General features: G+C 65.0%; 67 protein-coding genes (2 of these 67 cut by a window edge). 14 read left to right on the top strand and 53 right to left on the bottom strand.

Going from position 1 to position 53,453, the window contains the following annotated elements; translation table 11 throughout:
• The 3 genes from cysW to APZ15_RS12550 form a co-directional block, all read right to left on the bottom strand.
• Window positions 1–522, bottom strand: the 5' portion of a protein-coding gene (cysW, locus tag APZ15_RS12560) for a sulfate ABC transporter permease subunit CysW (protein ID WP_027787479.1). 426 nt of this gene lie to the left of the window's left edge; the window shows 522 of its 948 coding nt (coding positions 1–522); its start codon is at window positions 520–522; its stop codon lies beyond the left edge, outside the window.
• Window positions 519–1,412, bottom strand: coding sequence for a sulfate ABC transporter permease subunit CysT (cysT, locus tag APZ15_RS12555; RefSeq protein ID WP_027787480.1), 894 nt, complete (start codon window positions 1,410–1,412; stop codon window positions 519–521). Before cysT ends, cysW begins: the two co-directional genes overlap by 4 nt.
• A gap of 122 nt (window positions 1,413–1,534) precedes the next feature.
• Window positions 1,535–2,572 carry a sulfate ABC transporter substrate-binding protein gene (locus APZ15_RS12550; protein ID WP_011351893.1) on the bottom strand — a complete coding sequence of 346 codons (1,038 nt, stop codon included), beginning with the start codon at window positions 2,570–2,572 and terminating at the stop codon, window positions 1,535–1,537.
• 264 nt (window positions 2,573–2,836) lie between these two features.
• Here APZ15_RS12550 and lexA point away from each other — a divergent pair, with 264 nt between their 5' ends.
• From lexA to APZ15_RS12535, 3 genes are read left to right on the top strand one after another with little or no spacing between them, the layout of a single operon-like run.
• Window positions 2,837–3,484 (top strand): transcriptional repressor LexA, encoded by a 648-nt coding sequence (gene lexA, locus APZ15_RS12545; RefSeq protein WP_006754655.1) that lies wholly within the window; start codon window positions 2,837–2,839, stop codon window positions 3,482–3,484.
• A gap of 26 nt (window positions 3,485–3,510) precedes the next feature.
• A complete protein-coding gene (locus APZ15_RS12540; protein ID WP_006476078.1) occupies window positions 3,511–3,846 on the top strand; it encodes a hypothetical protein in 336 nt (111 codons plus the stop codon).
• 29 nt (window positions 3,847–3,875) lie between these two features.
• Window positions 3,876–4,589, top strand: a complete 714-nt coding sequence (locus APZ15_RS12535; RefSeq protein WP_027787481.1) for a DUF2939 domain-containing protein — start codon at window positions 3,876–3,878, stop codon at window positions 4,587–4,589.
• A 109-nt stretch (window positions 4,590–4,698) separates the two neighbouring features.
• On the opposite strand, the gene APZ15_RS12530 is transcribed toward APZ15_RS12535, so the two are convergent.
• Window positions 4,699–5,196, bottom strand: a complete 498-nt coding sequence (locus APZ15_RS12530) for a universal stress protein (protein ID WP_021157010.1) — start codon at window positions 5,194–5,196, stop codon at window positions 4,699–4,701.
• 337 nt (window positions 5,197–5,533) lie between these two features.
• On the opposite strand from APZ15_RS12530, the gene nodI reads away from it, so the two are divergent.
• Both nodI and APZ15_RS12520 read left to right on the top strand, forming a co-directional pair.
• Window positions 5,534–6,448: a nodulation factor ABC transporter ATP-binding protein NodI gene (gene nodI / locus APZ15_RS12525; RefSeq protein ID WP_021157008.1), complete on the top strand. Its 915-nt coding sequence runs from the start codon at window positions 5,534–5,536 to the stop codon at window positions 6,446–6,448.
• Window positions 6,449–6,454: 6 nt separating this feature from the next.
• Window positions 6,455–7,288 carry an ABC transporter permease gene (locus APZ15_RS12520; RefSeq protein ID WP_027787482.1) on the top strand — a complete coding sequence of 278 codons (834 nt, stop codon included), beginning with the start codon at window positions 6,455–6,457 and terminating at the stop codon, window positions 7,286–7,288.
• 37 nt (window positions 7,289–7,325) lie between these two features.
• Here the strand turns inward: APZ15_RS12520 and APZ15_RS12515 are convergent, their stop codons facing one another.
• The 4 genes from APZ15_RS12515 to APZ15_RS12500 all read right to left on the bottom strand — a co-directional run bounded on the left by APZ15_RS12515 (window position 7,326) and on the right by APZ15_RS12500 (window position 11,050).
• Entirely contained in the window at window positions 7,326–7,748 is a 423-nt protein-coding gene (locus APZ15_RS12515; RefSeq protein ID WP_027787483.1) for a hypothetical protein, read from the bottom strand.
• 101 nt (window positions 7,749–7,849) lie between these two features.
• Window positions 7,850–8,908: a permease gene (locus APZ15_RS12510; protein ID WP_027787484.1), complete on the bottom strand. Its 1,059-nt coding sequence runs from the start codon at window positions 8,906–8,908 to the stop codon at window positions 7,850–7,852.
• Window positions 8,905–10,032 (bottom strand): tRNA 2-selenouridine(34) synthase MnmH, encoded by a 1,128-nt coding sequence (gene mnmH / locus APZ15_RS12505; protein ID WP_027787485.1) that lies wholly within the window; start codon window positions 10,030–10,032, stop codon window positions 8,905–8,907. The genes APZ15_RS12510 and mnmH overlap by 4 nt, the downstream gene beginning before the upstream one ends.
• Window positions 10,033–10,096: 64 nt before the next feature.
• Window positions 10,097–11,050, bottom strand: a complete 954-nt coding sequence (locus APZ15_RS12500) for a LysR family transcriptional regulator (RefSeq protein WP_027787486.1) — start codon at window positions 11,048–11,050, stop codon at window positions 10,097–10,099.
• A 166-nt stretch (window positions 11,051–11,216) separates the two neighbouring features.
• On the opposite strand from APZ15_RS12500, the gene APZ15_RS12495 reads away from it, so the two are divergent.
• Together APZ15_RS12495 and APZ15_RS12490 are read left to right on the top strand one after the other, a co-directional pair.
• Window positions 11,217–12,638, top strand: a complete 1,422-nt coding sequence (locus APZ15_RS12495) for a M20 family metallopeptidase (RefSeq protein WP_027787487.1) — start codon at window positions 11,217–11,219, stop codon at window positions 12,636–12,638.
• 35 nt (window positions 12,639–12,673) lie between these two features.
• Window positions 12,674–13,960, top strand: coding sequence for an MFS transporter (locus APZ15_RS12490; RefSeq protein WP_021157001.1), 1,287 nt, complete (start codon window positions 12,674–12,676; stop codon window positions 13,958–13,960).
• A gap of 87 nt (window positions 13,961–14,047) precedes the next feature.
• On the opposite strand, the gene APZ15_RS12485 is transcribed toward APZ15_RS12490, so the two are convergent.
• A complete protein-coding gene (locus APZ15_RS12485) occupies window positions 14,048–15,100 on the bottom strand; it encodes an NADP(H)-dependent aldo-keto reductase (protein WP_027787488.1) in 1,053 nt (350 codons plus the stop codon).
• A 147-nt stretch (window positions 15,101–15,247) separates the two neighbouring features.
• A complete protein-coding gene (locus APZ15_RS12480) occupies window positions 15,248–15,685 on the bottom strand; it encodes a PaaI family thioesterase (protein WP_021156998.1) in 438 nt (145 codons plus the stop codon).
• Between the two features lie 169 nt (window positions 15,686–15,854).
• On the opposite strand from APZ15_RS12480, the gene APZ15_RS12475 reads away from it, so the two are divergent.
• Together APZ15_RS12475 and APZ15_RS12470 are read left to right on the top strand one after the other, a co-directional pair.
• The gene (locus APZ15_RS12475) at window positions 15,855–16,343 is read left to right on the top strand and encodes a winged helix-turn-helix transcriptional regulator (RefSeq protein WP_027787489.1); all 489 of its coding nucleotides are present in this window, start codon (window positions 15,855–15,857) and stop codon (window positions 16,341–16,343) included.
• Window positions 16,344–16,686: 343 nt separating this feature from the next.
• Window positions 16,687–17,310: a phospholipase D family nuclease gene (locus tag APZ15_RS12470; RefSeq protein ID WP_027787490.1), complete on the top strand. Its 624-nt coding sequence runs from the start codon at window positions 16,687–16,689 to the stop codon at window positions 17,308–17,310.
• Window positions 17,311–17,411: 101 nt separating this feature from the next.
• Here the strand turns inward: APZ15_RS12470 and APZ15_RS12465 are convergent, their stop codons facing one another.
• The gene (locus tag APZ15_RS12465; protein ID WP_027787491.1) at window positions 17,412–17,639 is read right to left on the bottom strand and encodes a hypothetical protein; all 228 of its coding nucleotides are present in this window, start codon (window positions 17,637–17,639) and stop codon (window positions 17,412–17,414) included.
• A 264-nt stretch (window positions 17,640–17,903) separates the two neighbouring features.
• On the opposite strand from APZ15_RS12465, the gene APZ15_RS12460 reads away from it, so the two are divergent.
• Window positions 17,904–18,875, top strand: a complete 972-nt coding sequence (locus APZ15_RS12460) for a GGDEF domain-containing protein (protein WP_027787492.1) — start codon at window positions 17,904–17,906, stop codon at window positions 18,873–18,875.
• 51 nt (window positions 18,876–18,926) lie between these two features.
• Here the strand turns inward: APZ15_RS12460 and APZ15_RS12455 are convergent, their stop codons facing one another.
• The 5 genes from APZ15_RS12455 to APZ15_RS12435 form a co-directional block, all read right to left on the bottom strand.
• A complete protein-coding gene (locus APZ15_RS12455) occupies window positions 18,927–19,400 on the bottom strand; it encodes a VOC family protein (RefSeq protein ID WP_027787493.1) in 474 nt (157 codons plus the stop codon).
• Between the two features lie 162 nt (window positions 19,401–19,562).
• Complete coding sequence (locus APZ15_RS12450) at window positions 19,563–20,105, bottom strand: hypothetical protein (protein ID WP_027787494.1); 543 nt, start codon at window positions 20,103–20,105, stop codon at window positions 19,563–19,565.
• Between the two features lie 178 nt (window positions 20,106–20,283).
• Entirely contained in the window at window positions 20,284–20,526 is a 243-nt protein-coding gene (locus APZ15_RS39195; RefSeq protein ID WP_080982112.1) for a hypothetical protein, read from the bottom strand.
• Between the two features lie 189 nt (window positions 20,527–20,715).
• Window positions 20,716–21,024 carry a phosphatidylserine phosphatidylglycerophosphate cardiolipin synthase gene (locus tag APZ15_RS12440; RefSeq protein WP_027787496.1) on the bottom strand — a complete coding sequence of 103 codons (309 nt, stop codon included), beginning with the start codon at window positions 21,022–21,024 and terminating at the stop codon, window positions 20,716–20,718.
• 47 nt (window positions 21,025–21,071) lie between these two features.
• Window positions 21,072–21,515, bottom strand: coding sequence for a VOC family protein (locus APZ15_RS12435; RefSeq protein WP_138143322.1), 444 nt, complete (start codon window positions 21,513–21,515; stop codon window positions 21,072–21,074).
• Window positions 21,516–21,541: 26 nt separating this feature from the next.
• Between APZ15_RS12435 and APZ15_RS12430 the strand changes: the two genes are divergently transcribed.
• A complete protein-coding gene (locus tag APZ15_RS12430; RefSeq protein ID WP_027787498.1) occupies window positions 21,542–22,294 on the top strand; it encodes a DUF695 domain-containing protein in 753 nt (250 codons plus the stop codon).
• Between the two features lie 421 nt (window positions 22,295–22,715).
• Here the strand turns inward: APZ15_RS12430 and APZ15_RS12425 are convergent, their stop codons facing one another.
• Together APZ15_RS12425 and APZ15_RS12420 are read right to left on the bottom strand one after the other, a co-directional pair.
• Window positions 22,716–23,339, bottom strand: a complete 624-nt coding sequence (locus APZ15_RS12425; protein WP_027787499.1) for a hypothetical protein — start codon at window positions 23,337–23,339, stop codon at window positions 22,716–22,718.
• Window positions 23,340–23,548: 209 nt separating this feature from the next.
• Entirely contained in the window at window positions 23,549–23,971 is a 423-nt protein-coding gene (locus tag APZ15_RS12420) for a hypothetical protein (RefSeq protein ID WP_027787500.1), read from the bottom strand.
• A 287-nt stretch (window positions 23,972–24,258) separates the two neighbouring features.
• On the opposite strand from APZ15_RS12420, the gene APZ15_RS12415 reads away from it, so the two are divergent.
• Window positions 24,259–24,729: a plasmid fertility inhibition factor family protein gene (locus APZ15_RS12415; protein ID WP_027787501.1), complete on the top strand. Its 471-nt coding sequence runs from the start codon at window positions 24,259–24,261 to the stop codon at window positions 24,727–24,729.
• 69 nt (window positions 24,730–24,798) lie between these two features.
• On the opposite strand, the gene APZ15_RS12410 is transcribed toward APZ15_RS12415, so the two are convergent.
• A complete protein-coding gene (locus APZ15_RS12410) occupies window positions 24,799–25,314 on the bottom strand; it encodes a GNAT family N-acetyltransferase (RefSeq protein WP_027787502.1) in 516 nt (171 codons plus the stop codon).
• Window positions 25,315–26,005: 691 nt separating this feature from the next.
• Here APZ15_RS12410 and APZ15_RS12405 point away from each other — a divergent pair.
• Window positions 26,006–26,524, top strand: coding sequence for a VUT family protein (locus tag APZ15_RS12405; RefSeq protein WP_027787503.1), 519 nt, complete (start codon window positions 26,006–26,008; stop codon window positions 26,522–26,524).
• Window positions 26,525–26,774: 250 nt separating this feature from the next.
• Here APZ15_RS12405 and APZ15_RS12400 read toward each other — a convergent pair whose 3' ends face one another.
• From APZ15_RS12400 to APZ15_RS12320, 15 genes are all read right to left on the bottom strand, one after another.
• Complete coding sequence (locus APZ15_RS12400) at window positions 26,775–27,161, bottom strand: hypothetical protein (protein WP_138143321.1); 387 nt, start codon at window positions 27,159–27,161, stop codon at window positions 26,775–26,777.
• 746 nt (window positions 27,162–27,907) lie between these two features.
• Window positions 27,908–28,204: a hypothetical protein gene (locus APZ15_RS40885; protein ID WP_138143320.1), complete on the bottom strand. Its 297-nt coding sequence runs from the start codon at window positions 28,202–28,204 to the stop codon at window positions 27,908–27,910.
• A gap of 3 nt (window positions 28,205–28,207) precedes the next feature.
• A complete protein-coding gene (locus APZ15_RS12385) occupies window positions 28,208–28,828 on the bottom strand; it encodes an alpha/beta fold hydrolase (protein WP_051363280.1) in 621 nt (206 codons plus the stop codon).
• Window positions 28,825–29,289 (bottom strand): hypothetical protein, encoded by a 465-nt coding sequence (locus APZ15_RS12380; protein WP_027787505.1) that lies wholly within the window; start codon window positions 29,287–29,289, stop codon window positions 28,825–28,827. Before APZ15_RS12380 ends, APZ15_RS12385 begins: the two co-directional genes overlap by 4 nt.
• A gap of 43 nt (window positions 29,290–29,332) precedes the next feature.
• A complete protein-coding gene (locus APZ15_RS12375; protein WP_027787506.1) occupies window positions 29,333–29,539 on the bottom strand; it encodes a hypothetical protein in 207 nt (68 codons plus the stop codon).
• Between the two features lie 2 nt (window positions 29,540–29,541).
• The gene (locus APZ15_RS12370) at window positions 29,542–30,174 is read right to left on the bottom strand and encodes a hypothetical protein (RefSeq protein WP_027787507.1); all 633 of its coding nucleotides are present in this window, start codon (window positions 30,172–30,174) and stop codon (window positions 29,542–29,544) included.
• Window positions 30,175–30,251: 77 nt separating this feature from the next.
• Window positions 30,252–30,818 carry a glycoside hydrolase family 19 protein gene (locus tag APZ15_RS12365; protein ID WP_034195775.1) on the bottom strand — a complete coding sequence of 189 codons (567 nt, stop codon included), beginning with the start codon at window positions 30,816–30,818 and terminating at the stop codon, window positions 30,252–30,254.
• 2 nt (window positions 30,819–30,820) lie between these two features.
• A complete protein-coding gene (locus tag APZ15_RS42150; RefSeq protein WP_027787509.1) occupies window positions 30,821–31,207 on the bottom strand; it encodes a hypothetical protein in 387 nt (128 codons plus the stop codon).
• A 63-nt stretch (window positions 31,208–31,270) separates the two neighbouring features.
• Window positions 31,271–32,806 (bottom strand): hypothetical protein, encoded by a 1,536-nt coding sequence (locus APZ15_RS42145; RefSeq protein ID WP_226153269.1) that lies wholly within the window; start codon window positions 32,804–32,806, stop codon window positions 31,271–31,273.
• A gap of 7 nt (window positions 32,807–32,813) precedes the next feature.
• Window positions 32,814–33,350: a DUF4376 domain-containing protein gene (locus APZ15_RS12345; protein ID WP_027787512.1), complete on the bottom strand. Its 537-nt coding sequence runs from the start codon at window positions 33,348–33,350 to the stop codon at window positions 32,814–32,816.
• Between the two features lie 14 nt (window positions 33,351–33,364).
• Window positions 33,365–34,669: a hypothetical protein gene (locus APZ15_RS42140; RefSeq protein ID WP_027787513.1), complete on the bottom strand. Its 1,305-nt coding sequence runs from the start codon at window positions 34,667–34,669 to the stop codon at window positions 33,365–33,367.
• A gap of 32 nt (window positions 34,670–34,701) precedes the next feature.
• Window positions 34,702–35,418, bottom strand: coding sequence for a DUF2612 domain-containing protein (locus APZ15_RS12335; protein WP_027787514.1), 717 nt, complete (start codon window positions 35,416–35,418; stop codon window positions 34,702–34,704).
• Window positions 35,419–35,420: 2 nt separating this feature from the next.
• A complete protein-coding gene (locus APZ15_RS12330; protein WP_027787515.1) occupies window positions 35,421–36,608 on the bottom strand; it encodes a baseplate J/gp47 family protein in 1,188 nt (395 codons plus the stop codon).
• Window positions 36,605–36,958, bottom strand: coding sequence for a contractile injection system sheath initiator (locus APZ15_RS12325; RefSeq protein ID WP_027787516.1), 354 nt, complete (start codon window positions 36,956–36,958; stop codon window positions 36,605–36,607). The genes APZ15_RS12330 and APZ15_RS12325 overlap by 4 nt, the downstream gene beginning before the upstream one ends.
• Window positions 36,959–36,966: 8 nt before the next feature.
• Window positions 36,967–37,710, bottom strand: a complete 744-nt coding sequence (locus APZ15_RS12320) for a Gp138 family membrane-puncturing spike protein (protein WP_027787517.1) — start codon at window positions 37,708–37,710, stop codon at window positions 36,967–36,969.
• Between the two features lie 12 nt (window positions 37,711–37,722).
• Between APZ15_RS12320 and APZ15_RS40875 the strand changes: the two genes are divergently transcribed.
• Complete coding sequence (locus tag APZ15_RS40875) at window positions 37,723–38,379, top strand: hypothetical protein (RefSeq protein ID WP_027787518.1); 657 nt, start codon at window positions 37,723–37,725, stop codon at window positions 38,377–38,379.
• On the opposite strand, the gene APZ15_RS12315 is transcribed toward APZ15_RS40875, so the two are convergent.
• The 19 genes in view from APZ15_RS12315 to APZ15_RS12225 are tightly spaced (at most 55 nt apart) and all read right to left on the bottom strand, a layout consistent with a single transcriptional unit that may run on beyond the window.
• Window positions 38,376–39,368, bottom strand: a complete 993-nt coding sequence (locus APZ15_RS12315; protein ID WP_027787519.1) for a phage protein — start codon at window positions 39,366–39,368, stop codon at window positions 38,376–38,378. The genes APZ15_RS40875 and APZ15_RS12315 overlap by 4 nt on opposite strands.
• Window positions 39,368–39,682, bottom strand: a complete 315-nt coding sequence (locus APZ15_RS12310; protein WP_027787520.1) for a phage baseplate plug family protein — start codon at window positions 39,680–39,682, stop codon at window positions 39,368–39,370. The genes APZ15_RS12315 and APZ15_RS12310 overlap by 1 nt, the downstream gene beginning before the upstream one ends.
• A complete protein-coding gene (locus APZ15_RS12305) occupies window positions 39,682–40,281 on the bottom strand; it encodes a phage baseplate protein (protein ID WP_027787521.1) in 600 nt (199 codons plus the stop codon). The genes APZ15_RS12310 and APZ15_RS12305 overlap by 1 nt, the downstream gene beginning before the upstream one ends.
• On the bottom strand, window positions 40,278–42,134 hold the full coding sequence (locus APZ15_RS41740; protein WP_027787522.1) for a glucosaminidase domain-containing protein: 1,857 nt from the start codon (window positions 42,132–42,134) through the stop codon (window positions 40,278–40,280). Before APZ15_RS41740 ends, APZ15_RS12305 begins: the two co-directional genes overlap by 4 nt.
• Window positions 42,127–42,312, bottom strand: coding sequence for a DUF6889 family protein (locus APZ15_RS12295; RefSeq protein ID WP_034195777.1), 186 nt, complete (start codon window positions 42,310–42,312; stop codon window positions 42,127–42,129). Before APZ15_RS12295 ends, APZ15_RS41740 begins: the two co-directional genes overlap by 8 nt.
• Window positions 42,309–42,842, bottom strand: coding sequence for a phage tail assembly chaperone (locus APZ15_RS12290; protein WP_034195778.1), 534 nt, complete (start codon window positions 42,840–42,842; stop codon window positions 42,309–42,311). Before APZ15_RS12290 ends, APZ15_RS12295 begins: the two co-directional genes overlap by 4 nt.
• Before the next feature lie 2 nt (window positions 42,843–42,844).
• Entirely contained in the window at window positions 42,845–43,285 is a 441-nt protein-coding gene (locus APZ15_RS12285; protein ID WP_027787524.1) for a phage structural protein, read from the bottom strand.
• Window positions 43,286–43,300: 15 nt separating this feature from the next.
• A complete protein-coding gene (locus APZ15_RS12280) occupies window positions 43,301–45,112 on the bottom strand; it encodes a DUF3383 domain-containing protein (protein ID WP_027787525.1) in 1,812 nt (603 codons plus the stop codon).
• Window positions 45,113–45,121: 9 nt separating this feature from the next.
• Window positions 45,122–45,712: a phage neck terminator protein gene (locus tag APZ15_RS12275; protein ID WP_027787526.1), complete on the bottom strand. Its 591-nt coding sequence runs from the start codon at window positions 45,710–45,712 to the stop codon at window positions 45,122–45,124.
• Window positions 45,713–45,716: 4 nt separating this feature from the next.
• On the bottom strand, window positions 45,717–46,088 hold the full coding sequence (locus APZ15_RS12270; RefSeq protein ID WP_027787527.1) for a hypothetical protein: 372 nt from the start codon (window positions 46,086–46,088) through the stop codon (window positions 45,717–45,719).
• 3 nt (window positions 46,089–46,091) lie between these two features.
• On the bottom strand, window positions 46,092–46,574 hold the full coding sequence (locus APZ15_RS12265) for a hypothetical protein (RefSeq protein ID WP_027787528.1): 483 nt from the start codon (window positions 46,572–46,574) through the stop codon (window positions 46,092–46,094).
• A gap of 28 nt (window positions 46,575–46,602) precedes the next feature.
• Window positions 46,603–46,986 carry a DUF4054 domain-containing protein gene (locus APZ15_RS12260; protein WP_027787529.1) on the bottom strand — a complete coding sequence of 128 codons (384 nt, stop codon included), beginning with the start codon at window positions 46,984–46,986 and terminating at the stop codon, window positions 46,603–46,605.
• Between the two features lie 55 nt (window positions 46,987–47,041).
• Complete coding sequence (locus APZ15_RS12255; RefSeq protein ID WP_027787530.1) at window positions 47,042–47,479, bottom strand: STY1053 family phage-associated protein; 438 nt, start codon at window positions 47,477–47,479, stop codon at window positions 47,042–47,044.
• A 9-nt stretch (window positions 47,480–47,488) separates the two neighbouring features.
• Entirely contained in the window at window positions 47,489–48,526 is a 1,038-nt protein-coding gene (locus APZ15_RS12250; RefSeq protein ID WP_027787531.1) for a DUF2184 domain-containing protein, read from the bottom strand.
• A gap of 10 nt (window positions 48,527–48,536) precedes the next feature.
• Complete coding sequence (locus APZ15_RS12245) at window positions 48,537–49,025, bottom strand: structural cement protein Gp24 (RefSeq protein ID WP_027787532.1); 489 nt, start codon at window positions 49,023–49,025, stop codon at window positions 48,537–48,539.
• A gap of 12 nt (window positions 49,026–49,037) precedes the next feature.
• Window positions 49,038–50,342 (bottom strand): DUF2213 domain-containing protein, encoded by a 1,305-nt coding sequence (locus APZ15_RS12240; RefSeq protein ID WP_027787533.1) that lies wholly within the window; start codon window positions 50,340–50,342, stop codon window positions 49,038–49,040.
• Between the two features lies 1 nt (window position 50,343).
• Entirely contained in the window at window positions 50,344–50,931 is a 588-nt protein-coding gene (locus APZ15_RS12235; protein WP_236849581.1) for a phage head morphogenesis protein, read from the bottom strand.
• Window positions 50,924–52,507, bottom strand: coding sequence for a DUF1073 domain-containing protein (locus tag APZ15_RS39185; protein ID WP_027787535.1), 1,584 nt, complete (start codon window positions 52,505–52,507; stop codon window positions 50,924–50,926). Before APZ15_RS39185 ends, APZ15_RS12235 begins: the two co-directional genes overlap by 8 nt.
• Window positions 52,504–53,453: the 3' portion of a bacteriophage TerL protein gene (locus APZ15_RS12225; RefSeq protein WP_027787536.1), read on the bottom strand. The gene runs 652 nt beyond the window's last position; the window shows 950 of its 1,602 coding nt (coding positions 653–1,602); its start codon lies beyond the right edge, outside the window — the gene reads right to left on this strand; the stop codon is at window positions 52,504–52,506. The genes APZ15_RS39185 and APZ15_RS12225 overlap by 4 nt, the downstream gene beginning before the upstream one ends.

The raw sequence follows: 53,453 nt of genomic DNA, 5'->3' as shown, positions 1-53,453 counted from the left end.
CGGGAACGTGACGAAGATCGTCGCGAGCACGATGCCCGGCACCGCGAAGATGATCTGCACGTCGTGCGCCTGCAGCCACGGCCCGAGCCAGCCCTGCGCACCGAACAGCAGCACGTACACGAGACCCGAGATCACCGGCGACACCGAGAACGGCAGGTCGATCAGCGTCGTCAGCAGCGCCTTGCCGCGGAATTCGAATTTCGCGATCGCCCACGACGCGCACACGCCGAACACGAGGTTCAGCGGTACGGCGATCACGGCGACGGTCAGCGTCAGCTTGATCGCCGACCACGCGTCGGGATCGGCCAGCGATTCGAGATAGAAGCCGACACCTTTTCTCAGCGCCTCGACGAACACCGCGGCGAGCGGCACGACGAGGAAGAACGCAAGGAACGCCAGCGCGATGCCCGTGAGCAGCCAGCGCACGACGCGCGACTCGCTGACGGGGTCGAGCCGCTTCGCGGCGCGCCCTTGCTCGGCCGAAGACGGGGTTTTCAGCACGACGGTGGCCTCCTGGCTCATTGCTGGCCTCCTGCTGCGGCGGCGGTGACGGTAGCAGGCGCGGGACCGCTCGCACCCTTGCTCGTGCGGCGCTGCAGATACCACTGCAGCGTGTTGATCAGCAGCAGCATCAGGAACGACACGACGAGCATCACGACCGCCAGCGCGGTCGCGCCCGCGTAGTCGTACTGCTCGAGCTTCGTGATGATGAGCAGCGACGTGATCTCGGATTTCATCGGCACGTTGCCGGCGATGAAGATCACCGAGCCGTATTCACCGAGCGCACGCGCGAACGCGAGCGCGAACCCGGTGAGGAGCGCCGGCAGCACGGCCGGCAGCACGACGCGGCGGAACGTCAGCCAGCGCGACGCGCCCAGGCACGCGGCCGCCTCTTCCTGCTCGCGCTCGAAATCCTCGAGCACCGGCTGCACGGTGCGCACGACGAACGGCAGCCCGATGAAGGTCAGCGCGACCAGCACGCCGGCCGGCGTGAACGCGATCTTGATGCCGAGCGGCGCGAGATACTGGCCGACCCAGCCGTTGGTCGCATAGACGGCCGCGAGCGAGATGCCGGCAACCGACGTCGGCAGCGCGAACGGCAGGTCGACGATCGCATCGACGAGGCGCTTGAACGGGAACGTGTAGCGCACGAGCACCCACGCGACGAGGAAGCCGAACACGGCGTTGATCAGCGCGCCGCCGAGTGCGGACGTGAACGTCAGCCGGTACGACGCGAGCACGCGCGGCGACGCGACGGCGGTGACGAACTGGTCCCACGACAGCGTCGCGGTCTTCAGGAACGTGGCGGCGAGCGGTATCAGCACCACGAGGCTCAAATAGGCCACCGTGATGCCTAGCGTCACGCCGAAACCGGGCAGCGCGCTCGGCTTGCGAAAGGTGTACGTCGTCATCGGATGCTCTTGCTGGGTCGATGCTGCTCATGGGTCCGACGCAAACGCCGGCGCGATGCTTTGCGCCGGCGGCCCGCCGAGGGTGCGGCGCGCTGTCGTGGCGCGCCGCTGTCGTTATGGTGTTACTGCGGCTTGTAGATCGAATCGAACACGCCGCCGTCCGCGAAATGCGTCTTCTGCGCATTCGTCCAGCCGCCGAAGGTATCGTCGACCGTGTACAGCTTCAGCTTCGGGAACTGCTTGGTCAGCTCCGCCGGCACGTTCTTCGAACGCGGCCGGTAGTAGTTGCGTGCCGCGATCTCCTGGCCCTGCGGGCTGTACAGGAAGTTCAGGTACGCATCGGCCAGCTTGCGCGTGCCCTTCTTGTCGACCACCTTGTCGACCACCGCGACGGGCGGCTCGGCCAGGATGCTCACCGACGGCACGACGATCTCGAACTTGTCGGTACCGAATTCCTTGACCGACAGGAACGCCTCGTTTTCCCATGCGATCAGCACGTCGCCGATCCCGCGCTGCACGAAGCTCGTGGTCGCGCCGCGTGCGCCCGAATCGAGCACGCCCGCGTTCTTGTAGAGCTTCGTGACGAATTCCTTCGCCGTCTGCTCGTTGCCGCCCGGCTTGTGCACCGCGTACGCCCATGCGGCCAGGTAGTTCCAGCGTGCGCCGCCCGACGTCTTCGGGTTCGGCGTGACGATCGAGATGCCCGGCTTGGTCAGGTCGTCCCAGTCCTTGATCCCCTTCGGGTTGCCCTTGCGCACCAGGAACACGATCGTCGACGTATACGGCGACGCGTTGTCGGGCAGGCGCTTCTGCCAATCCTTGTTGACGAGGCCCTTGTTCGCGAGCGCGTCGATGTCGTACGCCAATGCCAGCGTGACGACGTCGGCCTGCAGGCCGTCGAGCACCGAGCGCGCCTGCGCGCCCGAACCGCCGTGCGACTGCTTGAAGTTGACGGTCTCGCCCGTCTTCGCCTTCCACTCCTTGCCGAACGCCTGGTTGAAGTCCTGATACAGCTCGCGCGTCGGGTCGTACGACACGTTCAGGAAGGTCGTATCGGCCTGGGCGTGCGTCGCGACGCCCAGCGCCGCCGCCGCGCCCAGCGCGAGTGTTGCGATCAGGCGGCCCACTCCGCCCACCAGCCCCGTATTGCGCTTGCCCATCCTTGGTTCTCCAGTGTTGTCGGTATTGCGATGTCGGGCCAGTCTAGCGAACGGGTTACATGATTAAAAATAATCGTTCCTCATTTTTTAATACTCAAAAGTGCTAACGCAGACGGGATGGACGGTTGCGGCAGATGAACCGGCGTCCGGACGTCGCAAAATCACGTCGGAACCGGCGTGATCGCGTCGAACCTCACGTAACACTTGAAATTCGCGAACTACTGTATAAAAATACAGCTCACTGTCTATCCATACAGTTGAGCCATGACCAAACTCACCGCCCGTCAGCAGCAAGTGTTCGACTTGATCCGCCGCGCGATCGAGCGCTCCGGATTCCCGCCCACCCGTGCCGAGATCGCGGCCGAACTGGGCTTCAGCTCGCCGAATGCGGCCGAAGAGCACCTGCGCGCGCTGGCGCGCAAGGGTGTGATCGAGCTGGCCGCCGGCGCGTCGCGCGGCATCCGCCTGCTCGGCATCGACGATGCCCCGCACCAGTTCACGCTCCCGCACGCCGGCCTGATGCAGCTGTCGCTGCCGCTCGTCGGCCGTGTGGCAGCCGGTAGCCCGATCCTCGCGCAGGAGCACATCTCGCAGCATTACGCGTGCGATCCCGCGCTGTTCACCAGCAAGCCCGACTACCTGTTGAAAGTGCGCGGCCTGTCGATGCGCGACGCCGGCATCCTCGATGGCGACCTGCTCGCCGTGCAGAAGCGCACGGAAGCGAAGGACGGCCAGATCATCGTCGCGCGTCTCGGCGACGACGTCACGGTCAAGCGCCTGATGCGCCGGCCGGGCGGTCTCGAGCTGATCGCGGAGAACCCGGATTACGAAAACATCTTCGTCAAGGCCGGCAGCGCGGAATTCGCGCTGGAAGGCATCGCCGTCGGGCTGATCCGCTCGGGCGAACTCTGACATTCCGTCTCGCTGAGGAGAACATCATGGAACGCCTTGCCCGCCTGCTGCCTTTCCGTCAATTCGGTCGCCTGCGTCACCTGCGCGGCCGCACGCCCTGCGCACCGCTGTCCGCGGCGGCGCCTGTGCAAGAAGAAGTCGCAGTCGAACGGCAGGCGTCCCTGCTGCCGTCGGCGCTCCCCGCTTTCGCGCGGGTATCGCTGAACGCCGGCCTGAATCACGCGGAACCCGCGCGTCGCGCGCCGGTGCGCGTCTATCACGGTCGTTCACGCCTGATCATGGTCGGCACGATCGATGCCGTGTGCCGGATGATCGATCGCTGCATCGCAGAGGAACGATCGGCCACGCCTGGCGGTCTCTGATTGCGGAACATCCCCGCACCGGAGGCAACGTGACCGGATCTTCGGGCCGCGCATGGCGGCTCAAACCCCTGCTGATCATCGTGCTGTCCATCGCCGCCGTTGCGGCGATCGGCTATGCCTACGCATCGCCGTACGTCGCGCTCGGCCGCCTGAAAACGGCGATCGATGCGCGTGATGCACAGGCCATCAGTGAATATGTCGATTTTCCGTCGCTGCGCATCAGCCTGAAGCAGCAGGTCACGGAAGAGCTGATGCGCCGGATCGACGCGGTGAAGAAGAGCAATCCGTTCGCGGTGCTCGGTGCACTGATCGGGTCGGCATTGATCGGCCCGCTGGTCGATGCATACGCGACCCCGGAGGGCGTGGCCGCGCTGATGAGCGGATTGCCACCGCGTGGCAATCCGGGAGAGCGTCCACCTGACTTGTCGAATCTGCCACCAGGCAGCGATGCATCGGGCAACACGCCGGCCGCACCAACGCCCAATCAGGCTTCGGCAAGCGCAGCCGCTCCGGGCAGCAACGCGGCAGCCGCATCATCGCCGCCCCCTGCTGCTGCCGCGCCGGCCAGCCCGGTCGATGCAACGCATTCGCCGCATCAGCAACAAACCAGCGCCGGCTACCGGAATATCGATGAATTCGTCGTGACCTACCAGCGCAGTGCCGACGGCACACGCTATGCGGCGATATTCCACCGCTTCGGCCTGTTCTCGTGGAAGTTGTCCGCAATCGACCTGCACGCTTGACAGGGCTCGACAGGACTTGACTGGCTCGGGGGAGTCGCCCGAGCCACTGAGGCGGCGTGACTGCCCGACCGGCACGGTTCGCCAGTCAGGCAGTCATCGAATCATTGGATCATTTGCCGTTCGCCGTGGCCGCTTCACGCTCGCGTGCGATTTCAGCCTTCTGCTCTTGCGCCGACGAACACGCAACCAGAATGCTGCAATTCACGCGATCGAGCAGTTGCGTGTTGCCCGAGCCCATCCACCATCTCGACAGCCCGCTGCGGCACCGGTGGCCGACGACGACGAGATCGGCGTTCAGTTCGGTCGCGAGATTCGCGATTTCGTCGATCGGATAGCCGAATGCGAAATGGCCTTCGGCCTGCACGCCGCGCTCGCGCAGCCAGTTCACCCCTTCCTGCAGGATTTCACGCGCGGTTTCCTCAAACCGGCCGCACGCGACGTCGGTCAGCAAACCCGCGCTCTGTGCAATGCTCGAGCGCATGTCGACGACCGACAGCAAATGCGTCTCGGCCTTCAGGTCCATCGCGAGATTGGCGCCGCAGCGCAGTGCCTTGCGCCCTTCGAGCGTGCCGTCGTAACACAGCAGAATCTTGTTGTAGCTAGCCATGAAACCTCCCTATCGCAACAACGAGCCTACGCATTCATCATGGTGCGCCGCAATTCAGGACGCAAGGGATGGAAAACGCTGATTCGCCCCGCTCGGCGCGTGCGCGATGATGCGGTGCACGATCGGTGCGCGCATGCATCGCACCGCGCAGGCATGCCCTGAAGAGACGCAGCCGATGCACTAGAATGGCCCGTTCGTACTCCAGCGGGCCACCAGGCGCCGGCGTCGTGCGCTTCGGTCATGCCCGTGTGACAGGCAATCGTCCGATCGGTTCGCCAACCGGCCACGCATCCGGCAGCGGAACGCTGCCGCGCCCGCATACAACGACAACACACCCATGCTCGTTGCACCGATCGATTTCCGGAACGTCGAAAAGCGCTATGGCGACAAGCTCGTCGTCAACGGCCTGTCGTTCACCGTACAGGCCGGCGAATGCTACGGCCTGCTCGGCCCCAACGGCGCGGGCAAGACCACCACGCTGAAAATGCTGCTCGGCCTCACGCACCCCGATGCAGGCACCATTTCGCTCTGCGGCGAACCGGTTCCATCGCGTGCGCGACATGCGCGCCAGCGTGTCGGGGTCGTCCCGCAGTTCGACAATCTCGACCCCGACTTCACCGTGCGCGAGAACCTGCTCGTCTTCAGCCGCTATTTCGGCATGTCTGCGCAGGCTGCGCACGCGCTCGTGAAACCCCTGCTCGAATTCGCGAAGCTCGAGAACAAGGCCGATGCGAAGGTCGGCGAGCTGTCGGGCGGCATGAAGCGCCGGCTCACGCTCGCCCGTGCGCTCGTCAACGATCCCGATGTGCTGGTGCTCGACGAGCCGACGACGGGCCTCGACCCGCAGGCGCGCCACCTCATGTGGGAACGCCTGCGCTCGCTGCTCGCTCGAGGCAAGACGATCCTGATCACCACGCACTTCATGGAAGAAGCCGAGCGCCTGTGCGACCGGCTATGCGTGATCGAGGAAGGCCGCAAGATCGCCGAAGGAGCGCCGCACGCGCTGATCGAATCGGAGATCGGCTGCGACGTGATCGAGATCTACGGGCCCGATCCGGCCACGCTGCGCGACGAGCTGGCGGCGTTCGCGAAGCACACCGAGATCAGCGGCGAGACGCTGTTCTGCTACGTGAGCGACCCGGAACCGCTCAGTGCGCGACTCAAGGGTCGCACGGGGTTGCGCTATCTGCATCGCCCGGCCAATCTGGAAGATGTGTTCCTGCGGCTCACGGGCCGCGAAATGCAGGACTGATCGATCATGGACGTGCGTAACTATTCCGCCACCGCCCCGTCGGCACCGCCACGCGTGTCACGCTTCGCGATCGCGATGCCCGCGAACGCAACCAACTGGATCGCCGTCTGGCGGCGCAACTATCTCGTCTGGCGCAAGCTCGCGCTCGCGTCGATGTTCGGCAATCTTGCCGATCCGATGATCTATCTGTTCGGTCTGGGGTTCGGGCTCGGCCTGATGCTCGGCCACGTCGACGGCGTGTCGTATATCGCGTTCCTCGCGGCCGGTACGGTCGGCTCGAGCGTGATGATGTCCGCGAGCTTCGAGTCGATGTATTCGGGTTTCTCGCGGATGCACGTGCAGCGCACGTGGGAAGCGATCATGCATACGCCGCTTGCGCTCGGCGACATCGTGCTCGGCGAGATCGTCTGGGGGGCCAGCAAGGCGATGCTGTCGGGGGCCGCGATCATGCTCGTCGCGGGGGCGCTCGGCTATGCGCAGTTTCCGTCGATGCTCGCGGCGCTACCCGTGATCGCGCTCGCGGGCCTCGCGTTCGCAAGCGTCGCGATGATCGTCACGGCGCTCGCACCGTCCTACGATTTCTTCATGTTTTATCAGACGCTCGTGCTGACGCCGATGCTGCTGCTGTCGGGCGTGTTCTTCCCGACCACGCAGCTGCCGCCGATCGCGCGGCACGCGGCGCAGGCACTGCCGCTCGCGAACGCCGTGGAGCTGATCCGGCCCGCGATGCTCGGCCGGCCGGCGACCGACGTCGCGCTGCATGTCGCGGTGCTCGCCGGCTACGCGATCGGCGGGTTCCTGCTGTCCGCCTGGCTGTTCCGGCGGCGGATGATGCGCTGACGGCCGGCGCACCGGGCGCCGGCTTCATGCGACGACGTTACTCGTCGTCGTCGCTCCACGGGATCTCGACGTCGGTCAGGAACGCGACGGTCGCGAGCGGGCCACCTTCCTGGCGGCCGAGCTTGCCGTCCGCACGATGCCATTCGACGCGGAACTGCGTGCCCGGATCGTCGGCGACCAGATAAACCGAGCGCAGCTCTTCCTTGTCGGCCTCGTCCACCGGGCCGTCGAACGACACCAGCATCTTCTGCGGCCACAGGCCGTTGACCGGATCGTAAATGCGGTCGCCTTGCGGAATGTCGATGCTGGCCTCGACGCCGATCGTTGCGGAGGCCTCGATGATCATCGTGCCGAGTGCGTTCAGCACGGCAGTCGCCCGCGCGGAATTGGCCTGGCGGATCGCGAGATCGCCGCGCGTCAGCGCCTTTTCGAGTCGAGGATGAATCTTCGGTTGGGTCATGCGTTTTCCTGTTTGCTTCTTGTAAATGGCGCCGCACGCGTGAAACGGCGGCGCCGGATGAATACGACGATTGCGCCCGGCCGGCGCACCGCTTGCGCGCGTCAGAACCCGAGCGCGACCGCGAGCAGGCCGCTCGCGATCCCGAACACGACGACGAGGATCGCGACGATGGCCAGCATGTAAGGCTTGAACGAACGCGCGAGCATCGCGAGCGACGGCACGCTGATCGGCGGCAGCGTCATCAGCAGCGCGGCGGCCGGGCCGACGCCCATGCCGAGCGACAGCATCGCCTGGATGATCGGCACCTCTCCCGCCGTCGGGATCACGAACAGCATGCCCGCGACCGCGAAGGCGACGATCCAGCCGAGATGATTGCCGATGTCCGGGCCGATATGCGGGAACAGCCATGCGCGCGCGGCGCCGAGCAGCAGCACGAGCACGATGTATTCGGGCACGAGCCGCACGGCCATGCGCGCGAGCAGCTTCATCCAGCGGACGAACGGATTGCCGGCCGCGGCCTGCTCGGCCGCCAGCGCGGCGAGCTGCGCATCGTCGACGCGGGCGTCTTCAGGGCGCGCGATCCGGTTCAGCAGATAGCCGATCCCGAATACCATCGCGACGCCCAGCACGAGGCGCAGCGCACTCCAGTGCCAGCCGAGCACGAAGCCCATGAAAACCAGCGCCGCCGGGTTCAGCACCGTGTTGCCGAGCCAGAACGCGACCGCGCCGCCCGGCGAGGCATGGCGTGCACGCAGCCCCGCGACGACCGGCGCCGCGCAGCACGTGCACATCATGCCGGGCAGCGACAGCAGGCCGCCCGCGGCGACGCTGCCGAAGCCGGTGCGGCCGAGCACGCGCGCGACCCAGTGCGCGGGCAGCAGCGCCTGCACGGCCGAACCGAGCAGCAAGCCGAGCACCATCGCCTGCCAGATCGCCTTGCCGTACGCCCATGCGTAGTCGAGCGCGGCCTTCAGCGACGGCTCGGGCGCGGCCGCCGACGTGCCCATCAGGATCGACTGTCCGATCGAATGATGCTCGGCGGCAACGAACGCCTTGTTGTAGTACGGGAACCATTTCACATAGAACAGTCCCGCGACCGCGATCAGCAGGAAGGTCATCCAGCCGAGTGCCGGATTGGGTTGGGTGCGTGTGGTCGTCATCGTGTGATCGTCGATTGGTTTTTGTCGGTGGCGGGCTTCACGCCTGCCGCAAGCGCGGCCGACGCGGGCAGCCCGGCCTGCGCGAGTTGCGCCAGCAGCGTGCGCGCCTGGTCGCACACATCGGCCGCGTTGGGCCGGAAGGTGAACGTCAGCGCCCGGTTCGGCTTGTTGTACGTCGCGCGATAAGTGCGCGCATAGGCGGGATCGTAATGCTTGTCGATCAGTTCGGTGAACAGTTCGGCACGCGCGCCGGCATCGATCAGCGCCTTCCAGTGCGTCACCTGTTCGCGGCTGTGCAGGCCGATCAGCCGGTGCAGCTGTGCCTTGAACGCGTCCGGTTCGTCGAACAGGTGCGCGTAATCGTCGAGGAGGAACGCGATGCGCTCGTCATGCGCCGCGTCGACATGCACCCACGGCCCTGCGTGAAACGCTTCGATCAACGCGATCGGCAACTGCACGAGCCCGATCCTGCGGCTTTCCGACTCGACGAACACCGGCCATTCGGGGTCGAAACGCCCAAGTGTTTCGACGAGCCCCGAATCGAACCCCTTCTGCGCCGGCTGCGGCTTGCCCGGCAGCGCGCCGAGCAGCGAACCGCGATGGCACGCGAGCGCCTCGAGATCGAGCGTCTGCGCGCCCGCGTCGCGCAGCGCGTTCAGCAGGCGCGTCTTGCCGCAGCCCGTATGGCCGACGAGCGCGATGTAGCGAAAGCGCGTCGGCAGCGAGTCGAGCGTCGCGCATACCGACTGGCGGTATGACTTGTAGCCGCCGTCGAGCTGGCGCGCCTTCCAGCCGATCAGGTTGAACCAGGTCGTCATCGAGCCCGAGCGCTTGCCGCCGCGCCAGCAGTAGATCAGCGGCCGCCAGTTGCGCGGCCGGTCGGCGAACGTCGTGTCGAGATGACGCGCGATGTTGCGTGCCACCATCGCTGCGCCGACGCGCGTCGCCTCGTACGGCGACACCTGCCGGTACATCGTGCCGACGAGCACGCGCTCCTCGTTGCTGAGCACGGGCGCGTTCAGCGCGCCGGGGATATGATCCTCGGCGAACTCGAGCGGCGTGCGCACGTCGATGATCTCGTCGAACTCGCCGGCGCGATCGAGGGTGACAATCAGGTTCTTCAATTTGGCGTCGAACAGGGGCGATGCGGCTCGATGAGCCGCATGGGCACGGAAGGCGGATTGGCGATTATCTCACGGGCCGGCGTCTCGGGCCGCGCGCGGCGGCCGGCGGCGGCGATGCGGCCTGCATCGCGTCGATCAGATGGTCGCGGAACGCGCGAACCGATGCGGGCAGATCGCGCCCCGCCATCGTCTGTATCTGGATGCTGCGCTCGCGCAACTGCGGGTTCGTCACGGGCACGACGACGAAGCCGTCCGCGGCGCAGCGGTCGCGCACCGACAGCAGCCCCGTGAACATCACCGCGCCCGTGCGCCGCGCATAACCGTACATCGCCGCCGTGTTGTTGCTCGTCAGTTCAGGCTCGAGCAGCAGCCCGTCGAGCGCGCATGCGATGTCGATCAACTGGCGCACCGTGGTGCCGGCCTCGGGCAGCACGTGCGGGTGACGCGCGACATCGGCGAGCGACACCGCTTCACGCGTCGCGAGCGGATGGTCGCGCCGCACCAGCGCGAAGATCGGCGCGCGCTCGGTATGTTCGACGCGCACGCCCTTCTCCGGCGCGAGGCTGAAGCTCAACGCGATGTCCACGTCGCCGTCGCGCACGCGCCGCGTCGCGTCCGCCGGCGACACGACCCACACCGAGAAATCGACGCCCGGATGGCGCGCCTTGAAGCGCGCGAGCGTGCCGGGCAGGAAATCGATCGCGAACCCTTCCGAGCAGGCGATCTTCAGCAGGCTGCCGTGCAGCGCGTCGAGCCCGCCGATGTCCTTCATCACGTGCTCGGCCTCCAGCAGGCTGCGCTGCGCGAACGCCAGAAGCCGCTCGCCGGCCTCCGACAGCGCCATCCCGCGCGGCCGGCGCTCGAACAGCGGTGCCCCGAGCTCGCTCTCGAGTTTCGCGATCTGGCGGCTGATCGCCGAGACGGCCACGTGCAGCCGCGCGGACGCGTCGCTGATCGAACCGGTGCGCGCCACCTCGACGAAATACCGCAACGCCAGGCCATGCAGGAAAGCCGCCATCGTTCTGTCTCCGCCCGGCTGCCGGCCGCGCTGCTTTGCCTTTTCGGCAAAGAAAGGTTCGAAATTCGATCATTGTGACAAAAAAAACGGCTTTCTAGAATCGATCGCACTTCACGCTGCACGCACGATCCGCGGCGTGCAGCGAACCCGACAGAGGAGACACGACTTGAGCCGTACCGCCGCCATCCAGCACGCGCTGAACCAGTTCGAATCCGGTGCGTTCTTCACGACTCTGAGCCGCCGCGTCGGCTTGCGAACCGAAAGCCAGGAGAGCGGCAACGGTGCCGCGCTGCGCGCCTACCTGACCGACGAGATCGCACCCGAGGCCGCGCGCCTCGGCTTCACGTCGCGGATCGTCGACAACCCCGTCGACGGCGGCGGCCCGTTCCTGCTCGCATCGCGCCACGAAGACGATGCACTGCCGACCGTGCTGATCTACGGCCACGGCGACGTCGTGCGCGGCTACGACGCGCAGTGGCGCGCACCGCTGTCGCCGTGGACGCTGACGGCCGACGGCGACCGCTGGTACGGCCGCGGCAGCGCCGACAACAAGGGCCAGCACACCATCAACCTGGCCGCGCTGGCGAGCGTGCTCGATGCACGCGGCGGCCGGATGGGCTTCAACGCGAAGCTGCTGATCGAGATGGGCGAGGAAACGGGTTCGCCGGGCCTCGACGCACTGTGCCGTCAGGAGCGCGATGCGCTCGCGGCCGACGTGCTGATCGCGTCCGACGGCCCGCGCATCGCGGCCGCGCGCCCCACGGTGTTCCTCGGCTCGCGCGGCTCGGTCAATTTCAAGCTGAGCCTGCGTGCCCGTGACGGCGCGCATCACTCCGGCAACTGGGGCGGGCTGCTGCGCAATCCGGCGATCGTGCTCGCGCACGCACTCGCGAGCCTCGTCGACGCGCGCGGCGCGATTCGCGTCGCGGGGCTGCGTCCGCCGCCGATCCCGGCCGACGTGCGCGAGGCGCTCGCCGATCTCTGCGTCGGCGGCGGCCCCGGCGATCCGGCGCTCGACGCCGGCTGGGGCGAGCCCGGCCTCACCGCGCCCGAACGCGTGTTCGGCTGGAACACGTTCGAGATCCTCGCATTCAAGGCCGGCAACCCCGAGCACCCCGTCAATGCGATCCCGCCCGCCGCGTATGCGCACTGCCAGTTGCGCTTCGTCGTCGGCACCGACTGGCAGGCGCTGCATGCGCACCTGCGCACGCACCTCGATGCGCACGGCTTCGCCGACATCGAGATCGACGTCGAGCGCGGTGCACCGGCGACGCGCGTGCCGCCGGACGATCCGTGGGTCCGCTGGGCGGTCGCGTCGCTGGCGCGGACCACCGGCAAGAAACCCGCGATCCTGCCGAATCTCGGCGGCACGCTGCCGAACGAAGTGTTCGCCGACACGCTCGGGCTGCCGACCCTGTGGGTACCCCATTCGTACCCCGCGTGCTCGCAGCACGCGCCCGACGAGCACCTGCTCGCGAGCGTCGTCAGTGAGGGCCTGCAGATGATGGCCGGTCTCTTCTGGGATCTCGGCGAGGACGCCCCGACCGTTCGCCGCGCGGCGCCCGCCGCGGCCGGCGCCACCCTGTAACGCGCTTCGCCCCTTTCACGGGATCTGCCCACACGATGAACACGACCACCCTGACCTCGCAGGAAGCCGCCCTCCCCAGCGCCGCGAAGATCCGGCGCATCATCTTCGCGGCGTCGATCGGCAACGCACTCGAATGGTTCGACCTGATCGTCTACGGCTTCTTCGCGGTGACGATCGCCAAGCTGTTCTTCCCCGCCACGAGCGAAGCGACGTCGCTGATGCTCACGCTCGGCACGTTCGGGCTGTCCTACCTGATCCGGCCGATCGGCGGCTTCGTGCTCGGCGCGTACGCGGATCGCGCGGGCCGCAAGGCGTCGCTGCTGCTGTCGATCGCGATGATGATGGCCGGCACGCTGCTGATCGCGTCGATGCCGACCTATGCATCGATCGGCATACTTGCGCCGCTCGGGATCATGTTGTCGCGACTGATGCAGGGCTTTTCCGCGGGCGGCGAATTCGCGAGCTCGACCGCGTTCCTCGTCGAGCACGCGCCGCAGCGGCGCGGTTTCATGTCGAGCTGGCAGTTCGCGAGCCAGGGCCTCGCGACGCTGCTCGCGTCGGGCTTCGGTGCGCTGCTGACGTCCACGCTGACAACCGCGCAACTCGAAAGCTGGGGCTGGCGCGTGCCGTTCCTGTTCGGGCTCGCGATCGGCCCGGTCGGGCTGTACATCCGCCGTTACGTCGACGAAGGCGTCGAGTTCAAGACGCAGGCACGCTCGGAAGCGCCCGTGCGCGAACTGTTCGCGGATCAGAAGCTGCGGCTGCTGCTGTCGATCGGCGCGCTCGTGATCTCGACCGCGATCAACTACATGGTGCTGTACATGCCGACCTATGCGATCAAGCAGCTCGGCCTGCCCGCGTCGACGGGCTTCGCGGCGACGCTCGCGACCGGTTTCGTACTCACGCTCGTCACGCCGGTCGTCGGCCACCTGTCCGATCGCACGGGGCGGATCCGCATGATGGCGGCCGCGGCCGTGCTGATGCTCGTCAGCGTGTGGCCGACGTTCGCCTGGCTCACGCGCCACGCGTCGTTCGCAACGATGCTCGCCGCACTGGTCTGGATCGGCGCGCTGAAGGCGATGTACTGCGGCGCGCTGCCGGCGCTGATGGCCGAGCTGTTCCCGTCGCAGACGCGCGCAACGGGGCTCGCGGTCAGCTACAACACGGGGGTCACGCTGTTCGGCGGCTTCGCGCCGTTCGTCATCACCTGGCTGATCAGCGCGACCGGCAACCGGCTGTCGCCGGCGCTCTACCTGATGGGGTGTGCGGTGCTGAGCCTCGTCGCGCTGTTCGTCGCGCGCACCCGGCTCAAGATGCGATAACGGAAGAAACGACGGCGCGGCGACACGCCGCCGGTGCGGCCCGGTGCGGCCCGGCGCGGCATCGTCGCCGCGCGGGCCGCGCGCCGTTTACGGCGCCGGGTTCGGCTGCCGTTCGTGCAGCGCATCGATCTCGGCGAGGATCTCGTCGGACAGCTTCACGTCGACGCTGCCGATGTTCTCCTTCAACTGCTCGAGCGACGTCGCGCCGACCAGGTTGCTGCGCACGAACGGACGGCTGTTGACGAACGCCAGCGCGAGCTGCGCGGGCGACAGCCCGTGACGCCGCGCGAGCGCGACATAGCGCGACGTCGCCTCGACGGCCTGCGGCTTGCTGTAGCGCTGGAAACGCTCGAACAGCGTGATGCGCGCGCCGGCCGGACGCGCACCGTTCTCGTACTTGCCGGACAGCCAGCCGAACGCGAGCGGCGAATACGCGAGCAGGCCGACGCCGTCACGATGCGTGAACTCCGACAGCCCGTTCTCGAACGTGCGATTCACCAGGCTGTACGGATTCTGGATGCTCGCGATGCGCGGCAGCCCGAGCTTCTCGGCCGCGCGCAGGAACTGCGCGACGCCCCATGGCGTTTCGTTCGACACGCCGATCGCGCGTACCTTGCCGGCCTTCACGAATTCCGCGAGCACGCCGAGGGTTTCCTCGATCGGCACCGTGTAGGCATCGTCGACCCACGGATAGGCGGGACGGCCGAACGTCGTCGTGCTGCGATCGGGCCAGTGCAGCTGATAAAGATCGACGTAGTCGGTCTGCAGGCGCTTGAGGCTGCCGTCGAGCGCTTCGGTCAGGTTCTTCCGGTCGAACTGGTTGCCTTCGCCGCGAATATGGCGCGGATTGTGCGGCTGCCGCGCCGGCCCCGCGATTTTCGTCGCAAGCACGATGCGCTCGCGCTGCGCGCGATGCTGCGCGAGCCACGTGCCGATGTACTGTTCGGTGCGCCCCTGCGTATCGGGCTTCGGCGGCACCGGATACATCTCCGCGGCATCGATCAGCGTCACGCCTTGCCCGATCGCGTAGTCGATCTGCTCGTGCGCATCGCGCTCCGAATTCTGCTCGCCCCACGTCATCGTGCCGAGGCCGATCAGGCTGACCTCGATGCCCGAATCGCCGAGTGTGCGGTATTCCATGCTGTTCCTGTCGCGTCAGTGGAAAGCAGGAACGCTATCACATTGAAGCGACCGCTTCAGACAGGTGCCGCACACGCTTACAGGCGGCCTTCGGTAAAGGTGCGAGCGTTCACGCGCAGGGCCCGAACGAAGGCGTTGCAGCCGCCGTTACTGCGGCCGCTGGATGAAACAGGTCGCCGACGCATGCGCGACGATCTTGTCGTCCGGCGTCTTCAGCGTGCCCTCGGCAACGCCCAGCGAACGCGACAGGTGAATCACGCGCCCTTCCGCAACCAGCTCGACGTCGCGCGGCACGGGCCGCAGCATCTTCACATGCAGATCGACCGTACCGTAGCCGACGCCCGCATCAAGCATCGAATGCACCGCACACCCCGTGACAGAATCGAGCACCGTCGCCGCGAACCCGCCGTGCACGCCGCCGAGCGGGTTCAGGTGCCGGCCGTCCGCCCGCGCCGAAAATTTCACATAACCGAGCTCGACGTCGAGCGGACGCATCGGGATCGTCTCGGAAATCGACGCGAGCGGCGCATCGCCCGATACCGCTGCGCGCAGCAGATCGAGACCAGACAGGGAAAGCGGGTTCATCGGGTTGTCTCCGGGTTGAAAGCGCGTCGCCGCGCGAGTAAGTTCCAAATTGGAACTGATTATTCACAACGATCACGGTCGTTGTCAACGTGGCCGGGCTCGTTGCAGTCGAAGGCGGGTTCTATAATCGAGCCCGCTATTTCGCTGAACCGCCGCAAGAGACTCGACGATGAAATGGGATGACATCGGCACGCTGAACTGTTCGGTCGCGCGTACGCTTGCCGTGCTCGGCGACCGCTGGACCATGCTGATCCTCCGCAACGCGTTCCTCGGCTGCCGCCGCTTCGACGCGTTCCAGACCCAGCTCGGCGTCACGCGCCATGTGCTGGCGGAGCGGCTCGCGCGGCTCGTCGACGAAGGCGTGCTGGCCAAGCGCGCTTATCAGGAACGCCCGCCGCGTTTCGAATATCGTTTGACGGACAAGGGCCTCGACCTCTACCCGACCCTGCTTGCGCTGACCGCATGGGGAGACCGCTGGAAAGACGACGGCCAGGGGCCGCCAGTGCAGTTGCGTCACCGTACCTGCGGCCATCTGATGCACGCGGTCACCGTATGCTCGGCGTGCGGCGAGCCGCTCGACGCCCGCGACGTGCAGCCGGAGCGTGGCCCCGGATGGGTCGCAGCCGAAGCTGCCGGAAGGGCTTCGGCCGAGGACTGACGCATCGCGCGTACGGAAACGCATACGGGAGCGCGTGACGCACACGGATCGTTCGTTGCGTTCGCGTTGCTGCCGCCGGTTCCAGCGAGCCTACCTGGTTGCACTCTCGCACGGCTTGCACGCCGACACCCTGCCGCCGCAAGCGCATTCACGCGCTGCCATCGCCCCCATCCGCCGATCGCCCCGATCGCACACACGGATCCCGCACAACGCAACTTTGCGTCATCGCCTCTGCCATCGCCGGTCTTCGCGATGCGTCATCCCGTTGCATCCGCACGTGACCGGGCCGCCACGTGTGCGTTACACTCACGGCCCGCTGTCTCGAAATTATTCGCTGTCCAAGATGTTGTCGCGCAATCGCCTCGCCGCTGCCTGTCTCGCCGCCTCCCTGCTCGCCACACCGTTCACCGCTTTCGGCAAGACGCAAAGCGAATCGCTGCTCCAGCAGGCGATCGACTTCGTGTCGCGGTGGCTACCGGCCCCCACTCACGAAGCGCCCGCAACACAGGTCGTCGAATCGGCATTTTCGCCCGATGGCGGTGCCGAAGCGCTGGTGCTGAAAGCGATCGGCGCCGCGCGCAGTTCGATCCGCGTCGCCGCCTATTCGTTCACGTCGCCGCCCGTCACGCGCGCACTGCTCGCCGCCAAGCGACGCGGTGTGAATGTCGCGGTGGTGGTCGACGACAAGGGCAATCGCGCAAAGAGCAGCAAGCAGGCGTTGAACCTGCTCGTCAACGCAGGCATCCCGACACGCACGATCGACGCCTATGCGATCCATCACGACAAGTACCTCGTGATCGACGCCGAGCACGTCGAAACGGGCTCGTTCAACTACAGCGCGTCGGCGGCCAGCCGCAATTCCGAGAACGTCGTCGTGGTGTGGAACAACCCGCAACTCGCGTCGCGCTATCTCACGCACTGGCAAAGCCGTTTCGACCAGGGCACGCCGTACCGCTCCAGCTACTGACACGCGCCGCGCTCACCCCCGTGTTCGATCCGCCGTATTGCAGATGATCGGCGAGCGTCGCGCGAAGCTCAATTCGGCCGAATGGCCAACGCGTCGCCTGCTTAATGGATTTCAGCCGTCCGCCCGGCCGCGGCACCGGCCTGCGTCATCGGCGCGCAGCGATTCGCATGCGCATCCGCGCCGCGTGCCGACGACGTCGACAAGCCGCTGGCGCCGCCCGGCAGCGCGTTGCTCACACATACGACGCCGAACGCAAACGTGTTCTGGACCATCGGATAAAGCAGATACAGCGCAAACGCGAGATAGCCCGCGTACAGAATTCGAACCATGGTGGAGTGGGAGGCGATGAACGATTGGACTCGCCCTGTTTACGGCACTGCGCCGGGCACCTTGAGACGTCGCGCACCGGATTGCGCATCGGGGCGAAACGCGGGCCCATGACGCCCGCTCCTCACCGCATCTGCAACGATCCGGGCCAGGCCGAAACCGCCCGCTTCCGGATTGCCGGCATGGCGATGCGCCGCGCAATGCGCGATACTGTCCAGCATACGATCCCGTGACCGGCCTCGCAGCCGGGACAAAGGACACGACCCATGCAAATTGCACCGAAACCGGCCGACGAGGCGGCCCGGCTCGATACGCTTCATTCGCTCTCGATCCTCGACACGCCGCCCGAAGAACGCTTCGATCGCCTGACGCGTCTTGCACGCAGGCTGTTCGACGTGCCGATCGCACTCGTCAGCCTCGTCGACGACGATCGCCAGTGGTTCAAGAGCCATGCCGGGCTCGACGTCACGCAAACGTCGCGCGACGTGTCGTTCTGCTCCCATGCGCTGCTCGCGGGCAATACGATGGTGATCCAGGATGCGCTGAACGACGATCGCTTCCACGACAATCCACTCGTCACCGGCGCGCCCGGCATCCGCTTCTACGCCGGCCGGCCGCTCGCGGCGCCGAACGGCGCGCCCATCGGTACGCTGTGCCTGATCGACACGCGGCCGCGCTCGCTCGAACCCGACGAGCTCGCGCTGCTCGGCGATCTCGCCCACATGACCGAACGCGAGATCGCCGCGCTGCATTTCGCGACCACCGACGAGCTCACCCAGCTGACGAACCGCCGCGGCTTCGAGATCCTGGCCCGCCACGTGCTGAGCCTGTGCGATCGCCTGGGTCGTCACGCGGTGCTGCTGTTCTTCGACCTGAACGATTTCAAGGCGATCAACGACCGCTTCGGCCATGCCGAGGGCGACCGCGCGCTCAAGGCATTTGCCGACACGCTGACGGGCGCACTGCGCGACAGCGACGTGATCGCACGGCTTGGCGGCGACGAGTTCGTCGTGCTGCTGAGTGCCACCGATCCGGCCGACGTCGCCGAGCCGGTCGACCGCGTGACGCAGGCGCTTGCGCTGCGCAACACGGCCGACGCGCGCGGCTATGACATCCGGTTCAGTGTCGGGCACGTCGACTACGACCCCGCGCACCATCACGACGTGGCCGGCCTGCTCGCATCGGCCGACCAGCGGATGTACGAGCACAAGCAGCGCGGCAGGAAGGCCGGCGCGTGAGCGCGGGCACATGCCGCCGCCCGGCCGTTCAACTGCGGTGGCGCGGCTGTGTCAGCTGCCGCACGGCGGCGCGCTGGCCATCGCCTCCGCGATCTGCTCGGGCGTCAGGTCGCGCTGGTGCGTCGCGAGCGACCAGCGATGTCCGAACGGATCCTCGACCTGTCCGTAGCGGTCGCCCCAGAACATGTCTGCGGCGGGAATCGTCACCGTCGCGCCGGCCGCGACCGCCTTCGCGATCGCCGCGTCCGTATCAGGCACGTACAGGTGCAGACAGACCGGCGTGCCTTTCAGGGCCTTCGGCCCGAGCGCGCCGTGTTCGGGCATTTCATCCACCAGCATCAGTGTCGAATCGCCGATCACGAGGCACGCGTGCGCGAGCCGGCCGTCAGGCATCGCCAGGCGAAACTGTTCGCTCGCATTGAACGCGCGCTTGTAGAAGTCGATGGCTGCGGCTGCGCCGGCGCAGATCAGGTGCGGCGTCAGCGTACGCATCCCTTCCGGGATCGGTTTGACGGACGTGGACATGGGTGTCGCTCCTTCGGTCGGTTGTCGTATCGGAATCGGGACGGACGCGCGATGCGCACGCCTCCGATGCTACGACGGACGACTCCGGCGGAAATCGACACGGCGTCCTGCATTTTTTTGTTTTCTCGAGTATCAGGACGCCCGGAGTCGCCGCATCGGGCGTCACCCGCCCGTTCGGTCGACCTCGTTGTCCGGCATGCCGAACTGCCGCCGACATGCCTCGAGCAGTCCTGCCACCGCATCGAGCGGAAGATCGGCAAACCGGGCAATCGGCAGCATCACGCCGCCCGGCACCCTGGTGCGCGACGAATGCGCCGAGAACTGGTAGCCGATGTAGCGATTGCCTGCGACGCTGATGATCCGGAATTCGGTGACATCACGCCATGGCGTGGCGGGTTGTTCGCGTACGCCTCCGATCAGCCTGAAACCCGTCTCGTCGACATGCAGCACCATCCTGCGTCGCGACGACACGAAGAAGGCGGCCCCCGCCAGCGCCAGCAATCCGGCCAGCGCCGCTACCGGCCAGAGTGCCGGAGCGGCCGCATAACCGCACAGGCTTGCCGCGGCCAGCACCATGCACGCGATCGCCCTTCTTTTCAGGCTCCGGCTGTCAACCGCCAGCGTCACCGGCAACTGGCCGATGATCGTTCCCGCGACCGGATCGACGTGCCAGCCGGAATCGATGGATTCAAGTGCGTCTTTCATTGTGCGATCGCTCACCTCGACGGCCGCCGGGTGAGCGAAGTTGGACACCCCGTCGATGCGCTGAAACGGTCGGCGTGCCGACGGGAAATGATCGTGATCGAAAAAGGTACGCATCGACGCACGGCAGCACGCACTCGTCCACGCGGAACGGGCAGTGCCCGGTCGGCACCGGTCATATTCAGTTGCACACCTTGACGGTGCCGTTGGTCGTGCATTGACCGGTGGCCCAGTGACTCTGCCCTGCCAGATGAGGTGCCAGGCCGATGCCACGGATCGGCGCGGCTGGCGACGATGCCGGAACGGCTGCGGCCGCCGACGCGGTGTCGGGCGACGGCAGCGGAGGCGGCTCGGACGCCGTCTGGCAAGCCGACAGCGCCAGACAAAACGCGGATGCCCACGGAGCGATGAGGGATCTGGACATGATCTCGTACGCGTTTGCGAAGTTCGCTTCCGGTAACGGCTCGCCGAAGATCGCGTGACCCGTCAAACCGTTCGGCACAACCGGCCATGCGGCACGACGATCGTCCAATACTACTCCTCGCGATCGACGTCGTGCGAGCTACCGTTCGGCCAGGTGCCGCCATTCATGCGACGACGCATGCCGCTTCGGTCAGATTTGCGGCAGATCGCGCAACGTGCGCGATTCGTTCGTTGCATCGATGTCGAGCTCGATGCCTTCCGATGCATCGCGATACAGCACGCGTTTGAGCCGGGGCCCGATCGCGGTGACGTCCGATGCCGAAAAGATTGCGCGGACATCGTTGCCGGACGCGAGCGCGCGCGCCACGTCCGCCACCGGCGCTTCGCTCGGCGTCGCCGCCCACGACCGGTCGGACGGATTCACGGCCGCCCAGCGCACGTGCGTCACGCGCGCGCTGAGCGGATCGATTCGCACACCATTCACCGCAAACATCGACATCGGCATCTCCTTCGAATATTTTTGCGGCCCGCCGTACCGATGCACGGTCACGGACGGCCCCAGATCTCGCAGACGTTTCCCGCCGGGTCCGCCACGGAAATCGCAACCGTGCCGTCGCCGTAGTCCCACTCGTTCAGGATGCCGACGCGGCACGACTCGAGCCGTGCGACGACTTCCGACACATGCGCGACTTCGACGGCCAGCGCAATGCCATGGCCGGTCGGCCGAAACTCCGGATACGGAAACCTGCCGCCGCTGCCGGTGTGAACGGTCAGCGTTGCTCCGCCCATCACAAAGCGGTGCCACGGATTCCCCGCGGCCGACACGCCTTCGGAGTGAACCGGCAGCGCAAGCGCCAGACGGTAGAAATCCACCACCGCCCGAAAGCGATCGTCTTCGACCGGCACCAGGATGCCCAGACTCGCGATCATGTGCGCCCCTCCGGTCAACGCGATTTTCGATGATACATTGGGACGCTTTACAACCGTCAACAGACAATCGTGCACGGGAGAAACACATGACCGACGCCTGGGGAACCTTCCCTGCCAGAATGGGCGACCATCAGGCTTTCATCAGCTTCAACCACGACTTTGCGGAAATCGCAGAAGGCGATCCGCGCACGTCGCTGCTCAGCGTGCGCGTCCCCTTTGCGCATCCGACGCCGGAAGGCCTGCCGACCGGCGACGAATTCGCCGATCTCGCGAAGATCGAGAACCTGCTGGACGCCACGATCACGGCGAAAGGTGGTGTGCAGGTCGGCCGCATCACCGTCGACGGCCATCGGGATTTCCTTTTCTACGTATCGCTCGACGAAGAGGCCGCGGCGGAGATCATCGACGCGCTGGCCGATCAGACGACCTACGCGTTGCAGTACGCGCACCAGGACGATCCGGACAAGGAAGCGTACTGGCAGACGCTCTACCCGACCGACGACGACCGGCAGATCATGCGCGACATGCGCGTGCTGGACGAATTGCGGAAGAAAGGCGACGCCGGCGATGTAAGCCGGCGCGTGATGCACTGGGCGTACTTCCCCGACCAGAGCGACGCGCATCAGTTCGCGGACTGGGCCGAAGCGAAAGGCTATCCGGTCGAATCGGTCGCCCCCACCGAGGACGGCAAGTCGGCCGTACGGTTCTCGCACGAGGGCACCATGGCACTGGCCGACATCACACGCCATACGGTCGCGATCAATCGCGAGGTACATTCGTTCGGAGGGGAATACGACGGATGGGAAACCAGCGTCGAACAGGCTGGCCGAGCGGGTTGACCTGCCCGCCGCAAGCGACGTGATGCAACGCATCCGGCGCAAAAAACATCCCGGCGGCATTGATGCGCGCCGCCGGGACCAAGGCATCACCGGCCGAAACCGGCGATGGGCCTGAGGGTTCGCTCAGGCACGAGGAAAGCGATACGTGCGGACCGGGCGATCGGATGCAGGGACACGCAACCGGTGCGATTGCGCTGCCCGCCGAACGCCTGTCCGGTTCCGCCGACGCGGCCTTGCGGCGTCGGACGGGCAAAAAGCCCCCGCTCCTGCGCGAGCGAGCGGGGAAATGGTTGACCGGGCCGGGGAAGAACGGTCAACCGGCCAGATTGTGAGCGCCGGCCGCGCAACGATCTGTGCGGCAACTCACCATTTGGTGACAATGCCGCGGCAACCGGCACGCTCGCGTGCCGCGCGGATCGCGTCACGGCCCGAGCGCGACGCCCGCGACCGGCGCGAGCAACACCACGATGACAGGCGACAGCACCACCGCCCCGATCATCATCACGCCGTCGGCCGCGAGCGTGACGGGCGTCGCGAGCACGCGCACGGCCTTGCCCGCCGTGGTGATGCGATCGGTGACGTCGATCTTGTACGAATGCGCAAACGACGACCACGTCTTGCCCTGTGCAAAACCATCGGCCAGATAACGCGAACCGGCCAGTTCACCCTTCATCTCCAGATCCCTGCTCCCGCGCATCGTGAAGCCGTCCTCCAGCGCGCGGTCCCAGCCCTCGTCGGTCATATCGGCGCGACGGAGCCGGAGCCGGAACTTGCCCGAGATCTTGCTGCCCTGCGCGACGAATTCATAGAGCGACGCGTTGATCGACTTGCGGTAGGGCGATGCCAGCACGGCACCGAGATGCTCGGGCATATCGAAGATGTAGTGATATTTCTCGCCGAGCACGACGAATTTCTTGCCGTCCTCGCTGACGAGAAATCGGTCGACCGTCTCTTCATATCGGCCATCTTCGAACAGCATTGCCGTGCAGCCTGTCAGGCCGGCGGCGACGATCGCGCCCGCCGTCAGCAGCGCTCTTCTTTTCATGTCTGGAATTTGATCTTGTTTTAATGCAAGCGGATATTTTCAGGCCCGGCGCAAGTCTCCGGTAAGTCGCGGCTGCTGTCAAAGCAGGTTTATTCTATTTTTCCGATCGACACGATTCAGGCTTCATTTTTTCTGCATCTTTTTTTGAAACCATGTTTCGCGAACACAAGAGCCCGCATCATGACAGCCGGGTTTCGTCCTCATGCCGGTCAGCTGAAAAGCCATTCGGCAACCATCTCGATCCAGTCGAGATCGCTGGCGATGTCGATGACGGTTTCGCCGACGATTTCGGCAGTCGATGTGGTCGATGTCGTTGACGCGTTCGATGCAGTCGATGCGCCCGTCACCACCGCGCCGGCAACGACCACATTCGCCTTCGCCATTTCCGCGGAAGCACCCAATCCCGGAGCGGCCAGCCGCTCCAGCCAGTCGACGATATTGGCACGCGCATCCTCTTCATCCGCGAAATCATTCCGCTCGAGATAGCGGTCGAATACGGTCCACGCAAGTGTCTTGCTTCGCGAAGCGGATTCGAGATGCCAATCGACAACGCCCGTCCGACCGGACTCCCTGACTTCGAGCGTCGCGGTGAAACAGTAATCGAGATATTCGATCTCAAGTTTCGACGACATGGTTTTCTCCGGTCAATCCGCCCTCTCTGTTCTTGTGATCATCCGCGCTTGACGGGTTTCGCGACACAGTGTGAACTCTGCATGAATTTCGCGCGACGGATCATTCCCGCTGGCGGGATCACGATATTCTCATAACCTGTCGATAACGATCGCCGACAAATGACTGTACTCGATTTGCTCACCATTCCCCTCGGCGCTTTCCTGTACCGGGTATTGCCCTGCTTCGCCATCGCAATCGCACTGCTAAACTCCGGCCAAGACGGCCGCTTGCAATACCAGAGGAAAAAATGGCACTCGCCCGCGCACAACAAAATGGCGTAGAGGTCTGGATTGTCCAGCTTCCCGGGCACACTCCGTATGCCCATACGCACCTCAAGCGGGTATTCTCGTGCGACGATACGCGACACCGGGTCGTGACGATCGACCTGCCGAAACTGCTGGCATGTGCCGACCGGGACACGACGGACTACGTGTTGCCGCCTGTTCTTTACTGGGCCCCAGGAAAAGCCGCGGGCATTCGCGAATTCCTCGATCCTGAACAGGACAGGATTCCGGACATGCCGTACATCACGTTTCGCGAGACGAGAACGCGAACGCTGCTCGGCATCCCCGGGCTGTCGAAGGTCGGCGTCGCGTCGTTCCGGAACGGCCAGCATCGCGCTCGCTATCTTGCCTATGCAGGTGCAACGACCCTGCCCGTCGAAGTGCACGAGACGGAAGCCGATTTGCTCGTGCGGTACTGCGGCGTGTCACCGTGAAGTACGTTCGGCTTTCGCCCGGCGATGGCCGCGCATCATGCGGCCGTTCGCTCGAATGTGGCCAGGTGGCTAGGCCTGTATCGCATAGATCCGGTCGGTGACTTCCGTCTGGCCGATGCGGCTCGTTTCGATACCCGCCAGTTGCCATCCGTTGTGCTCGTAGAAACCGATCGCGCGCTCGTTGCCCGCCAATACCTTCAGATGGACCTGGTGCACGCCGAGCGTTCGCGCCCATGCACGGACGGCTTCGATCATGTGCTTGCCCGTGCCGCCTCCGTGATGCGAAGGATGGACGTGCAGGCAGTCGAGCAGCACGCCCAGCGCCGGATCGACGGGGCGCTCGGCACTGACGAACCCCACGGGCTCGCCGTCCGCCTCGGCGATCAGCACCAGGCCCCGCTCGTTTTCGTTGCGATCGAAATATCGCCGCCACCGGGTCGCGTGTTCCGTCGGCACCTCGTCGGACAGGTAGGTCGCCGGCAAGATATGGCTGTATGCAGTTTGCCAGCTCAGCGTGTGCAGGCGAGCGATGTGCCGTGCGTCTTGCGCTGTCGCGGCACGCAGCGTGGCACGGGTTTCCGGCATCGGTGGTCACTCCTTCCACTTGTTCTCTTGATCGGGACGTCTCGCCGCGAAATATACCGCGTGGAGGCGCGCAAGGCTCAATGTCGCCACGCGCAGGTTATCGTCGCGTACCTTGCAAGCGCCGTCGCCGCACATTGGCTCGTGATGTTTGCAGGCGTTCGCCTCCGTCACGCCTGACGCGATCGCGTCAGCAGTTGTCTGCCGGACGCCATGCCGGGTTCGTGCACCGCTGCAGTTCGTTGCCAAAACAACGAGGCACAGGCAAAAAAAATCCCGACACTGTCATTGGCTGTCGGGATCGAACGGCCCTGCAAAGCATGAGGGCACGAGGAAGTCGATACGTTACACCAATGTAAGACTGTTGCGCGCTGTCGGCTCGCGCCAAGTCCCTGTCTCATTCCGCCATAAACGAAAAAAGCCTGCTCACGCGAAACGCGAGCAGGCAAGAAAACGGATCAGCATTCGAGGCACGAGGGCTGTCCAGGAAAGATAACGGCACCGGGAGCGAGAACCTTAGTCGAAAAAGGAAATTGCGCAACATCACGTCGACTGAATACGGCCATACAATCTCGCGTCGACGATGGATTGACGAATACCGGCGGCACTGTGGCGATATCCTGTCCAATCGGCCATGTATGGCAAACTTCGGCTCCGAATCGACGCAGCGCGCACTCTTTACCGCAGGGGAATCATGTACGTCTTGATCTATATCGCAGCGGTCGCCGTCGCCAACCTGATGGTCGCTCATTTCGGGCCGGCTGCTACACCGATCATCGCGTTCCTGCTGATCGGCCTCGATCTCGCGATTCGAGACCGGCTCCACCTCGATTGGCGAGGCCGCGCGCTTTGGTCGCGAATGTTTGCGTTGATCGCGGCCGCCGGTGTCGTCAGTTATGCACTCAATCCTGCCGCCAAGGAAATCGCCGTCGCGTCCCTGGTGGCGTTCGGTTCGGCAGCCGTGGCGAGCGCAGTCGTGTTTCAACTCGCACGTCGCTTTCCGATACTGGCGCGCGCAAACGGCGCGAACGTCGCGGGTGCCGCTGTCGACTCCATCATCTTTCCGCTTATTGCGTTCGGGGCCGTGTTTCCGACGATCGCCGCGCTGCAGTTCGTCGCCAAGGTGGCTGGCGGCGCCTTGTGGTCGTGGGTGGTGTTTCGAAACACTCGATCGGCTCAGGCGGGAATCGCGAGCAATGTGGTCGATCGGTGAGGACGGGTTTGCTTTTCGCGGCATTCGCTACGTTCGAATGCGCGCCTGACCGGACGCGCAAAAACAACAATCCCACTCGGTCGCACCATACCCCATCGCCATGCGCTTGCCGTCCGAATAGCGGCGACGACGTTTTGATAGATGAAGGCCGGAGCGCATCCAGCATCTTGCGCCAGCTTCAGCGCCTGACTCACCTGCTCAAGAAAGGGAAACAGCGCGATGACGTTGCGAGGATGACGCGGATCGGAACCTATCGGGTGGGAACCCTGGCCAAGCGTCTTACAAGCAGTGCTGCAAGCACCTCCAGCTGATACACGATCGCCACGACGTTGCACGCGATGAGGGCAAAGTCACCAAAATCCACCGGATGCATGTGATAACCGATTCGGTGGTTATCGATGATTTTTTCGAACGAGGCAATGGCCGACGGCAAGCTGACGACGCTCCCGCAGATCAATAGAACGCTGACTCCCGCAACGTATTTGATTCGCGCCTTTTGCGGCAAAACGCAAGTTGCGAGAAGCAAGCCGATGCCGCCTGCGGTGGAAAAAAGAAAAGACCACGCTATAGGCCAATCCACGGTCCAATCCAGCAAAAAATGGATAAACACAAGCCACGACAAGATCAGCAGGGGCATCGCCGGCGCGACTCCAGCGAGCAGATAAAACGACGTCCTCACCACCCTGAGAGTCGTCATAACCGTAATCTTTGGCCTTGAATCGGTTTGCCGTTCCGTTGTCTGGCCAACGGGTTTACTCTTTGACCGCATGGATTCCCCGAGAAGCCTCGAATTCCAAATCCTGTGGAGCCCATCAATTTACCGTAGAACGCCGCTCCGCCAATAGCGCGCGCAAAACGCAACCGGAAATTTGACCGCCCGCTCCTTTCGGCGCATTGGCGCGGCTGCGTTCATTCACTCGGATTCCCGGCACCGCAATTTTCGACTGCACGAAGTACGACACTCGGCATGTCTACGCGATCGCGATACCGTTGGCCGGAATGACCCGCTCGTGTGAGCGATACAGCTCAAGCACGACACCGAGTTGTTCCCGACTGGATGCGCAAAATGGATGGATGGCGAGCAGAACGCTCTGGAGGGAGACGACGAGGCTTGAATCGACGCTATTGCGCCTGATCGCCTCCCGCAAAGCAAAACAGGCGCCTAAGCGCCTGTTTTGTTAATGCATTCGGTGGGGTGGCTGATGGGACTCGAACCCACGACGACAGGAATCACAATCCTAGCGTGCCATCCTTATCCATCAAGCCTCACAGGCTAGCGCGTGGGAATAATACAGGAAAACTGACCCTTGATTCAATGGGATTTTTTTCTCTTCATTCCCAACGTTTCGCCCCTGCCTTTCGGTGGCCGGCCGAGCTGACACGTCACGTGCGGGCCCCAATTTTTCGAGTTGACACCCCATCCTTCCGCCGCGATAAACTGTATATCCATACAGTATTTTTTGCCTGCCAATGCTTCGCCAGCCCCTTCCGTCCTTCCAGTCGCCGACCAATCGCGAGCTGCGCGAGATGTGGCGTCGCTACCCGGATGGCCATGAGGTGCGGCGCCTGATCCTCGAAATTGCCCGGTGCCGCCACCAGTTCCAAGATGCGGAGGACCTGCGCCAAACGGTTCAGAAAGTCTGGTCGGAAGACGTCGGCGGCCACCTCGTGGCGCTCCATAAGCTACGCCTGATTCTGCAGGACGAAGCCAGGCACGCCGAGGACTGAAAGCGCCTCGATCACTCGGGAGATCGCATGGTCCGTAACGTTCGCGAATGGCAGAGCCGGACGCCCGATTTGCTGGACGGCGCCAGCGTGACACCAGCCTGGCGGAAGGTCCGGCACAATGTCGTTGCCGTTCTTGTACAGGTTCATCGGCACCCTCGCGAGCAGCGACGCAACGCTTCCGTTCGTGCTCACCCTCGGCGGCTCGAAGCCGTAGACGGCCCCCGGCGGGTTGCCGCCAACCACCATCGCGGCCGCAGCCATGATCGCGATCGCGGCGCCGAGCGAATGTCCGACGAGCGTCACCGGTCGGCCGTCGATCGCTGCGAGCACGTCAACTGCGATCGCGCCCCATGCCTTCCAGAACCCGTGATGCACTTGGCCGATGCCGATGACGTCGATCGGATGGGCGTCGAGATCCGCCGCGACGCAGTCGAGGTTGTCGGTTCCCGGAAAGGCGACGACCAGGCCGGCGGCCGTCTGCCGCACGATCGCGCGCGAGGCGCTGTCCGCTTTGCCGATGTCCGGCTTCGCGTAATAAGCCTCCTGCGCGAGCAGCGCGTAGTCGTGCGGGGTCATTGCAGCGGCGCGCCCGCGAGCGGAGTCGACGCGGCGGCCGGCGCAGTCGCCGCCGGCGTGCCGTAGACCACCAGCCAGTTCGACAGAGCGATCGACGCGGCGCCGAGCGCGAGTCGAATCGACGTCTGCGCGGCCGGATCGATCGGCAGCATGCCAACGAGGCCGATCGCCTGCGGGATCAGCGTGTTCACGAGCGTCTGCGCGCTGGTCGGATCGAGCGACTGCGCGGCCGCGCACAACTTGCCGTTGTCATCGGAGAGCTGCTTCAGGCTCTCGTCATTCGGCAGCGACGCGCTCAGGTCGAGCAGCGTCGGCTGCACGACCGCGCAGGCTTGCGCGACCTGCACCTTGGCGGTCGCCGCCAGATCGGCGAGTTTCTGTTGCTGGGCCGTCGTGCATCCGGCCGCGACGATGAGGACGGACGCAACGACGCCTGCCGCGAGCGGCATGAGCTTCTTCATGGGATTTCCTTCGGGAGTGGTGCCGCGGCGTGCGGCGGGACGGTTACTGCTGCGCGGCCTTCGCGGCCGCGCGCGCGACGAGCGCGTTGTAGGCCGCATGCAGGCCGGCGACGATCAGGGTCGCGACGAGCGACGATGCGCTGGTCGGTACGGCGCCGTGGAAGCCGCCGAGCGCCCAGTCGACGGTCGGGATGAGGTCGGTGACGCCAAGCGTGATGCCGCCGCTGACGAGGCTGGATTTCATGGGCATGGCTACTCCTTGCGATCTTGGACGAGCTCGTCCGGGGTGAAGACGAACCCTGCTTTGCGCGGGAACGCCTGGAACACGAAGGTCGGGAACGACCGGTGATGGATGCCGTGCGTCGGCGATCGGTGGAACTTCGCCGAGAGCGGCAACATGTTCGACATCGCGTCGACGAAGGTTTCGGGTTTCGCCGGATCGAACGCATGCCAGTCGAAACCACGCAGTTCGACGAGCTTGCAGACGAGCCACAGGAACGATTCCTCGACCGGGTACAGCTCCTTCGTCGGCTGGTCGGTGGTCGGATCGAGCACGGGCAGCGCCTTGACGTCGCCCAGCGCGACGCCGCGCACGATGGCCCAGTCGATCGCGTCCGAATCTGCCCACTCGCAGAACAGGTGGTGATACTCGGGCGCCGGCTGGCCGCTGATCGAGCAGCGCAGGCCCGCGGCGTGCCCTGCCTTCTTCGTATGCCGGAACGTCGCCGACTCGGTGCGCGGCGGGTGATCCGGGTAGTACTCGATTTCGACGTCAGTCACGCGCACGGCATGCTCACCGGCGATCTTCGGCAGGCCGGCGAGGCCCTCGGCCGTGCACTTCTCGCAGCGCTGCTCGAGCGCAACGTCATGGCTGCATCGGGTCATGTCTGGTCCGAAAATGAAAAAGCCCGGCGCGCGGCCGGGCTGGATTGCGAAATTTAGAAAAATCGAAAACTGGCGCGTCAGGCCACGCCTAGCGCCTTCTTGCAGGAATCCCAGAGCGCCAGGCGGTCCGGCATGCCATTCGGTGTTGCCGCCGAGCGCGGATTGCCGAGGTTGATCGCGCGACTGATCGCGAGGAAGTCGCCAGCATCAGCAAATGCGCTGAGCGCGTGGTCGGCCCAGAACTGCGCCGAGGCATGCGCCGCCGTGGACGGCTGCGTGATCAGGTCCGGATTGCCCTCCAGGTCTACACCGATCTTCTGGCCCATCTCACGGAAGTTGTAGCGCCCGGTGATCTGCAGCAGGCCGCCGCCGCGGTACCGAAAACCGTCGCCGGCCTGCGTGTTGCCCAGCTCGGCCGCCTTCGCCGCCGGCGGCTCGTACGCGCGCTGCGCGGCCGTCGGCCCCCAGATCTCGCGGAGCCACTGGAAACCGCCAGTCTCATGGCCGCACTGCGCAAGAAACGCGGCCTGCCGCGCTGGCGAGTCGATCGCATACAGCGCCATGGCTGCCGACAGTGGGTCGGCCCACGGCGTGGCGCGCGAGAGAGGCATCTGCAGCGCCGCGGAAAGGGTTTGTGGTGTCATGGTCATCCCAGAAGCAATTTCACGACCGCGTTCGCCCAGTCGGGGATGGGTTCGTGTCGCATGTAGCGAAAGACGATCACGCCGACCGTGCCGAACGCGATCGTCGGGCCGGCGACGTGCCGGACAAGGAAACGCCACGCATCGGCAAGGCGGCACAATGCACGTACCGCGCGCGCGCCTCCCTCCCACGTATCGACCATCGATTGCGTGTTCGTCTGGATCAAGGAAACCGACGCCACGATGGCATCGATCTTTTCGTCCTGCCGCTGAAGGTGGGCCTTCACCGCCGCGTCGCTTGCGTCGATTCGTTGCTCCAGCTTCGAGAAGCGGCGGTCACCCGCGCGCAGCCGTTCCTCGACCCTCGCCGGCGCCGATGCGTTGTCGATCATTCATCCCCCGGAAATGAAAAAGCCACCCAGTGGGCGGCTATGCATGGTTTTGTGCGAATTCGATCAGCTGCCCGCGCAGAGAAACTGCACGGAGTCGGTGCCGGTGCCCGTGAACGTGATCGACGTGCCGGAGCCCTGGCTGACTTTCACCGCATTCGCGGCGGTCGTATCGTTCGCGGTGCAGGTATAGGTCGAGGAGGAAGAGAACGCCGCCGATCCGCTGAGCGTGACCGTAGCCGAGCCAGACGACAGCGCGACGGTGCCTTGAACCATGTGCGGCGCGTTCACGCCGGTACCGGTCGTGCTGTACATCGGCATCGCGCCGGTGCCGGTCGACGAGAGCGTCGAGAAGCGCCCCGTATTCGCCGTCGTTGCGCCGATGGGCGGAGGCGAAGCCAGATAGCTCGAGAAACCTGTCCCGCTTACGGTCCCGGACGACGACAGGTTCGTGAAGGAGCCAGCGTTGGCTGCTGTGCCACCGATCGCCGGAGGTGACGCGAGGTAGCTCGTGAATCCCGCACCGCTCACTGTGCTCGACGCCGATAGCGTCGTGAACGCGCCAGTGCTCGGCGTGTTCGGGCCAATGGCAGTCGAATCGAGTCCACCGGTGAACGTCGACGACGTAGCGTTGATTTTGAGCGCAGCGGTTGAGTTGGGAACAATCGCGAGTGGGAATTTGTTGTTGGTACCATCGTGCACATAAAGATTGCCGCCAGGAGCCATATTCCATGACCAGATTTGGCCACCAAGCGCCCACGTAACCTGATTTCCTTCCGTGCCCGCGAGCACCACGCCACCGCCGTAGAACGTGATCGGCGGCGTCGTCCCAGAGCCGATGCTGAACGCGTCAGCCTGTCCGTTGCGGAACATGGTAGGCAGATATGCGCCTGACCCAGTCACCGTCTGCGTGAACACGTACCGGTTGTTCGTGTAGTCGGTCCCCATCCACAGATGCTGCTCGGCGGCAGGGTTCGCCGACATTGTCACACCGAGAAATGCATTGTTCGTGCTGGCCGGCCGGTACAGCGTCAGGTTCGTGTCGTAGCCTGCTGTGCCGCTCGAATTGAGCCCCTGAATCACCGCCGTATTGTAGTAGTCCGATTTGAGTGCAACACCGTCTCCCACATTGGTAGTGGATGAGGCGATGAGGCCACCGAGCGACGTCACCGCGATGGACTTTGCGGTGCTTGTACCAGTACCGCTAAGCACGAGAACGTTGTTCGCGTTATTGTTCACCGTGATGACGTCACTGCCGTTCGAGACGCTCAGGCCATTCGCGATCGCCGGCGAGTTCGCCAGCACCACAGCGCCCGATCCGGTAGCCATCGCAGTGCCGGTACCTCCCGACGCGACAGGAAGCGGCGCGGACAAACCGGTGATCGTGCCGCCCGAAATGTTGGCGCTGCCGGCGGTCAACGACGGAACGGTCAACGGTCCAGCAAGCGTACCGCCTGAAATAGGCAATACACTCGAGAAAGCGGTGTTGAGCTGCTGCGCGCTCAATATCTGACCGGGCACGAACTGGGCAACGGCCACATTCCAAGCCGCTGCCGCGCAGATCAGCGCGCATCCGATGAGTCGGGAGAGGCGTGTTTTCATGGATCGATCACCAGGTGATTGCCTGAACAGCTTCGATGGTCGTCGCCGCATTGATTTGATCTTTCAGGGCTTGCTTATGCTGGAAAGCTGCCCAGCCGCGGGCCAACATCGCCTGATACAACCCTTCGAGATCTGCGAGAGTGAAAGGTACATGGGTGTTGTCCGCGGCCACCCAGAAGAAACCATCGGGCACACCTCCGGCGATTGAATAGCCCTGCGTGGTCTGCATCAGCACCGTCTGGCTGCCTGGATCCGCCTGGAACGTGTCAGTGATGCCGCCCGCAGTTTTGAACGATACGGGCTGCATGATTGCGTCGGTGTACGACGCAGCAACAATGGTGAGCTGCGCATCCTGCGCCTGCTTCAACCGTTGCGCGCCGCTCGGCGTCACCACACTGCCGCCGCTTACCGAATAGGCTGACGGATCGGACGCCTGGTCCTTCGTACAGGCAATGGCGCCCTCCGGAATTGTTCCATCCCGGGTCGCTCCGGAGCCGGTAATATTCCCCGAGGCGTCGGCGAAAACGTAGTATTCGAAGTCCATGAATCAGCCCTCTATCAGGGATTCGGAGAAAAGATCGCCAGCACGTGCATCCCGAGCGCGATACCGGGGGCGGTCGACTGCGTCGCCACCTGCATGGTCACCGTTACGGTCTGCCCTGCGAGAATCGGTAAGACACCCATATGCGTCTGGGATGAAAGGGTGGAATCGCCGGAGACACTCGATCCATTGATCATCAGGGAAGCGTTCAGTACAGACGCCGAAGTCCCTGATGCGTTCAACGAGCCCATCGCTGCGACACTTCCTGGACAGGGCGCCGTAAAGCTGACCGTCGTCGTGTACGTCGTGCTGGCAGCAGGCGAATTGATCGACGTGCTGTTATAGACCGGCGCGACTTTCGGGGACCAGATCGCCGGAGACGCCGACAGGACGATGTAGTTCGCGCCGTCGGACATGACGATGAGGGCCCCGCCCTGCTTGCTCAGCACGATGGAAGTCGCGCCGGAGAGATTTTCCCCCTGGATCAGCTGTCCCGAAACCGACGTCTGAACCGTCGGCACAAAGCCGGCTTGGTTCATAAAGCCGAACACCATGCCCGCCGTGGCGGCGGCGCTCGGAAGCTGATACGTGAGCGCCGCGCCTGCATAAAACATCGTCCCGGCGTCGGATGCCTGCACCGCGTAATTTGCCGCTTTCTGGACTGTCCGGCAGATCTGGGACTGCTGGACCTGCCCGAGCTGCGCTGCATGGCAGCTCTTCGATGCGGGAGCGACCGGTGACGCCCCTCCAACTGTGTTCACCAGCACCCAGCACAACGAGCCGCCGTTGATGAGCGGGCCGACATAGGACATCAGGGTCGCGATGCCGCCGGCGACCAACTCGCCGCCCTGTAACGCCACACCGCCCTCCCCGAAGATCGGTGCAGCCGGAAGTCCGTCCGGCGCATACGTCGATGCACCAGTGTTCGCGTGCGCGACGCTGAAGGTCTGCGCGATGCCCGTGGTAGTCGGAAGGGCCGTGAACGGCGCGCCATTCGCAGCCGCGTATGCGTTCGCGCTGCCCGTGTCGACGAGCACCACCGAGTTACGCGACGCCGCGCTCACGGCCTGGGTGAAGTTGGCGAGCAACGCGGCGGTCGTGCCGTCGTCGACAGCGGCCTGCCCGGTCTGGGCGACGACGAACTGCGCGATCACCGCAGTCATGATGCTGCTCTGCCGCCAGGTCTTGTTACACGCCGCGGACTGCGCTGTGCCGGCTTGATAGCCGCTTTCGATCGCCGACAATGCGGCATAGGCGGATTGCGTGAGCACGTTCGCGCCCGCGCCTACCGCGAACGGCAAGAAGTCGTTTTGAATGGCCACGGAAACTCCGAAGGGGGAATGCGAGACGACGCTTACGACAGCGTCGAGTTGTCGAGTGCGAAGGTGTAGTCGAGCTCGTTGGGGGCCGCGAGGGTTTCGGCCGACCACGCGCCGGCGTCGAAACCGGCGACGTACTGGTTGTCCATGTCGAAGCCGAAGATCGGTGCACCGTCGACGGACGTCACCGCATAGTTTACGCGCACGGCCTCGGGCTTCAGCGACAGGAATCCATTCTTCAGCAGCGCGATGTACAGCGCGGGCGGCTGCTTCCCAGCAATGCCGATCGTGATCGACATGTCGCACGGATCTTCGAGGAACACCAGCGTGCCGGCGGGTGCGAGCGAATCGAGGATGTCGGCCGCCGCTTCCGGCGTACTATCCCATCGGTTCGCCGCGATCTTCGCGCGCAGCGTCATGCGATACGTGTCGTCGTCGAGCGAGACGAGGCCTGTATCCGGGTCAAACGGCCCCTTCCAAACACCCTGATCGAAGCCGAGACCACCGACGTCGAACGAAAAGTAGACGCCTGTCAACGGCGTGCTGACGTAACGGCTCAACCCGATCCACTGCCCCAGCACGTCGAGCTGATCGCCTACCGCGACATCTAGGTCGAACAGCGACGGCATGCCGCCGAGCACGTTCATCAGGTCGACGAGCGGCGCGGACAGCATTTCGACCACCGCCATGAACTTCGGCTTGTCGCTATGCTCGGACGTGATCAGCGCCGTGTAATCGTTCAGTTCGGCCATGCTCACCCCGTCGTGATCGTCACCTGGTCAGCCGTGCACGACGCCGACTCGTTGAATAGCAGTGCCACGTCCGGTGAGCCGGCGCCCCGCGGACCGGTCAGCACCAGGCTGACGATCTTGAACGTGGCTGCGCCGGGGATCGACTTCGCTGCCGCGATACAGTCGTCCCACTCGACTGCCTGCGCGGCGCCGCCACCGATCGCAACGCCGTTGATGTACGCCGCGACGGCGGCCTGCAGCGCTGCGCCGGTCGAGCTGGTGTACCCGGTCAGCACGCGGATCGCCACGACGGCCGAGACAGGTGCATCGGTTGGCCGAAAGAAGTGAATCGGTACCGGCATCCCGTATCGGTTGGTCGTGACGATCGTCGTCGTGCCGAACGTGCCGCCGCCGGGCGTCTTCTTCACCGCGATCGCGTTCGCGATTGCCGTTGCGTCCCCACCCTCGATGACCAGCGAAATCGAGTGTGACGGGATGCCGTTCGCGTCGGTTGCGCTCGTGTCGTTCTCATAGGGCGCGTAGCGCGTCACGCCGGGAAGGTTCGCGACTGCCCCGACGATCCCGTCGAGCACGGTCTGCGACGGCAGCGCCGTAGAAACCGTCTGCCGCGCGCGCAGCGCTGCGTCAGTTTCGACCGGCGCTCCGAGGGACGCGTCAGATGCGTTCGTGACCGACTGCCAGCCGCGCGTCGGCGTGCCGATCTGGTTGATCGTGCCGGCCGGCGCCGCAATCGCGCCGATCGTCGTGCAGGTCGCCGTTACCGTGATCTCGCCGGCCGGCGGAATCGTGACCGTCGCCGGTAGCGCCCACTGGTAGTTGTTGCCGTCCTTCGCGATACCGTTCGAGATCGTTGTGCCTGCCTGGCCGCCCACCGTCAGGTCAGCGCTCGAGTACGAAGGTGCTTCACGCTGGATGCCGTTGATCTTCACGTTGCTCGACAGCGCGGCACCGACCGCCTTCGCCGGGCTGAATGAGTTGTAGACGCCGATCGTGACCGAATTGCAGTCCGCGATCGCCTGCGCGAACACGGCGAGCAGCTGGCCGTCCTGGCTATCCGGATCAATGTAGACGTCCGTCCCATAGATCGACTGGTACTGCGCCTGAAGGTACGCGTATATATCCGCGTAGGTCGGCGCGGTGATGCCGTTCGCGTCGATCGTCGGCGCGACAGTGGTGAGCGTCGTCGTCACAGGGTGGTCTCGATGGTAGTGGTGCCGTAGATCGTCGTGATCGTCGCGGTGACGGTCAGCTTCCGGGTGTCGCTGTCGAGCGAGCTCGCATACGCGGTGATCTCCGTGACGCCAGTCGTGCCGAGGATGCACGCGCGGATCGCCGCGTCCGCAGTGCCCTGCGTGTTCTTGCCGATCACGGCGGTTTCCCACGGCATGCCGACCGTCGTATCGAGGAACCACTCGCCGCGATGCAGCCGCAGGCGCGTGATCACGGCCTGCGCGACGGCGGCCGGCGAGTTCACGAGGAAGTCGTTCGCCGACCCGCCGAAGACGAAGTCGCCATCAGCGTCGAGTTTTCGGTATCGCATGGGAATCCTCAGTTAGGCGGGCTCGTATTGCTGCCCGCGCCGTTCTCTCGGTGGGTGTGCGTGTCGTCGACGCGCTTGCCGTTCGCCGTGATCTGGCCGATCACGTTGAGGATGCCGTTGAACACCGCAGCCGCGCCGCTGGCCGCACTGCCCACCATGCCGCCAACGAAGGTCAGGAGACCCGTGATCGTCACGGCGGCCGAGAACGTCGAGAGCGGCGCGACGACGTCGAAGCCGCCGGGCGCGACGATCCTGACCTTCTGAAGCGTCGGGTTCAGGTCGATGTACGTCGAACCGTCGTCGCTGCGCAGCTGCGTCGACGTCGAGCTAACGCCGGCGAGCGCGCGCGGCCGCGACCTGAAGCCGAGCAACGCGAACCCGTCGGATAGGTCGTGCATGCGCAGCGCGGCCTGCTCCTGCACCCCGCCCGACTGCCACCAGGAGTCGACGCTGCGCGACGCGAACACGAGCAGGCATTCGTCGCCCGGAGCCACCGGAAAGGTCAGCGTACAATTCCCGCCAGACGGGAACTGCACCGGGCAGTCGACGACCGGCGGCAGTGCCGCGGTTGTGACCGTGCCATCATTGGCACGCACCGGGATCTTGATTGCCGGCTGCACGACGCACGTCAGTGCGACGTTATCGAACGACTCGATCACGCCGGGCAGCGCCGTCCACATGCCGACCTGCCAACCGCGAAGCGCCGCGCGTAGCGACGCCAGCTCGTCGTCGACTCGCTCTTTTCTATCCATCGGGGAATAAGAATGAAAAAGATTTTGTACGTGCTCGCGCTGATATCGCCCGTCGCGGCAGCCGCAGACCTGTCGATCGATCAGGGAAAGGCATTGATCAACGATCTCATCGCAGCTCAACAGACGTGCAACAAAGCACGCATCGACGATTTCGAGAGCCAGAAGTCGTGCGAAACAGCACAAAATCTCGAATCCCAGTTGTTCGCGGGCGGATGGTGTTTTATCGACAGCAAGAACACATATAACCCATGTGGCCCAGATTCGGCGCGGTTCATGAGTTTACGGAAAGGCGGAAAATCATCACAAAAAGCCGAGCCGATATTCAGTTATACGACCAACCAATATCACATCGGCCAAACTGTCCCAGCATCGGCCCTGCTCTACACGTACTACCCGAACAGAAGTTGCCAACTCCCGCTTGAAAAGGCGAAGAGCATGCGATATATGGAGCGCAAAGTTCCGGGGCTCGGAACCTATTCAGGCTGCTACTGGCGAACGATCGACAACAAGGTCGTATCGCTATTCCTATTCCGTGGCCAGACGCAATACGACACGTTCCCCGATTTCTCTATCATCACGCTCAACTTGTCTCCAGACCGCTCAGAAGCCTTGGTAACCGGCCACCTGATGACAAAGCAAAAATTGCGGGAAATAACAGAATCGAATTAACCGTATGGGTTAATTACTCCCAGCTTCGCCGGGGCCGGCGCAGCAATACCGCTGGCCTTGGTCGTCAAATCCAGACCGGGAGTTGCATCGACAGACAAGCAAATTACCTCGTTGTACCAGTCATTTCCGCGAGTATCGCCCCAGAATTCATTCGACATCACGTAGTAGAAACCGTCGCCATCGATCTTTCCGTTGAGCTGGTTTTGCTGCGCGATGGCTCCGTTGTCCTTCTGTTGAGGGACGCTAATGCCGAACTCATACCGCTGGATTCCCGAGTTGTCGAGCTGGATCAGCCGGCCGATCTTGATGCCCGGGTTGAGCAGCATGCGCACGGTGATACCGTTCTGCGTCTGCTCCGGCAGCCCAACCATTCCGGATCTCGCATTGATTACTGGAATCTCCCCAGGCACGTACGATGTCTCGGGCACGATCTGCAGTTGGCCGTCCTGAATCGACCAGAGGGTCTGCGTCGAGCGCGCGACGGTTTCGAGGTGATCGCGGGCCATGCCGAATAGCACCTGGCCACGCGGCATCGGGTTAGACGGCAGGTCCGCGATATAGCCAGCGGTCACACCGTACTTCCCCATCGCCTTCAGGCATGCGTCGACGACATCAGCATGCGTCGCCCCTGCCGCAAGTGTCGTATTGACCACGGCGAAGTTGTACGCCATATCGCCATCAGCGGCGGTGATGTCGATATAAGTGTCGGTCGGGCTCTCGCGCCCGCGCCGCACCTGGATGATCGAGCCGTCGAAAATAATCCCGTAGTTGCCCTCGTAACCGGCCTGGAGCACCACGCGTGTGAATTCTGCGGCCGCACGCTGCGCGGTATTGTCGGACACGTTGTATACGCGGATCCGTGCCGAGTTCGGCGTTTGGAGGTCGCCACGCTGCACGCGGAATACGATGCGCAGGCCGGACAGGTCGAGCGCGTCGCCGGAGTCCGGCCCAATGATCAGCGAGACCTTGCGGCCGAATTGCGTTGCCATCAGTCTGTCACCCAGAAAACATGAGATCCAATGCCTAGGTCGTCGAACGTCGGGACATCGTCCGGGCTCGCGGCACCTTGCACCCATAGACGGCCACCGAAGCCGAGATATGCGTACTGGCCAAGCAGATCGACGCCGGTCACAAGCGGAACGCCATTCACAAGCGCGTTGCCGCTTGCGTCGGCAATATCGAGGATCCAGCCCGTGCCGCCAGCCGCACGATACTGCACTGTCAGCCGATATATGACGCCGCTCAGCGTGATGGTGAACGTCTGTGGGTCGGGCGTCAGCGGGATTTCGTAGAAATTCGACATCACATGCTCGTCGGAGGAACCGAGCCGCCTGGCGCCGGCGTCGCCGGCATGGCCGACTTCACTCCCGCGTTCTGCGTCTCGGCAGTCGCGGCCGGGTTCGCCTGGTTCGCGCGTGGCGGTAGCTTCGTCGCCTGCGTGCTCACGATGATGACCTGCTTCAGCGATGCGGTGAGCATCAGCGCCGAGCCGGACTTCTGGTCGGTGACGACCGACAGTCCGGTGATCAGCATGTTCGAGTACTTGCGGCGCGTCGAAACGACGTCGATTGGAAGCCGAATGCTCTGGATCTGCAGCAACTGGCTGTAGACCGCATCGACGTACGTTCCGGTCGCCATCGTGTTAGCGCCGGTGTCATCGAACGATACGACCGCAGCGCCGAGCAGCGCTTCGTAATCGGCATTGCTCCATCCGCACTTCATCAGGATTTCGCGCGGCCGCATGTACGCGTGGTCGTTCACCGGCGCGCCGGTTTCTACGGGATGCTCGGTAACGACCACCTCATCGCTGTACACCTCCTCGATCGCGGCCGCGATCGTCACGGTGCCGATCTTCTTGCTGCCGACCAGCGTGACATCGAGGATGTCGGAAAGCGTGCTCACGTCATCGCCCCCTTCATGTTCCGCACCGTGGCGTCGGCGACGCCCTTCTGCTCGCGCGCCACCGAGCGCGCGGTCGAATCAGGATCACTCGACCCGTTCACCTGGATCTTGACGTCCTGGTTGATCTCGACGTGATTCGACGCGCCGGACGGCCCGGCCGACGGCGCGAGCCACTCGGGATTTTGCAGCGCGTTCGACATGATCTTCTTGAGCTTCGTGCCGTAGTTGCGGTCCTCGGCGTAGACGCCGGTCAGCGCGTCGGCGAACGAAAACGCATTGCCCATTACCTTCCGAGCGTTCGCGTACGGCTTCCCCTTCACCAGCAGCTGCGCATGCGCATCGAAGGCATCTTCGAGCGACTTGAACCGCCGGAACTTCGCCTGGTACGGCGTGCCGTCGGCGCGATGATCAAGGCCCCATACGAAGTCCTGCCCCTTCGCCGCCTGCATACCGAACGGGTTGTTGCTCCGCTTCGACAGGCCACTACTGCCGAACCCGCTCTCGAGAGCCCATTGCGCGAATGTCACGAGCCAGGGCACACCATACTTGCGCTCCGACTCCTTCGCCGCGGCGATCGCGGCGCGCACGCGATCGATGAAACCTGGTGCCGACAGATTGCTGCCGCTGTTCGCGGCCGCCGGCCCGGGCTGGCCGCGCGCCGGCGCCGCCGGAGTTGCGGTCGACGGCGCTCCCTGAGTGTCGCTTGGCTGCTGCCCATCGATCGTCGGCCCGAGCGCCTGGCGCCGGCGCAACTCCTCTTCCTCGCCGCTGTTCAAGTCGCCGCTATGCAGCAGCAGCCCAAGTCCACCGCCGAGGCGCAATGCGAAAGGAAGCAGCCGGCCGAGCAACCCGGCTCCGCCTGCGGCCGCGCCAGCCGTCGACGCGGCAGTCGTAGCGGCGCCCATCGCGCGCAGCGCCGCGACCATCTTCCAGATGCCACCGATGATCTGGAAGCCGCCCAGCACCTTGAAGATACCGACCATCAGCAGCAGTTTCGTCGACCATCCGTCCGTCGCCTTGTCCAGCTCGAGGAACTGGTCGGCGAGCCACTTCAGCGGCGGTCCCATGGCGGCTGCCGCGTTGACGAAGGCGCTCGCGATGTCGCCGATCCGGCGCGCGATTTCCTCGCCATGGTCGTCCATCCACTTCTGGAAGTGATCGAGCTGTGGCCCGATCTTCTGCAGCATCACGCCTTCGATGCGGATGCCAAGGTTCTCGAACGTCGTCCCGATCTCGCGCAGCCGCACCATGAACTGATGCGAATCGTCGGCCGCCTTGTCGAGGCCGGTCGTCGCCGACATCTCGCGATATTGCTTCAGGAACTTCTCGAAGTCTCCGTTGCGCATCGCGAGCATCAGGTTCTCGTCGATCCCGAAGATGTTCGCGTACTGCGCCGCGCGATACGTCGGCATCTTGGCGAGCGCGCCGCCGAGATCCGACATAATGTCGACCGTATCGCGCAGCTCGCCGTTGGCGTTACGCGTCTGCACGCCGAGGCTCGCGAGGTAGCTCTCCCCTGTCGGATTGTTGCGCAGGAAGCGCGCGAGGTTCTCGATCGTGCCGAACGCAGCATCCGTCGAGACGCCGAGGTTGCGCGCGGCGAAGTCGAACGCGCGCAGGCTCGTCGCCGCGGCACCCGTGCGCTGCGACACGAAGTACAGCCGTTCGAGCTTCGACGCGAACGCGGACACGCCCGCGCCGAGCGTGAGCGCGGCGCCGGAGATCGTGGTGATCAGGCGCGTGACGCCCTTCGTTGCCCCCTCGACGCCTTCCGTGAAGTTCTTCAGGCCCTTCTCGTCGACCTTGAAGCCGAGAGCGACCAGGAACTCGCGGATGACGACCGATTCAGCCATTTTCTCTTTCCTGTCTGCGGCGCCAAGCCGCTTCGTTGTCTGCCCGGACGGTGAGTGAATCGTTCATCAGCGCGACATCGGCCAGGTCAAGCGTCCCGTCCTTCAAGGACTCGAACCGGCACATCTGCGCGTGCACGGGCGCGAGCAGCCAGTCCTCGCCGCCGGGCAGCGACTTCAACCAGCCGTAGTCGCCGCCGGGCTGCTCGCTTGGCTGGTAAGCAGCCCGTTGATAAAAGGGCCGAGGTTCTCGACCACGACGCGCACGACCAGCGGCAGCATGGACCCCATGTCCATATCGTCGAACAGCGACGTCTTATGGGCAGCCGACCAGACCTTCGCCCAGCCGTTCTGATGCTGGCGCTCGACCACCGACAGGCACGTGCCGAACACATACTCGGCGTCTTCGTCCTTCAGGCCGGCGAGCGCATCGGCGAACGGCTGCAGCACCGGTGCGATCGAGTCGACCAGGCCCAGCACGTCACGCTGTTCGGTTGCGGCCCCAGCTCCGCCAGCTTCGGCCGCGAGCGCGGCAAGGGCCGCATTCGCGGTCACGTTGCGCGTGCGCTCGATCTCCGCATAGAACTTCATCAGGACCGGGATCATCGACGGGATGATCGGCGCGATGCGCCGGCTCACGTGGAACTGCTGCATCGCGTTCAAGCGCCCGATCTGGTACCGCTTGCTGCCCAGTTGGATTTCGGTCGCCATGGTCAGTACGTCCCGAGCAGGCTGTCGATCTTGATCGAGTCGAAGATCCACTCGACGATGTCGCCGTCCTTCGCATACTTCAGGTCCGGCGCCTTCTTGAACGCGCAGCTGCGCGCCGTGATGACGTCACCGGCCGCCGTCTGCGAGACCTCGATCAGGTTCTTGCCCCAGAGGGCGCTCGATAGCGACTGCGCGTCGTACATCGCCATCAGCTTGGCATTGACGGGCGCGGTCTTCAGGTAACGCAGTGTCACCTGGCCGGACTTGTCGGCATGCAGGCTGTGCATGCCTTCGCCGTCCGAACCGATGGTCATCGTGTTCTTGTCGCCGGCGCGCGTGATCACGATGCCTTCCTCGGCCGTGGCTTCGCCGTAGCCGAGCGAGAAGACGCCCGTCGGCCCGACAATCGTCGCCGTGACGTCCACAAAGCTGTAGGTGCTCATGGTGTTTTTCTTCCTTTACCGGTTGACGGTGAGCGCGATATCGACGTCGCCGATCGCGCCCGCCTCCTTCGCTGCGACCTGGAACGACACGGACTTGCGGGCCTCGCGGTCCGCCTGCGATTGCGACGAGATCGGCGGTGCATACACGTAGTAGCCCTTCGACAGCGTCTGCCCCTGCACGATGGCGCCGAAGCCGGCGGAGTTCCAGACGCCCGGCGCGAGGTAGCCGTTCGTCACGGCCTGGTCGCACACCGACGAGATCGCGCCGGCGATCAGCGCGTTGCCCGCGTCCGTCTGCGGGATCTTCGTCGGGCTCTGGTACTGCAGGTTGTAGACCGCCGTCTGGACCGCGTTCTTGAACCAGATCGCGTTGTAGATCGAATCGACGAAGATGCCACTCGGCGTCACGCCGTACTGCACGATCGCGGTGTTGTTCTGGTACGCCGCGAAGACGTTGCAGTTCTTCGCCTGCAGCGCGTTGGCCTGCGACGTCGACAGCGTTTCGGCGACGATGCCCGGCTCCTGCTTGTAGTCCATCGTGATCGTCGTGCTGTTGCCGTTGAAATCGACGGTCAGCAGACGGCCGAGGAACGAGCTGATCGCGTACGGGCTCGCGCTCGAGTACTGGATCACCGAGTACTGGTAGTTGAGCGCCTTCAGGCGGCTCGCCAGGTCAGTGGTCACCGTCGAGTCCAGCGCCTGCGGGTTCTGGGTCGTGATCCCGTAGATGTGCGCCTGGTCGGCCTCGATCATCGCCGCAACCGCGACGTGCTGGTCGTCCGTCACCGCGGTGTCCGCGAACTCGATCCCGAGGAACTTGTTCGCGAAGCGGTCGAGGAAGATAGCCACCGCGTCCGTCGGTTGCTCGGCCGAAATGCCGTTCACCGGTGCCGATGCGAGCGTGCTCGTCAGGCCGAGCATCGCGGAAACGTCGGTGCCGGCGCCGGGCGCGGTCGCATAGCTGACCGTCGACGCCGCGACACCGCCGGCGAGCGTGGCGCCCGACAGCGTGATGGCGGTGCTCGACTTCGCGAGCGTGATCGCGTTGCCGGCGTTGCCCACAGCGATCGCGGTCACAGTCGTGACGGCGCCGGCCGTCGCGTAGCTGCATTGCGACAGGTTGGTATCCGTCGAAGCGGCGAGGAACGCCTGCAGGTTGGCCGCGGTGGCCGCGGCGTTGGCGCCGATCAGCACCTGGCTGCCGGTCGGCGCGGAAGCGACGAACGTCACGGCCGTACCGTTGATGGTGACCGTATCGTTCGCGGCCGGGTTCGCCGTCAGAGTGATCGTGCCGCTGGCTGCCGCGCCGATTCCGCTGGACTTGCTCGTCACCTGGAACTGACTGCCGGTCCATACGACCGTCGCATACGACGCGAGCGCCGCCTGCACGATCGAGGCCACGCCGTTCAGGTTCGAGGCCGACGAGAAGTTCAGCGCGGATACGTTGCGCGCGGTGCCGTCGATCGTGATGTTGAACGCGCCATTCGTGATCGCCTGCCACTGCGCGAGCGCCTGCTGCGCCGCCGACAGCACCCCGCCGCGCAGCGAGCCTGACGTCGCCGTTTTCGCCCAGCGGCCGATGCACACGCTCTGCGGCTTTGGCGTCTGACCGAAGTACAGCGCGGCAGCGAGGTATTCCGGCGACGCGGTGCCGTAGTCCGCAGCCACGTCGGTGATTCCGGCGTACGGGCGCATCCGCTCGTTCGTGTCGATCACCGTCGATGCGCCCAGAATGAGCGCGGTGTTCAGGTTCGCGCCCTGCGCCGCGAGCGCAGCGAGGCTGAGCGTCACGTTGATGCGGCGCGATACCGGCAGTCCGTTGGACATGCTGATCCCCTACAGGTTGACGTTTATGGTGGATGTGACCGGCGGCGACGCGTCTGTCGTCGTCGACGCCTGCACGGACTTCAGGTTCAGGACCGCGTAGGTGCGCGTGACCTTGCGGCGCAGCTTCACGGACATGTCGTACCGTCGCACCCATTGCTGGTTGACCAGGTCCGGTGCTGCTCGGATCTCGGAAACGCCCACGAATGCCATGTCGAGCAGCTGGAGCTGCTCGCGGTTCTGCGGGAGCGATAGACCGTCGGCGAGGCGCTGCGCGTAGCCCTTGGCCTGCGGGCCGTAGAACGTGCAGAGCACGTCGAGATCCTGATGGCGGATGTAGGTGTCGCTGCCCTCGTTCGCGCCGTTGTGCACGATCGCCGGGCTCGCGTCAGGTGTCTGCGTCTGGATGCCGAAGGCGCACCAATTGACGCTCGGCTCGGGTTGCTTCGCGACGACCGGCTGCCAGCGCGGTCGCACGAGGTCCTGCGCCAGCGCCGTGATGCCCGCGACCAAGTCGTGCACGAGGTCGTCGAGGGCATCGTCCTCGTCCGGCGGCGTATCGACGGCTGGCGCCAGGTATCCGCCGGTCGAGCTGTCGGTCATGGGGTTATCCGGAAAGAGGTTTCAGGTCGCAGGTCGCGCAGACGAAGCCGCGCCCGAAATGCGAGTAGTCGTTCACGTTGACGACGGTGTAGGTGCGGCCGGCCCAGATCACTTCGTCGGCGTCCTGCCCGGGACTGCCGTCCATCAGGCGAAACATCGTGTGAAGCGTGATCGAGCCGATGATTCGGCTGCCATCGGCATTCCGGTGCATGATGTCGCCCTTGTCGCTCGTCACGACGGCGGAGAATGGCGTTGCCGTCGGCGTGTTCTGGCCGCGCCCATGCGTGTCGACGACCTGCGCCATGCGGTTGCAGATCAGGCCGGTATCCATGAAATCGGGATCGAGCAGGACTTCGGTGACGTCGAGGAAAGCCATGCGCTACCCCTTCTTGCGGATCACGTACGTGATCGAATTTCGGTACTGGCCGGTGTCGACCAGCGTGTTCTCGCGCGTGACGCCGCGCCGGCGCCGCGCTTCGAGCGTCGATTCAGCCAGTTCGGGGGCGATGTTGCTGTTGACCTTCGCGCGCACGGAGTTCTGCGCCGCGATGCCGGCCATGTTGAGCCGGCGCTGAACCTGCTCGAGGTCACCGTCGAGCGCCGCTTCGACGCCTTTCTGCAGTTGCGGCTCGAACTTCGGCCGCGCGTCCTGCACGCCGGGCACGAGGTGCGGGCGCGCGGGGATATTGTTTGCGGGGGATCCAGTCTCCTGGATGTAGCCGATCTCGGCGTTGCTGAGCGGCTCGCCGTCGTCCTTGCGGCCGCCCGTGCTGTCGGGCACGCCGACGAGCACTTCCTGCTTCACGAGACCGGCGATCGACTTCAGCACCTCATCGAGGCGGTCTACCTTCATGCTGCCCATGGGGTTCTCCCGATGGGCAGTGGCGGCGCTACAACTGCATGCCGCCCGCGCCCATCATCATCGCGAGGCTGAGATAGCGGATTCCGTACATCGTGCTGTTCCAGAACCCACCGTCCTTGATGGCGACGGCCGCCGTGTCGTAGCTGGCGCTGACCTTGTCGACGGATTTCGCCGACTGCGGCCCGGTCACCTGGCCGGGCACCGCGCCGACGGCTGCCGCGTTCTGGTCGCGCATCGACAGCGCGACATGGTGAGCGGTACAGAGCCCGATGCCGATGTCGGTCAGCTCCTGCCAGCGCTCCGGATTCACGAGCGACACGGACACGGTCATCCAGATCTGGATGACCGCATCGGGATACAGCGTCGAATTCTCGAATTCGGGAAACGTCTGGCGGAACTGAGCAATGTCCACGGGTCACCTTCGGTTGGAAATGGCGGGCGCGCCAGTGGCGCCCCGCCTTCGGCCATTATGCCTGCTTGCCGCCCTGCTTCTGGCTGCCGCTCGTCTTCTGCGACGCAGCCTCGGCAGCCGCCGCCTGGGCAGCCTCGAACGCCGCAACGTTCGAGGCGTGCTCCAGTTCGCGCGCGGCGATCGAGCCCTCTCGCGCGTCGAGCTCGGCAGCACGTGCGTCGATGCCCTTCGACATCGCATCGAGCTCGGCGCGCTGCTCGGCCAGCCGGCCGCCCTCGGCTTCGAGCTCGGCGCGCGCCGCCGCGAGCGCAGCGGACATGTCGCCGCCGGCCGCCGCCGGCGCGTCGCCCGGGTCGCCGAGGTGGTGCTTCACGTACCAGTTTTCGGCGACGGCCTCGTCGACCGTGTGCATGCCGACCGGGAAGTCGGTGTGCTTGCCGTCGGCGCCGAGCAGCTTGAACGCCTTCGAAACGTAGATTTTCGTCTTCGCCATGATGTCCCCTTACACGCCGTCGCGGTAGCCGATCGTTTCCGGATACACGACTTCAACGACACCGAGGCGGCCGAAATACGTCGTGAGCTGGCGAATGTCGCGGTACTCGAGCGGCGTGCGCTGCAGCGGCACGAGCGGGAAGCGCACGCGGTTCTTGTCCTTCGTGTACGCGACCATGCGGTTCGTGTTGCTCGCGCCGCGGTTCGTGAGCCACTTCGACGGATAGATCTCGAGCGGGCGGCCGTTGATCGCGTTCGACAGCGAGTTGTTCTTCAGGAACTGCAGGATGCTGATGTTGCCCGCGCTGCTCACGATTTCCGAATTCAGGCGCGAGAAGTTCAGCGGGTCGATCAGCAGGCGCTCCGGGCACACGGCGTATGCCGAGGCCGCCCACACGCTGTTGCACAGCTCATTCACATCGGCGAGCATCTGCGCCGGCGTCGCGCTACCCCAGTTGCCGGTGATCGCGTTGCTGGCGTTGGTCACCGACGCCGCGTTCACCAGCCCCGTCACGCCGAGGATCGGATCGCCGATGTACACCTGCTCGTCGACGTCCATGTTGTGCTTCAGCTGCATGCCCTCGAACTTCTGTTGGTCGACCGGGCGGCCGAGCTTCTGCGCGGATTCGAGTTCCGGGATCGTCCAGCCGATCTGCATGCCCCAGAGGGTCAGCGGGTTCGGCGTCTTGCCGATGTCCAGCGACAGGCCGGCGATCGCACTCGCATCCTTGCCGATCCATGACTTGCCGTTCGGCGACGCGCCGCCAGCGGCCGCGAACGTCGAGTTCGTGAACGACGACACCTCGTCGGCGATCGACACGTCCTCGCGGAGGTCGATGTCGCGCGACCAGGTGACCGACGCGAGCGGCATGTGCAGCGTCTGGTCGAGCCGTTCGAGCTCGCCGACGAGGAACGAGCCGGTGCTGTCGATCGTCGCCGCGTCGAACGTCATCAGCGCGTCGCGCGTGCGTGCGCGGATGATCGCCGGCGCGCCGACGATGGCGATGCCCGCCGCGCGGGCGAGCAGCGGTTTGTTGTGAGTCGTCATGTCGGCTCCCTTAGATGTTGTAGGCGATTTCGACGTTGCCGGCGGCATCGGCCGCCGCCATGAACGTCGCACCGGCGATGGCGATCGTGTTCGTGCTGTCGGCTGCCGCTTCGATGCCACCGATCGGCTTGCCTGCTGCGGCCGCCGCGACGCGCACGTAGACCTGGCCGTTGAGCGCGGCGACGCCTGCGTTCAGCTGGACGGTCATGTAACCGCGGCGCAGGATGTCGGCCGGCCCTTTGGTCGGGGGCGTCGACGTGCCGACGGGATCTTGCGAGCTCTGCGTCGGGAACGGGCGCACGAGCAGGCCATAGACGGCCGTGGCGACGTCACCCGCGCCGATCGGCACGAATTTACCGCTTACAACCTTGCCGAACAGGCCGTATGCCGTGAAGGGGTTCGTCGAATCGAAGAACCCCGTCTCGACGGTGGCCTGCGACTGCCGGCTGATGTCGCCGGGAATGCCCGAAGGCATGCGATACAGAATTGCGTTGCCCATGTGGCACTCTCCTTATTGGCCGGCCCGCTTGGACCAGAATTCCGCGTTGCGCTTGTTGATGTCGGCGATCGTGGTGGCCTTGCCGAAATCGCGCGTGTTGACCTTTCCGCTCGAGGCGCCGGCGTTGTTCTTCGCCCGCATCAGCTCGGCCGCGCCGGTGAAGATGGTGTCGACGACGCGTGCCGGCATGGTGTCGAAGTCCGGAGCGCGGCCGCCGAGGAACGGCGCGATCGCGGCGCGGCCGGCGTCCGTCTCGTACGCCTGGTCGAGCGCCTTGCGCTGGCAACGGCAGAGCGCTGCCGCGCGGTCCTTCGTCTTCAGGCCGTCGAGCGTCGGGAGCTTCACGCCCGGCGCGAGGATCTCCGCGCGCGCCGGGATCAGGCGCGCGGAGTCGCCGGTGTACAGGTCGACTCCGGACTGATCGAGGCGGCCAGCCGTTTCGGCCTCGATGACGGTGTCCGTTGTCGTGTCCGTCTCGTCGTCCTCTTCCTCGTCTTCGTCCTCGGTTTCGCGCTCGCGGTCGGCGTCGCGCGCTTCGATGCGCGCCATGCGGCGATCGAGCGATCGCAGCGTCTTCAGGATCGCGGCCGTGTCGCCGGTGCGTCCTTCGCGTTCGCTGGCTTCGCGGCGCTCGCGCTCTTCCTCGGACTCTTCGTCCATGGCTTCCTGGCCTTCCTTGAGCGCTTCCTCGACGCCGGCTTCGTCCTTGGCCTTCATGGACTTCATCAGTCGGTCGAGCCACGCCGGCCGGCGCTGGGGCTTGCTGTCTTTCGTCTTCATCTCGGGTTCCTTATCGCCGATCGCGCAGCGCGGACCGCAGCGGCCGCGAGGGACGATGGCTACGTGGTTGACAACGATGTTCCGCTGTACCCCGCGGCCGGGTGATACCTGTTCGTAGTCGGCCTCGTATCCGAGGCTGACCTCTTCGATTTCTTCGTCCTGAACTGCGGCGATCGCGTCCTGCGCGGTGATCAGCAGGTCGGCGAGGATCAGATCGTTCTCGACGCCGTCGCCGCGGCGGATGTTCAGCATCACGCCCTTGCCGAGCGCGGAGAACGTCGCGGGTGTGACAAAGTCGTCGGGATGGTCGAGCGTCACCGGCTTGCCGGCGCAGCTCGCGAGCGTCTCGTCGCGGAACACCTCTTCCGGCGTCCGGCTGATGCGGATCAGGCCATCCGGCCCCGCCTCGATCGGCACCTCTCCATCTGCGTACAGCATCTCGCCAGTGCGCGCGACGGGAACGTCCTCGCACAGCAGGAAGCCCTCGGGCGTGAGCGAACGCTTCGGCCCGAGCTTCTGGATCGTGTAGAAGCGCATGTCAGTCCTTCGGAAATACAACCTCGGGGTAGCACCGGCATCCGTAGATACAGCCGGCATGGGCTCGGCGCCCGGTGCGCCGATCAGCGATCGGCGGGTTGTCCCACGTAATGAACCGCCCCTCGAGGATGCGGTGGTCCTCACGCACGTCAGAATCATCGGACGTGCGCCAAAAGTAACCGGGACTGCCTACGTGCAGCGCGCGCGCCTCGGTGAGGGTGGTGGCAGTACGGCCGACCTCCGTCCGCGCGATCAGATCAGCTCGGCTTTTCGCAACGCTTCCGGAGGCCTGGATCATCTTCGAGATCTCAGACGCACGCGTGCTATCTTCGAGCGCCTCGATCGTGAGCCGGTGCACGCGCTCGGCGGCATCCAGCGGGATCGACTTGATCAGGCCGACTTGCTCGGCCATCAGCGCCCGCATCGTCTCGCCGGTCGGCGCGCGCCGCAGCTCGTCGCGCAGCGCGTGCGACATGTCCTGCGCGTTCTGCATCCACGCCTGTTCGTCGCGCCTGTTCAGGTCGGCGAGCATGCGCGCGGCAGTCGCCTCGGCCCAAGGTGCTAGGGCTTCGGCATACCGCCTAAGCAGCTGCTCGATCGTCGGCGCCGCGGCGGGATCTCCAGGCGGAAAGCCATCGACTAGGTCGCCAACCTGCTTGGCGAGCTTGCGGAGCTGCGTCCTGTACCACTGCTCCGGACCGCTTAGGCGCACCGGATTTCGGCGTCGCTTGCGGTCCGTCGTTCGGGTCGTCAACATCAGTGGGAAGCTCCATCTCGGCTGTCGGCGGCGGCTCGTCCTCGGCCTGCTTGATTTCCTCGTCGGTGATCGACGAGAACACGCCGGTCCGATGCGCCGATGCGCGCAGCTCCTTCATGCCGCCGGACGGGGACATCAGGCCTGCGTCGACTGCCTTCGTCACCGCGTCGGTGATCGTGTTCGCCGTCGCCGCCTTCTGCTCGTCCGTCATCTGCCAGAGCGCGCGGAAGTCATACGAGAAGCCCTTCGGAGGCGCTTTTCCGAGGATCGAGCGGAACATCACCTCGAACAACACGTTCAGCGGGCGGCGCAGCCGGCGCTCCTGCTGCTGCTTGATGTTGTCGTAGTACGTGCGCAGGTCCGATTCGCCGGTGGCGTTCAGGCCGGCCGGTGACTGTCCGAGCAGACGTACGAGCGGGATCTGCAACGCGCCCGCGAGCTGCTGCGCGAACTGCAGCAGGACGGCGTCCAGACCGGTGAACCCGTACTGGTCGATCTGCATCTCGTCGTCGGCGTCAATCAGCGACAGCCCTTCGTTCGACTGGAATCGGCGGATGAAGTCGACGTTCTTCAGCAGCGCCTCGAGCGCCGGGCCGCCCATCGCGATGATCTTGCGCAGGTCCTTGACCTTCATCGTGCGAAGGTGCGCCTTGAATACGAGCTGCGCTGCGCCCATCGTCGTGCTGTCGAACGCGACGAGTCGGTCGATCAGCCGCTCGATGACGGACTGCCCCCAGAGGTTCTCGGCGATGCGCTGCCAGTACGGCAGCGTGACGCCATCGAAGCGGAGCACGCGGCTGTAGTGGATGCGCTGGCGCGGGAGCGCCATCGAGTCGGCGACGACGTCGTAGTAGCGCGGCATACCGAGCTCAGGGCCGGGCTCCTGCACCAGATCCGTAAGCGTCGGCTGCACGAGCCAGCGATCGAGCACGCAGAGGCCCTTGAACTGCCCCTCGGCGATCGAGTCGAGCCGCAGAGGCTTCGACGCGTCCTGGCCGTCGATCATCATGACGGCGAGCGCGCCGCCGTAGAGGCGCGCCCATTTCACCGTGTCGCAGAAGCTGTCCCAGATCGCGAGATTCTCGAACCCCTGGTTCAGCGTGTCCTTGTCCTCGGGATCGATGTCCGAACCGATCTCGACGCCCATGCGCGTCATGTCTTCCGCGACGACGTCGACGGCCTGGCCGACGATCCACGACGACCGGTACATCGCCTCCATCTGCACGCGGTTGCGGGAGATGAAGTCGAACCCGTACTGGTAGGCTGATGCCTGGTTAGGCGTGCCGAGCCCGACGCGCGCCTCGAAGTTCTGGAAGCTGTCCGGTGTGAGCCAGCGCTTCGCGTTGGCGGAATCCGCAGCCATCGCGCGGTATTGCCGCTGCTCGGCCTTGCGTTGCTTTCGATTCATCCCGCCGACCCCAACTTTGTCCAGATGTCCAATACCTGCCCGGCCGGCTGATACGCGATCATGACCGCGTCAGCCAAGTTCGGCGATTTCGTGCCGTCCGGCGCCTTGTCGATAACGATCTTCCCGACGCCGTTCACTGTGTAGGTCGGCTGTGCCAGCTCCATCGTCAACGCGGAAAGCTCGTCGAGCGCAGGATCGATCGAGATGATGTCGTCGGGGTTGTACGGCTTGCCCTCGACGACGGCGCGATACGTCGCCTGAAAACGCAGCCGCAGTGCCCACCATGACTGCGCCTTCAGGTTCGCGAAGTAGTCCTTGTTCTTCCGCTCCTGCACCATTTCGCCTTCCGGGTCATGCACCGGCCCGGAGCCGCGGAACGGCTCGTCGTTGATCGGCCGCTTGCCGATCTCGATTCGCCGCTCGTTGATCACGCGCGCGTCGCCGCGCACGCCGGCGCCGAGCCCGTCGGCGTCGTAGTCGAACGACTCGTAGCCCAGCTCGTCGCAGATGCCGAAGGTCTTCTCGACCGTCTCGTAGATGTCGCCGCCCTTGCCGGACCAGGACCGCAAGAAGTTCAGCAAGAAGCCGTAGCGGCCCGCGAATGCGTTCTTGTCCTTGCCTTCGTCGGCCACATCGAGGCCGCCGCGGCGCAGGCCGCTCGGTTCGATGCCGAGCTTCACGTGCGCGCCGATCGCGGCCTGCACCCATGCAGACGGGATCACGACGCCCTCGACGGACGCCGCGTAGTTGATGTCGATTTCTTGCGCGACGACAACGGCCGGCAGCTCGGCAACCTGCTTCGCGTACCAGGCGTCGTCCTTGCGCGGGTCGTCGCGCCAGTGGAACGTGAAGACCTTGATCTTGCCGCTGTGCCGGCGCTGGGCGAACGAGTTGCCCATGCCGTTCGGCGTCGAGATGTCCTGCCGGCAGTTCGTCGTCGCTGACA

Source organism: Burkholderia cepacia ATCC 25416, from assembly GCF_001411495.1.
Taxonomy (GTDB): Bacteria; Pseudomonadota; Gammaproteobacteria; order Burkholderiales; family Burkholderiaceae; genus Burkholderia; species Burkholderia cepacia.
Note: the sequence above shows the minus strand (reverse complement) of the source record. Positions and strands in the feature narration are given on the sequence as shown.

What these genes read in the sequence shown, in the direction of transcription:
- cysT (WP_027787480.1), bottom strand. Translation starts at nt 1,412, where the DNA reads ATGACGACGTACACCTTTCGCAAGCCGAGCGCGCTGCCCGGTTTCGGC.
- APZ15_RS12550 (WP_011351893.1), bottom strand. Translation starts at nt 2,572, where the DNA reads ATGGGCAAGCGCAATACGGGGCTGGTGGGCGGAGTGGGCCGCCTGATC.
- lexA (WP_006754655.1), top strand. Translation starts at nt 2,837, where the DNA reads ATGACCAAACTCACCGCCCGTCAGCAGCAAGTGTTCGACTTGATCCGC.
- APZ15_RS12540 (WP_006476078.1), top strand. Translation starts at nt 3,511, where the DNA reads ATGGAACGCCTTGCCCGCCTGCTGCCTTTCCGTCAATTCGGTCGCCTG.
- APZ15_RS12530 (WP_021157010.1), bottom strand. Translation starts at nt 5,196, where the DNA reads ATGGCTAGCTACAACAAGATTCTGCTGTGTTACGACGGCACGCTCGAA.
- nodI (WP_021157008.1), top strand. Translation starts at nt 5,534, where the DNA reads ATGCTCGTTGCACCGATCGATTTCCGGAACGTCGAAAAGCGCTATGGC.
- APZ15_RS12520 (WP_027787482.1), top strand. Translation starts at nt 6,455, where the DNA reads ATGGACGTGCGTAACTATTCCGCCACCGCCCCGTCGGCACCGCCACGC.
- APZ15_RS12515 (WP_027787483.1), bottom strand. Translation starts at nt 7,748, where the DNA reads ATGACCCAACCGAAGATTCATCCTCGACTCGAAAAGGCGCTGACGCGC.
- APZ15_RS12510 (WP_027787484.1), bottom strand. Translation starts at nt 8,908, where the DNA reads ATGACGACCACACGCACCCAACCCAATCCGGCACTCGGCTGGATGACC.
- APZ15_RS12500 (WP_027787486.1), bottom strand. Translation starts at nt 11,050, where the DNA reads ATGGCGGCTTTCCTGCATGGCCTGGCGTTGCGGTATTTCGTCGAGGTG.
- APZ15_RS12490 (WP_021157001.1), top strand. Translation starts at nt 12,674, where the DNA reads ATGAACACGACCACCCTGACCTCGCAGGAAGCCGCCCTCCCCAGCGCC.
- APZ15_RS12485 (WP_027787488.1), bottom strand. Translation starts at nt 15,100, where the DNA reads ATGGAATACCGCACACTCGGCGATTCGGGCATCGAGGTCAGCCTGATC.
- APZ15_RS12480 (WP_021156998.1), bottom strand. Translation starts at nt 15,685, where the DNA reads ATGAACCCGCTTTCCCTGTCTGGTCTCGATCTGCTGCGCGCAGCGGTA.
- APZ15_RS12475 (WP_027787489.1), top strand. Translation starts at nt 15,855, where the DNA reads ATGAAATGGGATGACATCGGCACGCTGAACTGTTCGGTCGCGCGTACG.
- APZ15_RS12470 (WP_027787490.1), top strand. Translation starts at nt 16,687, where the DNA reads ATGTTGTCGCGCAATCGCCTCGCCGCTGCCTGTCTCGCCGCCTCCCTG.
- APZ15_RS12465 (WP_027787491.1), bottom strand. Translation starts at nt 17,639, where the DNA reads ATGGTTCGAATTCTGTACGCGGGCTATCTCGCGTTTGCGCTGTATCTG.
- APZ15_RS12460 (WP_027787492.1), top strand. Translation starts at nt 17,904, where the DNA reads ATGCAAATTGCACCGAAACCGGCCGACGAGGCGGCCCGGCTCGATACG.
- APZ15_RS12455 (WP_027787493.1), bottom strand. Translation starts at nt 19,400, where the DNA reads ATGTCCACGTCCGTCAAACCGATCCCGGAAGGGATGCGTACGCTGACG.
- APZ15_RS12450 (WP_027787494.1), bottom strand. Translation starts at nt 20,105, where the DNA reads ATGAAAGACGCACTTGAATCCATCGATTCCGGCTGGCACGTCGATCCG.
- APZ15_RS39195 (WP_080982112.1), bottom strand. Translation starts at nt 20,526, where the DNA reads ATGTCCAGATCCCTCATCGCTCCGTGGGCATCCGCGTTTTGTCTGGCG.
- APZ15_RS12440 (WP_027787496.1), bottom strand. Translation starts at nt 21,024, where the DNA reads ATGTCGATGTTTGCGGTGAATGGTGTGCGAATCGATCCGCTCAGCGCG.
- APZ15_RS12430 (WP_027787498.1), top strand. Translation starts at nt 21,542, where the DNA reads ATGACCGACGCCTGGGGAACCTTCCCTGCCAGAATGGGCGACCATCAG.
- APZ15_RS12425 (WP_027787499.1), bottom strand. Translation starts at nt 23,339, where the DNA reads ATGAAAAGAAGAGCGCTGCTGACGGCGGGCGCGATCGTCGCCGCCGGC.
- APZ15_RS12420 (WP_027787500.1), bottom strand. Translation starts at nt 23,971, where the DNA reads ATGTCGTCGAAACTTGAGATCGAATATCTCGATTACTGTTTCACCGCG.
- APZ15_RS12415 (WP_027787501.1), top strand. Translation starts at nt 24,259, where the DNA reads ATGGCACTCGCCCGCGCACAACAAAATGGCGTAGAGGTCTGGATTGTC.
- APZ15_RS12410 (WP_027787502.1), bottom strand. Translation starts at nt 25,314, where the DNA reads ATGCCGGAAACCCGTGCCACGCTGCGTGCCGCGACAGCGCAAGACGCA.
- APZ15_RS12405 (WP_027787503.1), top strand. Translation starts at nt 26,006, where the DNA reads ATGTACGTCTTGATCTATATCGCAGCGGTCGCCGTCGCCAACCTGATG.
- APZ15_RS12400 (WP_138143321.1), bottom strand. Translation starts at nt 27,161, where the DNA reads ATGCCCCTGCTGATCTTGTCGTGGCTTGTGTTTATCCATTTTTTGCTG.
- APZ15_RS40885 (WP_138143320.1), bottom strand. Translation starts at nt 28,204, where the DNA reads ATGGAGCGCCACGAGGTGGCCGCCGACGTCTTCCGACCAGACTTTCTG.
- APZ15_RS12385 (WP_051363280.1), bottom strand. Translation starts at nt 28,828, where the DNA reads ATGACCCCGCACGACTACGCGCTGCTCGCGCAGGAGGCTTATTACGCG.
- APZ15_RS12380 (WP_027787505.1), bottom strand. Translation starts at nt 29,289, where the DNA reads ATGAAGAAGCTCATGCCGCTCGCGGCAGGCGTCGTTGCGTCCGTCCTC.
- APZ15_RS12375 (WP_027787506.1), bottom strand. Translation starts at nt 29,539, where the DNA reads ATGCCCATGAAATCCAGCCTCGTCAGCGGCGGCATCACGCTTGGCGTC.
- APZ15_RS12370 (WP_027787507.1), bottom strand. Translation starts at nt 30,174, where the DNA reads ATGACCCGATGCAGCCATGACGTTGCGCTCGAGCAGCGCTGCGAGAAG.
- APZ15_RS12365 (WP_034195775.1), bottom strand. Translation starts at nt 30,818, where the DNA reads ATGACACCACAAACCCTTTCCGCGGCGCTGCAGATGCCTCTCTCGCGC.
- APZ15_RS42150 (WP_027787509.1), bottom strand. Translation starts at nt 31,207, where the DNA reads ATGATCGACAACGCATCGGCGCCGGCGAGGGTCGAGGAACGGCTGCGC.
- APZ15_RS42145 (WP_226153269.1), bottom strand. Translation starts at nt 32,806, where the DNA reads ATGAAAACACGCCTCTCCCGACTCATCGGATGCGCGCTGATCTGCGCG.
- APZ15_RS12345 (WP_027787512.1), bottom strand. Translation starts at nt 33,350, where the DNA reads ATGGACTTCGAATACTACGTTTTCGCCGACGCCTCGGGGAATATTACC.
- APZ15_RS12335 (WP_027787514.1), bottom strand. Translation starts at nt 35,418, where the DNA reads ATGGCCGAACTGAACGATTACACGGCGCTGATCACGTCCGAGCATAGC.
- APZ15_RS12325 (WP_027787516.1), bottom strand. Translation starts at nt 36,958, where the DNA reads ATGCGATACCGAAAACTCGACGCTGATGGCGACTTCGTCTTCGGCGGG.
- APZ15_RS12320 (WP_027787517.1), bottom strand. Translation starts at nt 37,710, where the DNA reads ATGGATAGAAAAGAGCGAGTCGACGACGAGCTGGCGTCGCTACGCGCG.
- APZ15_RS40875 (WP_027787518.1), top strand. Translation starts at nt 37,723, where the DNA reads ATGAAAAAGATTTTGTACGTGCTCGCGCTGATATCGCCCGTCGCGGCA.
- APZ15_RS12315 (WP_027787519.1), bottom strand. Translation starts at nt 39,368, where the DNA reads ATGGCAACGCAATTCGGCCGCAAGGTCTCGCTGATCATTGGGCCGGAC.
- APZ15_RS12310 (WP_027787520.1), bottom strand. Translation starts at nt 39,682, where the DNA reads ATGTCGAATTTCTACGAAATCCCGCTGACGCCCGACCCACAGACGTTC.
- APZ15_RS41740 (WP_027787522.1), bottom strand. Translation starts at nt 42,134, where the DNA reads ATGGCTGAATCGGTCGTCATCCGCGAGTTCCTGGTCGCTCTCGGCTTC.
- APZ15_RS12290 (WP_034195778.1), bottom strand. Translation starts at nt 42,842, where the DNA reads ATGGCGACCGAAATCCAACTGGGCAGCAAGCGGTACCAGATCGGGCGC.
- APZ15_RS12285 (WP_027787524.1), bottom strand. Translation starts at nt 43,285, where the DNA reads ATGAGCACCTACAGCTTTGTGGACGTCACGGCGACGATTGTCGGGCCG.
- APZ15_RS12280 (WP_027787525.1), bottom strand. Translation starts at nt 45,112, where the DNA reads ATGTCCAACGGACTGCCGGTATCGCGCCGCATCAACGTGACGCTCAGC.
- APZ15_RS12275 (WP_027787526.1), bottom strand. Translation starts at nt 45,712, where the DNA reads ATGACCGACAGCTCGACCGGCGGATACCTGGCGCCAGCCGTCGATACG.
- APZ15_RS12270 (WP_027787527.1), bottom strand. Translation starts at nt 46,088, where the DNA reads ATGGCTTTCCTCGACGTCACCGAAGTCCTGCTCGATCCCGATTTCATG.
- APZ15_RS12265 (WP_027787528.1), bottom strand. Translation starts at nt 46,574, where the DNA reads ATGGGCAGCATGAAGGTAGACCGCCTCGATGAGGTGCTGAAGTCGATC.
- APZ15_RS12255 (WP_027787530.1), bottom strand. Translation starts at nt 47,479, where the DNA reads ATGGCGAAGACGAAAATCTACGTTTCGAAGGCGTTCAAGCTGCTCGGC.
- APZ15_RS12250 (WP_027787531.1), bottom strand. Translation starts at nt 48,526, where the DNA reads ATGACGACTCACAACAAACCGCTGCTCGCCCGCGCGGCGGGCATCGCC.
- APZ15_RS12245 (WP_027787532.1), bottom strand. Translation starts at nt 49,025, where the DNA reads ATGGGCAACGCAATTCTGTATCGCATGCCTTCGGGCATTCCCGGCGAC.
- APZ15_RS12240 (WP_027787533.1), bottom strand. Translation starts at nt 50,342, where the DNA reads ATGCGCTTCTACACGATCCAGAAGCTCGGGCCGAAGCGTTCGCTCACG.
- APZ15_RS39185 (WP_027787535.1), bottom strand. Translation starts at nt 52,507, where the DNA reads ATGAATCGAAAGCAACGCAAGGCCGAGCAGCGGCAATACCGCGCGATG.